Source organism: Paenibacillus andongensis (genome assembly GCF_025369935.1).
Lineage (GTDB): Bacteria > Bacillota > Bacilli > Paenibacillales > NBRC-103111 > Paenibacillus_E > Paenibacillus_E andongensis.
In genome coordinates this window covers 658,872-705,000 of record NZ_CP104467.1, presented here as the reverse complement: position 1 = coordinate 705,000, position 46,129 = coordinate 658,872, and the positions used below count along the sequence as shown (strand labels likewise).

The window sequence follows — 46,129 nt, the reverse complement described above, 5'->3', positions numbered from 1 at the left end:
CCGTTCACCCTCTCAGGTCGGCTACGCATCGTCGCCTTGGTGAGCCGTTACCTCACCAACTAGCTAATGCGCCGCAGGCCCATCTATAAGCCACAGATTGCTCCGTGTTTCATAATTCTCTCATGCGAGAAAACCAGTTATCCGGTCTTAGCTATCGTTTCCGATAGTTATCCCGATCTTATAGGCAGGTTACCTACGTGTTACTCACCCGTCCGCCGCTAACTTATCCCGAAGGATAAGTCCGCTCGACTTGCATGTATTAGGCACGCCGCCAGCGTTCGTCCTGAGCCAGGATCAAACTCTCCATAATAGAAAATCTATTTGAAAGCTTAATTGCTCATTTGCGTTGCTAGCGAGATTTTGCAATCTCTTTTTTGAACGATTTCTCGTTCGCGCTTACTCACTCGTTGTTCAGTTTTCAAAGATCAATTTCTTTCGCATTAATCCTTCGCCCCTCAAAGGCGACTTTATCAATATACCACATCGGCCTATTCGATTGCAAGAACTTTTTTATTTTCTTTCGTTCTTTTCGTTCGACCGCCGAAGCGACAAGGAGTAATATAACAAATCCACAAACCGATTGCAAGCTTTTTATGCATTGAAAAATATGGAAATTAAAAAAGCTCCAGTGCGTAATGCACCAGAGCTTGAGCTTTTTAACCTTGGCTTCCTATAAAGATGTAACGAGCTAGGATTAGAATCGCCAGTACCCACATTAACCAGTGAATCGGGTAACGCGTCGGACTTTTGCCGCCTAGATTAGATGCTGCTGCCAGGACTACATACGCAACGATACCGAAGGAGATACCATTCGCAATATTGTAAGTGAAAGGCATCAATACAATTGTAAGGAAAGCCGGGATTGCTAGAACGAAGTCTTGAAAGTCAATCTCACGAATGGATTGAACCATCAGAACACCAACCACGATCAACGCTGCCGCTGTAGCTGAACCAGGAACCAACATAGCAATCGGAGCCAAGAACAGAGCAAGCAAGAAACATACGCCTGTCGTTACCGCTGTTAAACCTGTACGTCCGCCTTCAGCTACACCCGCTGCGCTTTCTACAAAAGCAGTAACCGTACTTGTCCCAACTAACGCGCCGCCACTAACACCAATTGCATCTACGAACATGGCTTTACCTACACGCTTGTTGCCTTCTTCTTTGTTCTTCATAATACCGGCGCGATTCGCGGTTCCTACCATCGTACCAAATGTATCAAAAAGCTCTACAAACGTAAAAGTAGCAATTACGGAAACAATACCTGTTGTCATAATGCCTGCAAAATCAAAATCAGCGAAACGAAGCTTGGACAAATCAGGAATCCATGTTGTCTCTGCACTTGTCAGAGTACCGAGATTAACCATACCCATGAAATACCCAATGATGGTTGTAGCCAAGATACCTATCAAGATAGCGCCGCGAAGTCGAAGCACCATAAAAATAGAAATCAATAACACCCCAACGATTGTTAAAATAACACCTTTATCTTCTAACGAACCCATGTGGAACACAGTTTCAAATGAAAGTACATCTGTAAATTGATGCGCCTTAATATCTTTGCCGCTTTCAACCGCAACCGTTAAGATGCCGCTGTTCTTGAAACCAATCATGGCGATAAACAAACCAATACCCACGGTAATCGCATGCTTCAGGCTGTCTGGAATGGCCACAAGGAGCATTTGACGGACTCTGGTAATGGTAAGAATGATGAAAATAATCCCCGAAATGAAGACGGCTGCTAAAGCCATAGAAAACGTGAATTTACCTTGCGAAGTTAAAATGATGGTCGCGAAGTAAGCATTCAAGCCCATTCCCGGAGCTAGCGCAACTGGAAAGTTAACGAATAACCCCATTGCAATCGTCATGACACCCGCAGCAATCGCTGTAGCCAAGAAAATCGAAGTCCAGTCACCGCCGGTTGCACCCGATTTAAAAGCACTCAAAATGTCTGGATTTACCGCAAGGATGTAAGCCATCGTCATGAAGGTTGTTATCCCCGCCATGATTTCTGTTCTTACTGTTGTGCCGTTTTGTTTCAATTTAAAAAAGCGATCCATTTTCCTACTCCTCCTAAACCGAATGTGGGGAACAGCAAAAAACCCGGAATCAAAATGCCTGATTCCGGGTACGAAAAAGGAGCTATCCATATGAGAGCTGCCTTCGATGTGTAAAGGTGCACGTAGAAACTCATACGGATTCCGTTCCTTTTTTTCGTAGCCAGATCATTTGCGGTGATCTCGTAGAAACTCTCAGGCCAATTCCCGAGATTATACGAAAAACTGTTATCCATAACACATTTTAGTTGGGAAATAACCAGATGTCAATAAAAAAGACGAACGATAAAGGGGTATATTTTCCCATAACGTTCGCCTTTTGCTAGTGATTTATATTATTCCCACTCAATGGTAGCAGGCGGCTTAGACGTGATGTCATAAACGATCCGATTCACGTTCTCAACTTCGTTAACGATACGAACCGAAATCTTCTCAAGGACGTCCCAAGGAATACGCGCCCAGTCCGCTGTCATGCCATCGATGGAAGTAACAGCACGAATACCTACCGTATAGGAGTAGGTTCTTGCGTCACCCATAACCCCAACGCTTTTCATGCCCGGAAGTGCTGTGAAGTACTGCCAGATCTCACGATCTAAACCAGCTTTGGCGATTTCGTCGCGCAGAATGGCGTCGGATTCACGAACTATTTTCAGCTTGTCCTCCGTTACTTCACCTAGAACACGAATAGCTAGACCCGGACCTGGGAAAGGCTGTCTCCAAACGATTGCCGCTGGAAGGCCACACTCCTCGCCTACTTTACGCACTTCGTCTTTGAACAGTGTTTTGAGCGGCTCGATGAGCTTGAACTTCATATCTTTCGGCAGCCCGCCTACATTATGGTGCGATTTGATCGTTTGAGCAGTAGCCGTGCCGCTTTCCACAATATCTGTGTATAGAGTACCTTGGGCTAGGTAAGTAAAGTCGTCGAATCGACTGGATTCCTCTTCGAATACACGAATGAATTCGGTACCGATAATTTTACGTTTTTGCTCAGGATCGTCTACGCCGGCAAGCTTGCCGAGGAAACGTTCACGCGCATCGATTTTGACCACTTTCATATCGAATTTACCGACAAAAGTGTCCATAACACTCTCTGCTTCACCTTGACGCAGCAAACCATGATCAATAAACATACACGTCAGTTGAGCGCCGATCGCTTTATGCAGCAATATAGCAACCACGGATGAATCCACGCCGCCGCTAAGTGCGCAAAGAACTTTCTTGTCGCCAACTTCTTGGCGAAGCTCTTTGACCATGTCTTCCACGAAAGAGGACATCGTCCAGTCGCCGACGCAACCGCATACGCCATAGATAAAGTTATGGATCATTTCATTCCCTTGAAGGGAATGACGAACTTCTGGGTGGAACTGTACGGCATGAATGTTGCGCTCACGGTTACTCATTGCTGCAATTGGAAGAGAATCCGTGCTTGCTTCAATAACGAAGCCTTCAGGTAGAACGGAAACGTGATCGCCGTGACTCATCCACACGGTTTGTTTGGATTCTAACCCTTTCACTAGCGGGCTTTCATTCGTAAATGCAAGATCTGCCTTGCCATATTCACGCGTATGCGCACGTTCAACTTTACCGTTCAGTTGGTGAGCAATTAACTGCATGCCGTAGCAAATCCCCAAGATTGGAATGCCCAGATCAAAGACTCCTGCGTCAACCGCCGGAGCTCCTTCACCGTATACGCTCGACGGACCGCCCGAGAACACAATTCCTTTAGGGTTTAGTTCACGAATTTTATCGACACTCGTATTGAACGGCAGCAGCTCGCTGTAAACGCCCAAATCACGAATTCGTCTAGCAATCAGCTGATTATACTGGCCTCCAAAATCTAATACGACAATCATTTCACTCGGTTTACTCATTATCCGACCTCCTAGATTCATAGCGATTGAGGGTTAGGGGGTTCCCCTTGTCCACTTATCACTATTTATAGGTACTAATTTTAAACATTAGGTACCTAGGATGTAAAGGGGTTTAATGTGTCTTTTGAATGGCTTTCCAAATTGCAGTAATTTCCCGCTTTGTATAGGTCAGTGAATTGGCCGTATCATAACGGACACTTTCGTAAATCAAGGCAAATTCGAGCAGCGCTTGTTTCTGTCGTTGATCATTGAAATTTAGCGTTGTGACGTACTCTCGCACCGTCTGGCTAGCGGATTTTGCGCCGTATTTGCGAAAAAGCCGCATCCATAATCGATCCATATACGGTGTCATGGGGTGTGAATGCCCCGGCTTGCTTTGGTGAATGGGAAAATATAGCCGCGAATTGACTTGGAACCCTTTTCGCCTAAGCAAAACGAGAATACCCACAAGAAGGAGACAACATCCGACTAAAACAATGAATGCTTTCCTATAAGTCTTTGCAAAATTGACAATTCTATCCTTCGCTGCATGAAGCCACTCACTTGGATTGGCAGTAAACTTGGTAGGCGTAGGAATGTTCGTGAGTGAAGCTGTCATCGCCGCTTGCTCCATAGCAGCTGTCGTCAAGGTTTCTCTCGGATGGTCGGACGAAATACCAGAGAAACCTGGTGTAGGCTCAAACGGCACCCAGCCCATGGAAGGAAAATAAACCTCAACCCAAGAATGCGCATCTTGATTTCTAACTATAACTTCCTGGAGCCCATCGCCGTCACTAGTTGCTTGAAGTGCTCCTGGAGCGAAACCTTTAACCCAGCGGGCAGGCACACCGACTGAACGAAGCATGACGACCATTGAGGTTGAAAAATGATCACAGTACCCTGTTCGGTCTACGAACAGAAAATGACTGACAAAATCCTCATTGCGGCTTGGATGCGTTGATTTTTCAAGACTATAGGTATAGGTATTGCTTAAATACTGCTCAATCGCAACTGCTTTGGCATAAGGCGTCAAACGATTCGCTGTCACTTGCTCGGCAATGCTGCGAACAGACCGCGGCAAAGAAGCTGGAAGTTGAAGATATTCTTCTGCAATGTCTGAGGGATAGCTGCCCGTATCCATGTTAAGTATGGATGGATCCTCCTGCACGGGTTGAATCGTTATTTTGTAATAAGATAATGGATCCATAATCTCTGGTAGAGTCACTTTACCATTAGATTTAGATGTAAGGAGGCTGCTCGGTGTTAGCGGTTTCCCCTTCTCACTCAAAAGCATATCAACGCCCAGTAACTTCCCACCCACAAACAATTGGTAATTAGGCGATTTCGTGTTCCATAGAATTTCCTGATTCACTACCCGACCTGTGTATGGTTGATTAGAAGTAACGTAAGGCTCTAGCGTTTGATTGGGCTCAGTCCAGCCTTTGCCGTCGTAGAAGCTTTTGGATTCTCCGCGCCAGTAGGTTAGTTCGGAGGTTCTGGCTGTGAATACGGGGGTCGTGTCCACTTGGAGTGGCCCCCCTAAAGAGGAGTCGTCTTGACCGTATCCAGACCTAGCAAAAGCACCTTTCGCTCCGGTATCTTCGTTGTAAAGTTCAAATATGCGATCGTATAAATATGCCCAGCTCACTGGTTTCATGAGAGGAGTAGGCTCCGCCTGCCTTGCCGAGTACCATCCTACACCAGCTAACGCACTGACAACGACCAAGCTGACTACAATCCATTTAAAAAAGCCGCCTGAACGCACCGAAGTGATGCCATAAGTTTGTTCAATTCTAGAGAGATTGAGCAGCGATAACAGCAGTAGTCCATATCCTATTGTGCGCATAATCCCTTGAACCGTATCCGCGCCGAGCACCAACTGTAAGAAGACGAGATACATGAGCGTGGCTGCGACAAACCAAAGACTGTGCTGCCTCTGCAGCATGAGAGCCTGCACAACGGAGATAAGGAGCGACCAACCTAACAAAAAGAGTAGTGTTCGCATTTGACCACTGATCAGATCGAAATGAGCTTGAACGATATGAACCATATCCTGAGAAATGATCCTCACCAAATCGATGATCCAGGCTCCGCCTAAAAATCCTTCACGGTCAAACATAAAGCCGATGAAGAGCAGGATAATGACGCTTTTGGCTATCCATCCCCAAACATAAGGGACCTTGAAGCAGTCTATGGCGATACAGATCGCAAATACGACGAGAATGGGACCGATTTGAATGGAGGCATCGGCCATCCAGGCTAGAGGGCGGAGCCATTCTGAGAGCAGCAGGAAGAGCAGCAGTGAGATTAGACTGTCTCGGAAAAAGGTGTTTGTTATAGGCGATGATGACTGTGCATTAGTGATGGCGCTTGAGTGGAAGATTGGACTTGATGGGATAGCGGCATGAGCGCCCGTATGTGTTGACGAAGTGAAAGAACGCGCGCTCGGTGAATCTGCGCTCGTGCGTAAAGATCGAGAATTCAGGCGCGACGAGTCTGCGCTTGTACGCAAAGATCGTGAAAGTACGCGCGGCACGCGGTGGGGTTCAAGCGGTTGCATCCACGACACCCCCTTGCTTTGGCCACTGGCTCAGCGGGTGCGGCACTTCTGTGAAGCTGCAGCCTACGGCCTGCAGCTGAGAAGCCCCCTCTCGCTCTGCGACCGAGAGGGAGGGACGCGCGTGCACGTAGATCACGTGCACGGATCGGCGCTTGGTGCGCGCATCTGCGATCGCGCGCACCAGCGCCAGGTCCAGCGTCGATGTGATGCACAGCATCGACGCATCCAGCGGCAAGGCCGCCGCCTCTTTCCTGACAAGGTCAGGAAAGGAGAGGGCGGCCTTGCCGCCCACGCTCGCGAGTACTTCGTACGCGAGCGGTAGATCAGGGCGAATCGTCGGCGCGATTCGCCTTCCCATGGAGCTGCTGGCGAAGCCGCAGCTCTCGCGCCCGGCAGCGGCGGCTTCGAAGAAGCCCGCCGCGAGGGCGACGCCCTTCTCCAGCAGCGGCTGCGCCGCCTCAGCTGGACCCGCCGCGGGCGCCGCGTCGAGCAGCAGCATCCGCTTCGCGGAGGATGCTTGCTCGGGGTCTTTGGTCATCAGCCGGCTCAGCCTGGCTGTGGATTTCCAATGAATGCGGTGGTAGGGATCACCGCTGACATAATCACGAACGCCACTAATCAGCGGAGTATCGGTTTTAGGTCCACGGACGGTAGACATATCACCGTCCTCCGATTGAAACCTCATGCCAGATCCTGTCAAGGAATCTGGTCTCGGATAGACAACACATCGATGAAGATCATCGCGGTATGCTTTTCGAACAGCAAAGCCAAATAAATCACCGGTCACCACCTGGAAGCCTGCGAACCGATAAACACCTCGCATTAGACCCGTCATTTTATAATGGAGGATGAAGGCTGATCGAAACCACGGGAAAACCAGCTTGCTATAGCTGAGCTTCACTCCACTTCCTTCATGAACCCAATTATCCTTAATGATCATCCAAGGCAGCGGCAAAAACGTACGATACCCAACCTGCAAAGTGATATCAACGTCTTCACCAGATACGAAAACCTCGCCTGACAACTGCCGGCTAACGGTGAGTCCTTTTAATGCGAATACATAAAATAATCCAGCCTGAATCCATATGAATGTCAAACAAATCCCTAAATACCAAGCGGCAAATCCACCTTGCCAATACACCAAAACCATAGATAGCACGGATCCCACAACCAACAGCGACATCTTACCCCAGCTTCTCATCATAGGCCTACTTCCCTGAGACATAGCGAAGAACAGGAGTTTGTAAGGAGGCTAGTAAGCCTGTCAAAATCGTATCCGCAGACTTGCCCGTCATTCGTGCTTCGGAAGTCAGAATAAGCCGGTGTGTCCAGATCGGCAGCACCAAATCCTTGATGTCGTCCGGCACTACGAAACTTCTGCCCTTCATATAAGCGAATGTTTGCGCAGCGCGCATCAAGGCGTAGGACGCTCTTGGACTTGCACCCAAGTACAAATCAGCATGCTCCCTAGTTGCCAAGGCCAGACGAACAATGAAATCTTTTAATGTATTATCGACATGAATCATGGCTGCTTCTCGTTGCAATTGCACAAACTCATCCTGTACGATAACAGGCTTCAAGTGCTCCAGCGGCTGGCGATCCTGTAGGCGATCCAGCATCAGTATTTCTTGCTCAGGCGTCGGATAACCAAGTGACAACTTCATCATAAAACGATCCATCTGCGCCTCCGGGAGCGCATAGGTACCTTCATAATCCACAGGATTTTGCGTAGCTAATAAGACGAAGGGTTTAGGCAATTCATAACTCACCCCGTCAATCGTAACCCGCTTCTCTTCCATTGCTTCTAAGAAAGCAGATTGTGTCTTCGGTGAGGTACGGTTGACTTCGTCTGCCAACACGACGGGTGTCATTAATGGTCCAGGGCGAAACTCAAAATCATTTGTCTTCACGTTAAATACAGACACACCGGTTACATCAGACGGCAATAAATCAGGCGTGCACTGAATTCTCTTAAACTCACAACCAATCGTCCTAGCCAAGGCACGTACAAGCATCGTCTTTCCAACACCTGGTACGTCTTCTAGCAAAAGATGGCCGCCGCTCAGCATAGCAACGAACGCTTTCTCTATCGTCTCTCTCTTTCCAACAATTACTTTCTCTACGTTCATGATCATCCGTTCCACGAGAGGCTGCGGCTGATCGAATATTCGGGTTTTCGACTGCATAGACAAGAAGCCTCCTTTATTAGGGTATGCTTCTAGTTTTTCCAGCCCTCTACTATTTTAGACATTACCCTCCCATAGCAAATAGAGAGTTTTTCAAAAGACTATTATTCTCTTTACTTATATAAAAAGGCCTTAATGCCACAGACACCTCTCGCTTATTAGATTCTATGACAGTATCCGTAATTCGCCCGCCTAGTAAATCTATGGTTTTCCGTAAGGGAACGATAATCTTACCGTTTTGGAAATCCATATCCGCTAATGAGTAGGTAGCCACGCTATTACCCAGGGTATACAGCCTTATGCTTCTAGTGGATAGATCATATTCCAAATCATAAACACCGAAATGCGCATTTGCTGTCTTCGTTTCAGACTGCCATTCAACTTGTCCTCCCATTTTCTCTATGAGAAAGCGAAGCGGCAGTTCAATCCGATTTGTGCGCAACTGATACTCCGCAGGTTCAATTGTAAAACTGCTGCCTCCGACCACATGAACTTGCAGAGGCAACGCCGCTTGCGCGGACAGAATTTGTGCCGTTTCTTCTCTGGCTACTACCGTTTGCTGGGCAAAATGCTGTTCAGCATCCTTCTGATCTTGATCCGTCTGAATATGTGCTAAAGCATATTGCTGTGTTTCTTTCATTAGTTCTTGGAAATGGGCCAAACTCATGTTTCTCGACCACTTCGACTTACCCACTGGAAATTGTTTGGGCTTAACTTGAGTCGTAAGGGGAGCGAACGCGTAACCTAATTTTTTGTAATAACTGATGACTTGAGGCAATACCTCTACCGTTGACTCGTGCCCGCTGCCATCATGAAACAGGATGTTGATCTCATGCTCGAGCGGTGATTCCTTAATCGTTTGCCATATTTCATTCACAGGGACATGCGCTCTTTTGGAATCACCACTGTCTACATTCCAGTCCACAACCGTATAACCCGCCTGATCCATCAAATAGTAGTAGTACGCATCGAAATTCGTATATGTACCTCCCGGGGCGCGCACCAATTGCGGTCTGGTATCAGCCAAACTGGCAAATATGTCCTCACTTCGCTGGATTTGGTCCCAAAAGGTTTGGAAATCGCTATACAGCTCTTTATATACATGATTATAGGAATGATTGCCTAATGTATGTCCGTCTTGCACGATTCTTTTGACCAATGCAGGATGTGCCTGAGCTTGTTCGCCAAGTGCGAAAAACGTAGCTTTTACATTCTCTTTATCTAAAATATCCAGCACCTGACTCGTCAGCTTGCTAGGACCGTCATCAAAGGTCAAGTATACGGTAGGCTGCTCCGGTGTTTCATACGTCTTTTCGCTCTGCGGGCGCTTGCCTGTTTTGAGCTTTTGATAAAGATCTTGCCCTTCTTGTGCTTGTGCTTGTGCGGAGTTTCCATCGCTCTCCGTTGCCTTTGCCGGAACGCTCAAGAAAAATAGAGAAACTAGTAAAAGGAATACTAATGAAAGTTGAAATCTTTTCTGTCTGTTGGTCGTACGTTGTACACGAAAGCGCATCCGATGATCCCTCCGCTTGTTCTATCATTTTGCTAGCTGATAGATTATATGGGAGAACCTTCAAGAGTATGTCTCTATGACAAAAACTACCCCTCTCTGAGTGAGAAGGATAGTTTTGAGTGGAAGAGCCTAAGTTGATTTAGTTCAAATTAATGCTAAATTTCTTGCGGCACAGCTTCATTTTTCGCTTGTGTTGTCACGTTAAACAAGGGTCTGCTGCCAATAAGACCAATGAAACTAACGACTAATAAGACTCCGAGCAAAAGAATGGCCGTCCTAGCGCCTTGAAAAGAAACAATTTGCGTACAGACGCCAATGAGCAGAACTCGCATCCCCATCCCTACGGTGTTGAAAAAACTATTCACACGACCGATCAAATGATTTGGGACCATTTCCATCAAAATCGTATTACGTGCTACGCGACTCCCCGCATTCCCCCATCCGTTCAACGTTTTGAATAGGAGAAAAATAGAAACTAGCGGGAATACATAAAAGAAAACAATCGACAGACTAAAAATGACAAACGAAAGAATCGTCGTATAATAGGAGCCCAAACGCTGCATGAGCAGCGGGACCGTTAATCCGGCCACGACAGCTCCGATGGCGAAAATCATATCGGCCGCCCCAAGAACATTGGCCCCTCCATGGAGGACACTTGTGATATAGACGGGGTAAAGGTAATTACCGACCATAACACACAGAAACGGCATCAGTGCGCAAAGGAAAAACATGACCAATAGCGGTCTTGTTTTCAAATAAGCAAAGCCTTCTCTGATATTGGACCACATGGAAACGGCGCCGTTTGCCGTCACAGACCTATTCTTGATATAAGGAATAAGTAAAAATAGACCAAAGCCCAAAAAGTAAGTCATCGCGTCCGCTAATAGAATCCACGCAAAATCGATATGATCGATCAGTAGACTGGCCAAGCCTCCCGCGATCATCGATGTGGATTGATTTTGGACTTCGAGGATGGAATTTAACGTTTTGTACTGCTCCTTCGAGAAGATCTCTTGCGTAAATGCGAACTGGGTTGGAAAGTGAACGTTGTAGTACAGAGAACCGCTAAAATAAATAACAATCAACTGCCACGTTTCGAAGTGGCCTGCACTTAATCCCCAGAGCGCAAAAAGCAGCGTGACTGATCCGCCGACAACTTCACTTCCCAGCAGCATTTTCTTTCGGGAAATACGATCAATATACACGCCGATATGCGGCGATAGAAAGAAAAGTATAATGGTTGACGCTAGCGTTGCGTAACCAAATATCTCACTTCCCCCGGCTCGATTCACTAACAGCCACGGCACACCGATCATTGTTATTCCTGAGCCGATCGAGGATAAGATGTTGGCTATCATGAGAAACATCATTCTTCGGTCTTTGAGCATCATCCACATGTGAGAAATGTCCTTTCAAAGTAGGCTATTTGTTTCGGTGCAGCTAGTATAGAAAGCTTTGCCCTTATACGTATCCTCACTAATAAATCAATCGCTGTCAATCATAAAAAAGAAAACCACCCTACGATGTTCGTCGTAAGATGGCAGTTCGTCTGTCAGCTTGACTCCTCTGTTTCCCCTATAGGAGCTTCAATCTCCCCAAGGACCATGATTTTACCCGTTCTGGCATCAATATTTACAACCATTTTATTTCCTGCTGGATAGACCGCTTCTACGACCCATCCGTCATAAATTGACCTGTCCGTGTTGTAATGGAGCACCAGCCCCTTCTTGAAGGTCGCTTTCCATTCGGCTTCAGAATCGGGGTCCGTTTCTTTGGCTATTTGCAATGCGGTTTTCTCATCAATTAGCAAAGGGGTATCGTTCAATGTCTCCCTTAAGCTTGCACGGATAGCCAGAGCAGCCGCTTCCGCATAGGTTAGGTAACCGTGGACGCCGAAGCTTTGACCGTTCCGTCCCTCCAAAAGCCCATCTCCGTAGGCAACAGCGATCTTATCGGAATCAAAAGCATTGCGATAATCTGCAAACGCTGTTTCAGCTTTCATTTTTTCCTCCGCAGTTGCGCTTCTTGTATTTTTCCCCAGCTTAGTTATTCCGACTACCGCTCTGTCCCGAAGTATTCCTCCATCCTGATCATAGGCAAGCGTATACATAAACGCTTTCTCCTTCACATAGGCAGGTACTGGCAACCCTGAAATGAGCATTTCGTGCCACAGACCAACAGGAATATTGCGTTCGGCGTTCATCGGATCTTGAAAAGCACGACGCAGCACCTTAAGCATCGGCTTTGGAAGCTTATTGCTTTGGTAGGCAGACTCCAGCTCTTCGCTGAGCCAATGGTTTGCCGGCAGATCCGGCTTGGCATACGCCAATTCCCCCATGACCTTAAACATCATAGAAATGGCTTCGGCATTCGTCAGCATATCGTTCGGCCTAAACTTTTCTTTCACCGAATCATCCAAAATTCCATGGATATACGCAATCTCAACCAAACCTCGCTGCTTATCGTTGATATCCTGGAGATCCAGCAGCTCTTTTGCCGACTTTACTTCTTCACCAGACCAGCTCCCCGTGAAGTAAGAACCGATCAACAGCTTTACCATCCCTCCGACCGCATTTTCACGGGAAATCCCCGTACCTCGCCCTAGCTCGTTAACATACATGTTGATCCAGGCTTCACGGTTTTTTTCCGGCAAATCCACCGCCATTTTAAGAGCCGTCGCCCAATCATCGAGTAATATAGGTTTATCCAGCTTGCCAGAGTCCAGCACATTTAGCTGAAATGAATCCCACTCTTTCTGCGTGATCGTACCTTGTGTCGACGAATTAACCCAATAAGGCACGATGTACTGCTTGTAATCCTTAAGCTCCTTCATCACCCAATGGGTTTCCTCCACAGCCCCGTACGCTGTACTTCCATATGCCATGAAAATAGACAATATCGAAACCATCAGCTTCTTTTTCATCGCTTTCCCCTCTTCACAAATTTTCTCCCCTGCAATGAATTAGACGAATAATTTGTAAAAAAGTTCCAACGTTCTATACTGCGTTTTAGTGATTATGGGTTGATCTTTATGTATTAGTATTCAATGCCATTACAGCGTCCAAAACCGACTGAACGTGATTCTTCACCCTCACTTTACTCCATTCCTTGACGATATATCCCTTTTCATCAATTAGGAAAGTAGACCGAACAATCCCCATATACTCACGGCCATATAGTTTCTTTAGTGCCCAAACACCGAACTTCTCAGCTACCTGATGGTCAGGGTCAGAAAGCAGTAGGAACGGCAGCTCATACTTCGCAATGAACTTATCGTGGGCTTTCAACTCATCTGGGCTAATTCCGATCACTTCCACACCGAGCTGTGCAAACTTACCATTATAGTCACGAAAATCGCACGATTGCTGGGTACAGGTTGGCGTGTTGTCTTGAGGGTAAAAGTAAATGACCAGCTTCTTCCCTTTGAAATCCTTTAAGGATACTTTTTTCCCGTTGGATGCAGGTAGTGTAAATGAGGGAGCCATTCGCTTGGCTGACTCTGTCTCAATCTGTATCTTTTTGCTCATCTATGTTCTCTCCTCTAATTATCCAGCTCTTGTTTGTACCATTATGCGTCATTTAGTGGGAGAACATCAAACTGATCTTATCCAAACTAGCTTTTACAAAGAAAAATATGGTAGTTTAAAAAGGAGAGGAAGTGTTCTTATTGAAAGCAAACATAGCTGTAATTACTATTTTATCGAATGACGTGCCTCTTTTAGCTCGGTTTTATCGTGATGCACTAGGTTTTAAAATACTTGTTGATTCTGAGGAATATGTTGAATTCGAGAATATAGGAGTTCGTTTTTCTATTTGCTCAAAAAGACTAATGGCTGTTAACACCGATGGACATAGCTCCTTTTTAGAAGAACGTAAAGGTCAATCATTCGAGCTCTGTTTCCCCTGTGATTCCCCGGAATTAGTCCAAAAAACGTATAGAGACATCCTTACCAAAGGTGCTATTGCAATTAAAGAACCAACTATTATGCCATGGGGACAGACAACAGCTTTCTTCGCTGATCCTGAAGGAAACATTCATTCCATTTATGCAGACGACGAAACTTCTGATTCGTAACAATAGCAAAAAAGCTGCCACGAGTCGTCAATGACTTCGTGAGCAGCTTTTTTTATCTACGTAGCACAAGGCGCTATTTTCCATTACAATGGGGTTTAGAAATTCGACGCAAGTGGAGTGATTCTTATTGTTTAAAATCTTGCTCATTGAAGATGACGTAACCCTGTTCACGGAGATCAAAGACAGGTTGGCCAAATGGTCGTACGATGTACACGGCATAACGGATTTTAGCAGAGTGGTTGAAGAGTTCATTGCCCTAAAACCTGATTTAGTTATCATTGATATTCAACTGCCCAAATTTGACGGGTTTCATTGGTGCCGAATGATTCGGACCCATTCCAACATTCCGATTGTATTTCTATCTTCACGTGATCACCCCACTGACATGGTCATGTCTATGCAGCTGGGAGCGGATGATTTTATTCAGAAACCCTTTCATTTTGATGTACTCGTCGCGAAGATCCAAGCCATTCTCAGACGCGTCTATAACTACAACACGGAACCCATCAAGCTCAAAACCTGGTGCGGCGCAACGATTGATTACGAGAAAAATGCGGTTACGAATCAAGCAGGCTCGATTGAGTTGACGAAGAATGAAATCTATATTCTCAAGCTGTTGATTGAACATAAGAACACGATTGTGAGTCGGGAAGAAATCATTAACAGCTTATGGGATGATCAGCGTTTTGTGAGTGACAATACCTTGACCGTGAATGTCAATCGGCTGCGGAAACGCTTGGACGAAATTGGCTTAGGACGCTTTATCGAAACGAAGGTCGGTCAGGGTTACATCGCAGCAGAGGAGTCCTCTTTCCATGATTAAAAAGTATGTTATGGAAAGGAAAAGCTGGATCCTGCTGTTTCTGCTTGGGCAAGGAATGCTCCTTTTTATCGCTTATCTCGATTACGAGATTCCCTTCCCCCCTATTCTCTATATTGTTTTTTTATGGATGACTTTGTTTGCTATCTTTCTGATTATCCGTTACAACAAAGAAACGAAGTTCTATAAACGCTTGGAAGAACGAGAAAACAATCTCGACCTTGCAAGTATCGCCGATGCTGAGAGCCCGTTTGAACATATTGTAGAGACCAGTATGACGAGCCTGACCGAGCGGCTGAGTCAAATCGCCTCACGGCACCAGGTAGCGTTAGAACAAGAGAAGGACGAGCTGCTGTCGTGGATTCATGAAGTGAAGACACCGCTCACGGCCATGCGTTTAATGATTGATCGCTTGGATAATGAAGCCATGAAAGCTGCTTTGACCTATGAATGGCTGCGGATCCATCTGCTGCTTGACCAGCAGCTCCACCAAAAACGTTTGCCGTCTATGGAGAACGACTTGTATATCGAGCACGTAGATCTTGAAGCTCTTATTTATATGGAGATCAAGACGTTGAAGTCCTGGTGCATACAAAAAGGAATTGGCTTTGACGTACATTTCGAAGTCACGAAAGTGCTTAGCGATGCGAAATGGTTAGCCTTTATCCTACGGCAGCTCTTAACGAACGCAGTGAAATACAGCGACATCGACGCTTCGGATATCATCGTAAAGAGCTTCCAGCAGCATGAGCGAACGGTGCTCGAGGTAAAAGACCATGGTCGCGGAATCGATCCAAAGGATTTGCCGCGCATCTTTGATAAAGGCTTTACTTCTACGACATGGCATCAGGACAGCGCCGCAACAGGAATGGGCTTATATTTAGCCAAAAAAGCGGCGCAGGCTTTGCTCCTTCATGTTGCTGTCCATTCAGAAGCAGGTGCGGGAACAACCTTTACTCTCACTTTTCCACAACCAAATGAAACTGTCCGGATTACAGGCATGTGACAACATTGTCACATGCCTTTCTTCTTTGTTCGTTCAATCGCAGGAAAAAGGATGCGCAGCTTTTTATAATAAAGCTATCGTAGAAGAGGAGTGAATGATATGAACATTTTGGAAGCAGCTAAAATCCATAAAAGCTATGGCAATAAGCTAAATAAGCAAGAGGTGCTCAAGGGCGTGGATATCAGCATTGAAAAAGGGGAATTCGTCAGCATCATGGGTGCTTCCGGCTCAGGTAAAACAACGCTGCTCAATGTCCTTTCTTCGATTGACAGGCTAAGTCAAGGCTCCATTAAAATCGAAGGCCAAGAAATTACGGCCATGAAAGAGAAGCAGTTGGCTGAATTCCGCAAGCATCATCTGGGGTTTATCTTTCAAGACTATAACCTGCTGGATACATTGACCGTAAAGGAGAATATCCTCCTGCCGCTGTCCATTACCAAAGCTTCGAAACAAGAAGCCGATCACAAATTTCAAGCGGTAGCAACTGAGCTCGGCATTTTTGAAATTAAAGATAAGTATCCGAGCGAAATCTCCGGCGGACAGAAGCAGCGGACTTCTGCTGCCAGAGCATTTGTTCATGAACCAAGTATTATTTTCGCAGACGAGCCCACCGGTGCACTCGATTCCAAATCCGCCTCAGATTTACTTAACAAGCTTAATGAATTGAATCAACGACGGAAAGCGACCATCGTTATGGTTACTCATGATTCAGTTGCTGCCAGCTACAGCAGCAGAGTCATTTTTATTAAGGACGGACAAATTTATACCCAATTATATAAAGGCCAAGCATCCAGGCAGGCCTTCTTTCAAGACATCATGAAGACACAGGGCGTGCTGGGCGGGGTGCACAATGAGCATTAACCAGTTGATTGTTCAAAACCTGAAGTCCAACATCAAGCATTACTACCTGTATATGTTTGCCTTAATGTTCAGCGTCGCGCTTTATTTCGCATTCGTTACCCTGCAGTATGACCCTGCCTTGGACCAAACCAAAGGCTCCATTAAAGGCGCGGCATCCATTCGTGCAGCTTCCATTTTACTTGTTGCGATTGTCGCTATCTTTAATCTGTATGCTAACAACATTTTTGTGAAAAGGCGCAGTAAAGAAATCGGTTTATTGCAGTTAATCGGTATGACGAAAACCGCAATTTTCCGCATCCTAAGCGTCGAGAACTTTATTCTATATTTCGGTTCATTAATCGCCGGGACGTTTATCGGATTTTCCGTGTCTAAGCTCATCCTAATGATTTTATTCCAAATTACAGGCATTAAAGCTGCCGCATCGCTTCACTTTTCAATGCAAGCCCTACTCCAGACCCTTGTTGTATTTAGCGCCGTCTACTTGATGATCATGCTGGTCAACTATATTTTTATTAAAAGACAGAGCATTTTATCGTTGTTTCGCGTCTCTACCTCGACGGAAGTGAAGGTGAAAAGATTGTCTACTTCGGAAGCCGTCATGGGGATAGTGGGAATGCTCCTTATTATGTTAGGCTACTACGTTTCCTCGAAGCTGTTTAGCGGAGATTTCATGACGATGGTTGAAATTTTTTCGGCCATGATCTTTATTTTGGCCTCCGTCATCATCGGAACCTATCTGTTCTATAAAGGGTCTGTCCGGTTAATCTTTAACGTCATCCGAAGCAGGAAAAATGGCTATTTACATGTTCGCGAGGTCTTATCGCTTTCATCCATCATGTTTCGCATGAAATCGAATGCCTTGTTATTGACTGTCATTACAACCATATCTGCGCTTTCCATCGCCTTATTATCTTTAAGCTACATTTCCTACTACTCTGCGGAAAAAACGGCCCTAGATAGCGTACCTGCACACTTTGCCATTACGAATATAGTTGATGCCAACAAATTTAAAGCAGCGTTAGATGATAGTCAAATCAAGCACAGGGATACAGCGATTGAGGTCGTTCAGGTCAAAGCCAATCTAAAGGAAATTTTGACTTCCAATATGGAAGGCCTTAGCCTTGATCCGAGTAACATGACGATTCCTGTTATCAGTGACAAGGATGCGCCATTCGTCGATCTGACTGCCGAACAAACGCTATTTACGGGTACCAATGACATGCTGCAAAAATTTATGAGCCTCAAAAATTCGGGCCATATCCAACTTAGCGGGCAGCAGGTCGTTATTCCGCAAACTTATGTAGGCTCTAGAAAGCAATACATCGTTTCTTGGTACTTTTCGAATGGCGGACTGCCTGCTGCTATCGTTGACGATTCGGTTTTCAAACGACTAAAGCAAGATATCAACCCCGCAATTCAAAAAGAGTCATCGCTCTATCTGGGCATTGATATCGAAAATGAGGCCAAACTTCTCGAAGCAAATCAGATTTTTCATGAGCTGGGCTTTGATCAAAATCGTTCTTATGATTCCCGACAAAATATGGCCAATGACCAGAAAAACAGGATGGGACTCATCATGTTCATCGTTGGCTTCTTAGGACTAACCTTCCTGATTACATCAGGCTGCATTCTTTATTTCAAGCAAATGGATGAAAGCGAAGATGAAAAGCCGACGTATACGATTCTACGGAAACTTGGTTTTACGCAGGACGATTTGTTAAAGGGCATTCAGTTGAAACAAATTTTTAATTTCGGTATTCCCTTGGTCGTCGGGCTGATCCACAGCTATTTTGCAGTTCAGTCGGGATGGTTTCTTTTCGGCGCAGAGCTATGGACGCCAATGATCATTGTGATGGTGCTGTATACCATTTTATACTCGATATTCGGCATCCTCTCCGTTCTGCATTATAAAAAGGTGATCCGAAAAGCGCTTTGATTAGAAAGAAAAAGCTGCTACGAGTCGCGAAGACTTCGTGAGCAGCTCTTTTTATCTTTGTATGCCAGGTAATAAATTCGGAATGCTGGCTCTTCCAAGCGCGACGATATAGTCGTTTAGTTCGGTTGTGACTGAATTTTGTTTATATTTAATGTTATCAAAACTTAGACTGGTACCATAATGAAACTTGTTATCCCCAATGGTTAATTCCATCCCGAACAGAGACCCGTAAAATGTTCGTTTATCATTGGCTCGGACAAGCTCAATTCTTTTCAATTTGAATGATATCTCCTCAAGAGATTTTGTATCTGTAATTGCGAGCTTATTACCGTCACCGAATCTGACATCGATTTGTTTAATGCCATTAAAATCAGTCTTCATTAATGTTGAAAGAGCAACTGGCGACTCATCTTCAGGCTCTATCACCTCAATATCAAGTGCTGTATATTGCGGAGGAGAGCTTAGCAATACGGCTTGTGTAGTCCACACATGGAGCAAATCTCCTTGTTTTAGATCCTCAAACTTATTTGAAGCGATGTTGTTATTCGTTACGATAACGGTATATTCTTCGAGACTCACCCAAAACTTCTCTGGTTCCTTGCATTCCTTATCTAAGCAGGCCTCAGAATTGACAAGGAGAATTTTTCGATCCTTCTTATCCAGTTCGGATATATATCCAACCAACTCCTCCTCTTTCGGTATCACCAAAGTTGTAATATCCAGGGAGAAACGTGACCCTACGGCCTTATAGATGGCTTCTTTAATCTGACCTTTCTCTTGTAAGCTCAATTCCTCACGATGATTACCCAGCTTAATAAGCTGAAGATGAAAGGCACCATTAGGGTATTCACCCTCAGACTTATAAATACTCATTGGCTTAACAGAAAATTGTTTATACACATTTTCCAAAAGATACATTCGTTCCTGCAAGTTTTCAGGTAGCGGAGTTGCAAGATTCGAGGACGGTAGCTCATAAACCCTTTCCGCCTCAGCTGGGGGAACGGCGACGTCACCTTGATTCCCGATATTTGATAAACCAAATGCAAATACAAGCAATAAGAGTATGGACTTCATTGGTCTACTGCACCTCAAATCTTAAGATTCTTTACTTGTTAGACGCAGTAAATTTCCAAATGTTGCATAATAATCCTTTTTACTCAAGATTCCTGAGGTATTCTCCAAGAGAGGCTTGGCGTTTGGCTTGGCCTGAACTGAATGTCTAGGAACATAAAGCCGCTTGGGGAGTGCACAAAAAACCTTCCTCCGCATAATCCCGAAGAGAGATCATGCAAAAGAAGGTTAAGCAGGAGCTATTTATAAATGCCTCAATTTGTCAGGATTAACTACGAGATAGACAGCAGCAATCTGACCATCAACAATATGGAAGGAAGTCACATTATACGGTTGGCCATCATCGTAAGCCACAATGCCCAATTCTCCATTCACAGTTGTTAATGAATAACTGAAGCCAGGCGGAACCTTGGAGAGAATCCCCGCAAAGAACATGGCGATACGTTCCGCCCCCATAATAGGCAGAACAGCGGCCTTCACTTTACCCCCACCGTCAGAATAAAGGACAGCGTCCGCTTTGACGATGTTCAATAACTGACCGATATTGCCAGTTACTAAAGCCTGCACGAATTGTTCCACGACAGCTGAAGTTTGTTCCAAAACAGGCTGCTTGAGCTGAGCTTTAGGATCATCTTCACGATCTGGAAAGCTGCTGATGGCGCTTTTGGCCCTGCGAAAAATTTGCCGGCAGTTCGTGCTGCTTTTCCCAACAATCTCAGCAATTTCATCGTACTCATATTGAAGTACCTCTCTCAATAAGAATACCGCTCTCTCTACCCAAGACAACTGCTGCAGCAGCAACAGGTATGCGGTTGAAAGGGACTCTTTTTGGGAGTAATAGTGATCAGGTTCAACCTGATTGTCACCACTCGTTATTAGTGGCTCCGGCAGCCACGGACCTACGTAGACCTCACGCTTTTTGCTGGCGGAACGCAGCTTATCGATACACCGATTGGTCACGATTTTGCATAAATACGCTTTAGGATTGTGGACATGCACCGGATTCGTCTCATTCACATATAGAAATGCCTCCTGCACGACATCCTCAGCATCCATGACACTCCCAAGCATCCGATAGGCTAGTGAGAACAAAAGCGGCTTATTCGATGTATACACCTGCTCGGAAGATCCGGCTAATTCCATATCACGCAACTCCTCTCTATATTTAGATGATATGGCAATTTTACGCTAGCTGGCTTTATTTTAAAATAGCCTCTGCCGCTCGTTTCGCGCTTGCCGCTGATGCATCTGCGAGCATTTCACCATGACTGACCCAGTCCCCAGCCACATAGAGGCCACGAATTCCCTGAACAGTCGGACCTGTAAACCTATCTGATTTACCTATGTGCATATAGTCGTGGACAACCGTAATATTAGGCAGAAATTGTCTGGCGACAACCTCTTGTTCCCAGCCTGGATGAAGTGAACTCATGGTAGCGGCGAGCATTTGTTCGTCCGCTTTAGGATCGTTTTCCCCAGATCCGTTATACTTCACCATATGCACAACCAAGGTACCATTATCGCTTAATTTGGCATGAACGGTATGATGGGAGAAAAAAAGGGGTTGATCCAACGCGATGGCAACATCCCTCCCGCGGACGGGCAGCTTCTTCAACCCTAAATCGAGGCATGCCGCTTTCGACGGACGGGCTTCATCCTTCCACCGTTTCAGCACGGTGTGATCGGCATCACGAACGAGCTTGTAGGTCTCTGAAGGGGAAGCCGTGCTGATCACATTTGAGATTTCTAAATATTCTTCATCGGCAAGTTTAAGCTTTTGAACTTTGCCATCCTCATGCATGATCTCCTTCACGTCTTTGCCGCTAATGATATGAACCCCCGCTTGAACCGCTTTGTCGTGTAGTTGATCCACGATCATTTGCCAGCCGCCATGGAGGTATAAGACTCCTTTAAGTGAACGTTGTACTTGTGCGAGTACGGGACCTGCCAGCTGATAATCGGGATCGTACGTATATGTGGCGGTTCTGCATAGCGCGTAGAAAATATGACGAACCATCGGATCAGGAATTTCACCTTCAGCCCAATCCCTTAAGGTTGCATTTCTTATTGTGGTTGTGTCGATTTTGTTTAACTTCATCACCAGTCGCAGGAGGGTCATTTTGCCAGACCATGATAAAAGCTTAGAGGATAACATACTGATCGGACTCGCTGGCATCGGAAGAATTTGATTGTTCCAGATAGCGTTCACTTTAGATGCAGGCGCTCCTCCCTCTATACGAACTCCAAGCTCTTGTAAAATCGAATATGCCTTCCCAGCGCGGTATAACGCATGCCCACCTAAGTTAAGGAAAGCATCGTTTTTCTTATTCGTTATGGCCCTGCCGCCCAAGCGTCCCGATTTCTCCAAAATCACCACTTTATTTCCACCCTTAGCTAAATCGATGGCCGCAATTAAACCAGCTAAGCCTCCACCAATAATCGCTGTGTCATATGTTCTCATGTTCATCACCCTCCGTTTTCGCTTTTCATGTATAAGGCGAAATAGGGCGGTGTTTTGTGACAAATAAGGTTTCAAAATTAAAATTTACTTGTGGATATCTCGATCTGTGGATATGTTGACACTTTGTATAAAAGTTATACACAACGGGACTTTTTACCCTGTGGAATTGTGGACAATTATGTGGATAGAAACCTAGACCGCCATCCCATCCCCCCTAATAAAATATCAAAAAAAAGCACTGCCCCACCAAGGCCAGTGCTGCTTCTTTTCACATCGTACAGATCGACTACTCTATAACCTTACGCCTTTGTCCAACTGCAGCGCTTCCTTCCACTAGTACATGGCCAAAGCAATATCGAAGACTCCTAAACCCGTCGTCCGATCGATATCGATATCTCGGATATGATCATCGAGTAAATAAATCATACTCCTGTCTCCCCTGCCAGGTACTTGGATTAGAACCTATCTCTTTCAGCACCCATTCGTCGTTGTACACGGTGTTCAAATAACGCTCGCCTCGATCTGGCAAAATGGCTGCACACACTGCTCCCTCAGGGATGATCCCGCTCATTTTGCGTATCGCAGAAATAACGCCTCCAGACGATGCCCCCGCCAAAATCGCTTCACTCCGCACCAAAGCACGGCAACCTTCTACGCAGTCCAAGTCTGAAACGTACATAACAAGGTCCGCTACATCATGCCTGTACAGACCTGGTGTTATTCCGGCGCCGAGCCCTGGGAACCTCCTCGAACCTTTTTCCCCGCCGAAAATGACGCTGCCTTCCGCATCCACGGCAACAATTTGTGTGGACCATCCACAACTTCGAATATATTCCATACACCCACGTATCGTTCCGCACGAGCTTACACCGCAAAATAAATAGTCGATCGGTCCCAATTGCTCCCCGATTTCTGACATGGTCGTCTCCATATGTGCCTTGGCATTGTCTGGACTCCCATACTGATTGGTCCAATACGCATTCGGTATTTGTTCAACCAGCTCACCTACTCTCCGAATCCGTGCCGGCAAAAATTCACCAGTCTCTGGATCAGGTTCCGTGACAAGATCGATTTCTCCATGGAAGCTGCGGATAATCTGCTTATGCTGCTCGGTTGTGCGTGGGTCCACCACACAGATGAATCGGAGTCCCAGATAACAGCATAGCTGTGCAAGACTTATAGCCAAATTACCTGAACTCGATTCGATAATGACGCTATCGCGGGTAACTTCACCACGCCGTATCGCTTCTCGCAGCATAAAGAGTGCTGGCCTATCCTTCGCGCTGCCGCCTGGATTCATCCACTCCATCTTCCCGTAAACCTCGAATGGCTGATTTTTGAACAAACGCCCAAGTCGAATGAGCGGCGTGCCACCGATCGCTTCAACAATACCCCCTTCAAGCTGCATAGGCATTCCTCCTTTCCTCCTCTCCGTTTAACCATGATAAACAACCGATAATCCAGACACTTCCAACTACTTATCCTATGCGTTTTGTCCAGCCTTTTATCACAAAACTTGGTCTGCTATTTACACCTTAAGCGAACCAAATAGTCATAATAAAAAAAGCCCAGTTCCTGCTTTTTAGCAAGAACTAGGCTTTTCAGTTTACTATTAAGATCCCGCGCCGCGGTATCGTTTCACACCAATATTCCAAACCGTAATACCCAAGATGCTGAATGCAATACCAACAACCGGTGTCAGCAAGGCGAACCATTTCCAGTTCACTGGATCAATGAAATAAGCGGCCGGATAGAAGCCGACGAATGCAAAAGGCAAAATCCATGTCAAGATTGTCCGGAGCAGTTTATTGTAGATCGTAGCCGGATATCGCCCGTAGTTCTGGATGTTCCAAATCAACGGCAGAATACCTGTCGGCGCATCAGAGAAAAAGGCGAGCGACGTCAGCGAGATGTATACTCCTGCATAAATTAGAATAGACCCAATCACTAGTACAATAAAGACCAACGGATCATGCCAATGAAACGGGATTTCGAGCTTAACCCATGAGTAAATCATAACAATTAAGCCTGCTAATGCGCTAAATAATGAAGATGGACTCAGGTTCTCGAGCATCAATTGCCATAGATTGTAGGCGGGACGCGTCAGGATGCGGTCCATCTCCCCTTTGACAATATAACGTTCACTAAAGCCCCATAAGTTAAAAAAAGTGATGAATATGCCGTATGGAATCATAAAATAACCGTAAATGAACAAAATTTGTTCTTGATTCCAGCCGCCAAGCGATTGTGTTTGCAAAAATACGACGAGAATGAAGAATAAATTCAAACCATTGAACATCAAGTCGGAAAGAACCTCAATCCAGAAATCGGATCGGTAGGTGAGACGTGTTTTCATGTAATTTTTCAAATATTCCACAACTAGGGAGACATAGAAACTCATGTATTAACCCCCCTGTACGAATAAACGCGTTTTGGATTTAACCCACAGTGCATAGATCGGAATAATTAAGACCAGGAACCAAAGTACTTGAACACCAAGATTTTGGAATATCGCATAGCCTGTAATTTTCCCTGTGAAAACAGCGCTCGGCAAGTAAGTAATCGCTTGAAATGGCAGCCACTCCAAGACCGATTTGGACCATCCTGGGAAAAAGGAGATCGGAATAATTAAACCGGAGAACAGGTCGACGGCAACGCGCTTCATGCGCATAAGACCTTCGTTGTTTTCCAAGAAAAAAGCGAATAATCCCGTAATGATATTAAGCTGCGTGTTAATCAGAAAACTGAAAAACAACATCACGAAGTAGATAACCCACAGGTTTGGATCAGTTGGGAACTGAATGGGCAAGAGCAGCCATATGAAGATCATGCCCGGTGTTGTGAAGAGAAGCAGACGGAATACGCCTTCTCCCAGTCCTTGCATCATTTTAACAAAAACGTAGTTATAAGGACGAATGAATTGGATCGCTACACTTCCGTCACGAATTTCGTTGGCAATTTCACGATCTAAGTTATTGAAGTAAAAAGCGCGCCCCATCCAGGAAATGGCCACATAAGTCGTCATCTGACCTAGGGTCAGGCCGCCTATTATAGCTTGCTCACCATAAATTGCTTTATATACAAAATAATAAGAACCAATATTGAGTGCATAGATCAAAATGCCGCTATAGTAATTAACACGGTAAGCGAGCATCATGAGAAATCGCATGCGGATAACTTCTAAATAAGCACTAAACATGGGACGCGACTCCCTCTGGCTGCGGCACTTCATCTTGACGTTTCACATCGGCTGAGCCGGCTTTATAAATTTCACGGACGATATCATCCGTATTCGTTTCATTGATTTTGATATCTTGAATTTGCAAAACGCCGACTACGCGGCTAAGCACCTCAGAAACATTGGCGCGTTCGTGCGGAATGAACACTTTGGCGGACAGCTCATTTTCAAGCTGCCAAGCAACATCTAGGCCTCGCGTAAGCTCTTGAAGACGAGCTAATGTGGCCCCCTGCTCAAATTGCAGCACGACTTCTTTGCCTTTGCCCCATTTCATCTTCAGCTCTTCGAGTCCGCCATCATAAATAATACGGCCATCATCGAGCATGATAACACGGGAACACAATGCTTCTATATCTTGCAGGTCATGCGTTGTAAGCAAGATCGTCGTTTCGTACCGCTGATTAAGCGATTTGAGAAATTCGCGAATTTCTGTTTTCACCACGATATCTAGACCAATGGTCGGTTCATCGAGGAACAGAATCGCTGGATTATGAATAAGGGAAGCAGCTAATTCACAGCGCATCCGCTGACCTAGACTTAGCTTACGAACGGGACGTGATAATAAATCGGATAATTGGAGACGATCGACGAGTTCGTCGAGACGCTTTTTGTAATCGGCTTCTGACACCCGGTACACCTTTTTTAATAGTTGAAACGATTCGACGACACCGATATCCCACCAGAGCTGACTGCGTTGACCGAAAACAACACCTATTCCGGCTACGAATTTCTCACGCTCTTTAAACGGGACGAAACCATTGACCTTGATATGTCCTGATGTAGGTACTAGAATACCTGTCAGCATTTTAATGGTAGTCGACTTGCCGGCACCATTTTCACCTATATATCCACAAATTTCGCCTTTAGGAATTTGAAAGCTGATGTCTTTCACAGCTGTAATTTGCTTATATTCTCTTTGAAATAAATCTTGAAATGCGCCCTTTAAACCCCCGCGGCTCTGCTGAACCTGAAATTCCTTGCGCAGATCTTGAACATCAATCGCTAACATGGACTTACCCCCTGTCTGTGTAGACTCGGCTACATATAATGGCAAAAATCGCCGTAACTTGCTATCGAAGTTTCAGAACATCTATAATATGGATCATAAAGATGAATTGTACAACACACTCATGATACATGAATTCTGTAAGAAAAAAAAGTACAGATTACCTCTATTTATGAAAGGAGCGCTGAACCTTTGAGAATCATAAAACGAACCTTGCTCCTGATCGGCTTGCTGCTTATGGTGGTAGCTGGTTATTATTCATATTCATTCTATAATTTCGCGAACAATATCTCCCATAAATCGGACAAACCACAAGGCAGCGGTACCCTGATTGCCCAGAATATTAAAGATAAAGGGGAAAAATTCACCCCACCTAAATGGGAAGGAAAACAACGCGTCAACATCTTACTTCTAGGCGGAGATTCGCGTGGGATGACGAAGAATGAGCTGCCCCGCTCAGACAGTATCATGCTCGCTTCGATTGATCCCGTGACCAAGAAGGCTCACCTTTTCTCTATTCTTCGAGATACCTATGTGAAGATCCCTGGCGAAGGCGAAGATCGCATCAACACAGCCATTACATCAGGCGGTCCGAATCTAGCGATGAAAACGGTCAGCGATTTGCTCGGCATCCCTATTCAGTACTATGTTTATACCGACTTTAAAGGATTCATTGCACTTATTGATGCCGTTGGCGGGATTGATATTGACGTCGAGAAAGATATGAAATATTCGGACTCGGAAGATGATCATGTGTATGATATTAATTTGAAAAAAGGGCTTCAGCATCTTGATGGCAAAACCGCTTTGCAGTATGTACGCTTTCGACATGATGCTTTGTCCGACTTTTCGCGGACGGAACGTCAGCGGAAGTTCCTGACAGCGGTCGCACAAAAAATGCAAGCAACCTCTTCCCTCATTAAGCTGCCAAGAATTCTAAATGCCATCGATCCTTATATCGATACGAACCTCAGTGTGTCGGATATGCTCAAACTCGGTACGCTTGGTTATGAGGCGAAAGCTGACGGAATCGTAAGCTCCCAATTACCGCCAACCGATCTGCTGATCGAGAAAAACGTCCGCGGCGCAGCCGTCATTACGGCGAATAAAGAGAAGCTGCAGCTTTATGTGAAAGACCTTTTTGCAGGGAAAGCTGAAGCTGACTCTGGTCCTACGAAGCCATCGCCTTCGCCTACCTCGAAGTCTTCGGTGAAGACGACGACTAAGTGAATTAAACAAAAATGAAATCCTACTTGCCTCTACTTGGCTAGAGGGCTTAGCGCCCTTCAAGTAGGGGCTTTTTCTAAGAGGTTAAACGAGTACATAGGCTATACGACTACATGAATACCTAAACGACTACATTACGCAAAGGGATGATTTTCTAATGGAACGCAAACAATCCGAGCAGTTATATCAAGAAGCACTGAAACATATTGTCGGCGGGGTCAACAGCCCTTCCCGCTCATTCAAAGCCGTCGGCGGCGGCGCGCCCGTCTTCATGAAGCGTGCGCAAGGCGCACACTTCTGGGATGTAGACGGGAATCGCTTCATTGACTACCTCGCCGCCTATGGCCCTATCATTACCGGTCACGCGCATTCGCACGTGACCGAGGCGATTTGCCGCGCCGCGCAGAACGGCACGCTGTACGGCACTCCGACCGAACTCGAGATCGAGTTCGCCAAGATGCTGAAGTCGGCGATACCTTCGCTCGACAAAGTGCGCTTCGTCAACTCCGGCACAGAGGCCGTGATGACGACAATTCGCGTGGCGCGTGCCTTCACGAAGCGCACCAAGATCATTAAGTTCGCCGGGTGCTACCACGGCCACTCGGATCTTGTGCTTGTGGCGGCCGGCTCCGGGCCGTCCACGCTTGGCACGCCGGACAGCGCGGGCGTGCCTGCGAGCATCGCGCAAGAGGTCATTACGGTGCCGTTCAACGACATTCCGGCACTCGAAGCCGCGCTTGCGCGTTGGGGTGAAGAGATCGCCGCGGTGATGGTGGAGCCTATCGTCGGCAACTTCGGCATGGTCATGCCTCATGCCGGCTACCTCGAGCAGCTCTGCGCAGCTGCTCGCAAACACGGCGCCCTCGTCATCTACGACGAGGTCATCACGGCGTTCCGCTTCCATTACGGAGCGGCACAGACCTACCCCGGCCTCCCGCTCGCGGAGGGCGGCACTTCCGAGGCGGCGGCGCGCTTCGCCGCTGTGGAGCCGGACCTTACGGCCCTCGGCAAAGTGATCGGCGGCGGGCTGCCGATAGGTGCCTACGGGGGCCGCAAGGCCGTGATGGAGCAGGTCGCTCCGCTCGGACCTGCTTATCAAGCCGGCACGATGGCGGGGAACCCCGCCTCCATCTCGGCCGGCATCGCCTGCTTGGAGATCCTCCAGCAGGCTGATGTCTACGCCAAGCTCGAGCAGCTTGGCGCAACACTTGCCGGCGGCATCGCAGAATCCGCCGCAAGGCACGGCATCGCCTTGACGCTAAATCGCATCGGCGGCGCCTTCTCCACCCACTTCTGTGACCATCCCGTCACGAACTATGACGAAGCACAGGATACCGATGGCGAACGCTTCGCTGATTTCTTCCGACTAATGCTGGAGCAAGGTATTAACCTCGCTCCGTCCAAATACGAGGCATGGTTCATGACCATCGCCCATACGGAAGACGACATCGCACAAACGCTAGATGCCGTTGACCAAGCTTTCAAAACGATGAAAAATCGCTAAAATGACTTCCCATGGGGGTCGCGGGGTGTCGTTTCTGGTTATGGGTTTAGATTGGGTTTGGTGTATTGGTTTGGTGTTATGGGTAGGTATGCAAACCTACCCCTATTTCCATTGGATAAAATACAATGAAATCGATTTATACACCCTAAAATTCACACTTTCATTGGAAAATATCCAATGAAATCTAATTTCTCCCACTTTTTAGGGCACTTCCATTGGATCTTTCCAATGGAACCATATTATCCTCATTACTAATAGATGCTCTAGCTCTGGGGTTGGGGTTGGGGGTTAGGTCTGGGGCTGGGGGCTGGGGGCTGGGGGCTGGGGCTGGGGCTGGGGTTGGGGTTGGGGTTGGGGTTGGGGTTGGGGTTGGGGTTGGGGTTGGGGTTGGGGTTGGGGTTGGGGTTGGGGTTGGGGTTGGGGTTGGGGTTGGGGTTGGGGTTGGGGTTGGGGTTGGGTCTAGCTCTTGCCCTTGCCCTTGCCCTTGCTCTCACTCTTGCACTCGCACTCGCAATTGGCTCTCGCCTTTGCTCTTACCCCTGCTCTTGCCCTTGCCATTGCCCTTGCTCTTGTTCTCACCCCTTCCCTTACTCTCGCCCTTGCCCTATCTCTCGCTCTTGCCCTTACCCTTACCCCTGCCCTTAGGTCATCATCCCCACAATCTCAACAACCTCCTAACCTCCAAACAACACCAAATTCTCCCCCAACATGTCCCAAAAACGAACTATGATCCTATATGGATTGTAGTTCGTTCGTATTTTAAGAGTGCCCCAAGCCATGAGAAATATGGTTTTATTCACCAGTATGCAGAAAAGGTAACGCTTACATTTGTGATTTCGATCTGCAACTATTGTCGGATGAAGTTTTTCATGCTATTCTAAGATTACTTTTACCCTTTTCGCGAAATGTCTTGTTTTCATAGTATTTTCCTAGAAAGTTAGGGCATGATTTACAAATTCTTTGCTGGTTTTTGTGTGTAATGCCTTACTTTAATATAGGTCGATTAGAGCCTCATTTCGAGGGGAATATTTCCTTGAAATTGGTATGCTATTCAATAATATTGCATTTTTATTCACATTCTTGCATATTTCGGTTTTGACCCCTTTGTGGGTAATTCCTTGAAAATGCTAGGGTTGCGGGCTCATTAATGCCAGAATGCAAGAAGCGTAGTGCAAGAGGAGTTTAAATATGTATGGGAGGTGACGGTCAGGCGACTGACCAGAGCAATGAATGAATTGATGCGTAATGAAGGCCGTTTTCAAGATCTCCTAGGAACAGAACACGACAGCTGCGGTATTATTTGTATTATTGAAAAGAATGGTCACCCTTCCCCTGATAACATCCAAAAAACGATTGAAGCCCTCGTAAAGATGGAGCATCGTTCGGGTTTTATCAACGGTGAAGGTGATGGTTGCGGAATTTTAACGGATATTCCACGTGCCCTTTGGGAAAAGAAATTAACAGATGCGGGTCTTGACGGCAAACTTGCTTACGACAACCGTTTTTCTGTTGGACATATCTTTGTTCCGCGCAAGTTTGAGCTGACCGTTACCGAGATTCAGAATGGCATTCGCGAGCTCTTTGCTGCCCATGATGTTTCCATCATTCTTGAGCAAGAGAATCAAGTCGATAGCAGCGTTTTAGGCCCTAACGGCTTGAACGATGAGCCTACTTTCTGGCAAATTGCAGCGATTAGCAATAAAACAGAAGGCCAAGTGGCCGATCACCTTTTTGAACTGCATATTGCAATTGAAGACAAATATAACGTTCACGTCGCTACACTTAGCAATGTTACATCTGCTTACAAAGTTTTAGGCGCTGCAAGCATCCTTCCTAAATACTTTAACGACACACGTGATTCGTTGTTTGCTTCCCAAGTTACAATTGGTCACAACCGTTATTCAACGAACACATTGTCCAGCTTCTTCCGCGTTCAACCGTTCTCCCTACTCGGGCACAATGGTGAAATTAACACGGTTAAGAAACTTCGTATTGAAGCAGACATGGTTGGTGTACCGCTCGTTAGCGGCGGTTCTGACTCCCAAGACATGAACAGAACGATTGAAACGTTCATTCACCGTTTTGGATTGTCCCTTTTCGAAGCTATGGAAATGGTATTCCCTCCTATTATTAATGAAATGAAACAGTTCCGTCCGGAACTTCAAGATTTATATGTTTACTACCGTCAAGTATGGGGCCATTTTGCACAAGGTCCTGCTGGTATCGTTTCTCGTTATGGCAACGAATGTATTTTCAGCGTGGATGCGCTTGGTCTTCGTCCGGTATGGATGGTCGAGAGCGATACTTCCTTATACTTCTCCTCGGAGCAGGGTGTTATTACGGTTGGCGAAATGGTTGCTGATCCGAAACCAATTGCACCAGGCGAAAAAGTGGGCGTTGTCCTTACACCAGGTGAACACGTTCAAGTGATTCCTTACCACGAAGTGCAAACTTTAGTGTACGAGCGCGCTAGCAAACGTCTGAATATTGGCGGACTTCGCAAATTTCTGAATCCTGTCAAAACAGATACTCAAGCTGAGCTTAATGAGAACATTGTAGCGACAGACCAATTGTATAGTGCATTTGGTTGGGATCGTGACGGTATTCAACATATCGAAACGATGTCTGAAACAGGTGCAGAACCTATCCGCTCCCTGGGTCACGATTCACCTCACGCTGCTCTTGCTTGGGAACGCCAGAACGTGCCTGACTTTATTAAAGAAAGCGTAGCGGTTGTTACGAACCCAGCGATTGACCGTGACCGTGAGATGGAGCATTTCTCCACACGTATCATTGCCGGTACTCGCACTCCTGTCTATGCGCAAGTAGATAACAACCTACGTCTTGAGCTCCTAGCTCCACTTGTACTTGAAGGTACGAATGGCGTAGATAGCGAAGAGCACTTGTCACAACCTTCTTATGAGCAATTGTTGGCCCTGTTCCGCGCACAAGGAGATAACGCTGTAGCCGTACTTTCTAGTACATTCGCTCGTGGAACTTCCTTGAGTGATGGCTTGGACGCTCTAGCTGCTGCTGCTATCTCTGCAGCCCACAATGGTGCTGCACTTATCGTTCTTGACGATGCAGAAGCTCATCAAAATGACCGTTTATGGCTTGAGCCGCATCTTGCCGTGTCCAAAATCGATATCGCACTTCGTGCGGAGAAGCTCGGTTTCGGCGACAACCTGCGCCGCCATGTTACTTTGATCCTGCGTTCCGCTGCAATTCGCAGCTTGCATGATATCGCTGTAGCTTGCGGTCTTGGCGCAGACGTCATCTCACCTTACCTGTTGTTCTCAACGGCTTCTGATAAAGAAGGCAATGCTGCAGCAGCACGCAAAGTGTATGCAGCGCTGACGAAAGGTCTGGAGAAAGTTATTTCCACGATCGGTACCCATGAGCTTCGCGGTTATACACGTTTCTTCTCCTCCATCGGCTTCCATCCGGAAGTTGCTGAAGTATTAGATATCGTGAACTACCTCGGCAGCGAAAAAGCGGGAACTGGCTTTGCCCAGCTCGAAGCGGATGCTGAAGCACGTTACAATGATTTCAGCAACCCGAAAGCAAAAGCAGCGAAAAACTTCCGTTTCTTCCAACGTATGTGGAAAGCATTAGGCGACGCCGCTTCAGGCGCTGCTCCTTATAGCGACTACCGCGACAAACTGCGTGAAGAAGAGAAGAAGAACCCGATTTCCATTCGTCACATTGCTGGATTCAACATTGACAAAGCACTGAGCGAAGGCCGTAAGGCACTCGATCCGTCGCAAGTTGATATCTCCATTGGCGGTCACTCCTTGCCGATGCTGATTTCTTCGATGTCATTCGGTTCACAAAATGAAACAGCTTTCCGAGCCTACGCTGAAGCCGGCGAACGCCTGAACATGGTTACCATGAACGGCGAGGGCGGAGAGATTAAAGATATGCTCGGCCGTTACAAAAAAACGCGCGGTGCGCAAGTCGCATCCGGACGTTTCGGTGTTAACGTAGAACTCGCTAACGCGGTTGCTTTCCTTGAGATCAAGATCGGTCAAGGGGCTAAACCGGGCGAAGGCGGTCACTTGCCAGGTTCCAAAGTAACAGCGAAAATCGCTGCTGCTCGTAACGCAACCATTGGTTCTGACCTGATCTCTCCTTCAAACAATCATGATATCTACTCGATCGAGGATTTGGCGCAAATCATTTCCGAGCTCAAAGAAGCTAGCGGTCGTAAAGCGAAAATTATCGTTAAAATCCCAGTTGTACCAGGTATCGGTACGATTGCGGTTGGCGTAGCGAAAGCAGGCGCTGACGTTATCACACTTTCCGGTTTTGACGGCGGTACAGGTGCGGCTCGTATCCATTCCTTGACGCACGTAGGTCTTCCTACGGAAATCGGCACAAAACTTGCTCACGTTGCTTTGCTTGAGGCTGGTCTTCGTCACCGCGTTGAGCTGTGGTCCGATGGCGGTCTGAAATCAGGCAGTGATGTCGTTAAAATGGTTATGCTCGGTGCAAACCGTGCAGGATTCGGCAGTATCGCTATGCAATCGATCGGTTGTACCACTTGCCGCGGCTGTCACTTAGACACTTGCCACGTAGGTATCGCAACACAAATCGATTCCATGGAAGAAGCCGAAGAAAAAGGCCTTCGCCGTTTCGTGCCACGTCAATTCGATGTAGCTGTAGACAGCTTGGTTCGTTTGTTTGGTGGTATTGGTGAAGAAGTACGCGAAGTTGTCGCTTCCCTTGGTTTCAAAAGCTTACAAGAGCTCGTTGGCCGTTCCGATCTATTGGAACAAATCAGCCACCTAGATCGTATTGATCTGTCTGACATCCTCTGTCCGGCTCCACTTCAGTTCATCTCTGATGCTGAGCGAGCAATGGAAGAAGCGGCAGTATCATCCGATATCCGTATCGCCGCAGGTGCAGAAGGTCTGGAATTCTTCCCAGAATCCTTGGCTCTTGATGCTCCAATCGTTCGCAACTGGTCCAAAGTGGATGCTGAATCCCGTATTCTCGGAGCTCGTTACTCCAGCCATCGCGTAAGAGATCGTTTCGACGGCAGCTACGATGAATTACCGACTGTTGCGTTGAACTTGATCGACGGTTCCGTACCAGGAAACGGTTTGGCTGCATTCAATGCTCGCGGCGTAGACATTACTGTTCACGGCGGCGCTGAGGACGGTCTTGGTAAAATGGCCTTCGGCGGTAAAGTTGCGATTGTTAAATCACTTGGCAAAAACAACACCTTCATCAACGGAAGCGTTGGTAAATCGTTCGGTTACGGTGCACAAAAAGGCTTGTTCTTGATCCAAGGCAGCGCAGATACTCGCGCATGTATCCGTTTCTCCGGTGCTGACGTCGTATTCGGCGGCGAGATCACTACGCCATTACGTGATGAGCTTGGCGGACTTGCTGCTCGTGCGAACCTCAAAGGCTTTGCGTTCGAGTACATGACAAACGGCCGTGCCGTGGTTATGGGCGATCCAGGCCCATGGATTTGCGCAGGTATGACTGGGGGCGTGATCTACCAGCGTCTTGTTCCAGAAATGGGTCTAGATCAAGCAGCCATCGAACGTCGTATTGCCAAAGGCGCGAAAGTTAAAATCGAGACTATTGGCGTACAAAGCAAAAAAGATCTTACTGAATTGCTCACAGCTTACCACGCTGAGCTTGCTAAATCCGGTCAATCCGATGCAGCAGCAAAAGTCGAAGGTTTGCTAAGCAATCTTGAAGCTAACTTCATCCGTATCTCCCCGGTCAACATGCAAGCTGACCAATCCGTTGCTACGGAATAGTTCAATTACAAAGCTCCACAGGACCTTAACTGGTCTTGTGGAGCTTTTTTTCATGGGGAGAATTTGCACCCCGTGCATAAAATATGCTCAACCATCGCATTTTATTAAGTAGCATCACCCATCCGCATACCATAGGAGGTTTTTAGCTATGAGCCACTCGAAACGCCGCGATGAAGCAGCATGGAAAAGCCGCAAACAAGCTCAGCATCCACATGGTAAGGTGAAGTCTCTGGAGGAATTCGCCAGTGAATATGAAGCGGAACATAAGAAGTAAGTAACCCCCTCCCCCGTCGAATGAGGGACCAACACAAAGAACCCGGTAATCTCGTTTCTAATGAAACGCGGTTATCGGGCTCTTTGGTATCCATGCACTAGGAAGTCCTAAGTTGGCATTTAATGTGATAAGCGAATGAGTACGGTTTTAATCTCGAACGGCGTAAAGGAAAGCTGGTAGTGTCCCTCCTCGCCTTTCAGCGTCTCTAAGGGGGTTTCCATCAAATCGGTTAGCACAGCCTCCCGGTGAGGAAGATGAACCGAAAGCTTGATATCGCCATTCGCTCCCGAAGTTTCGTAAAGTCGAACCACGAGAGCCTCTTCGTCCTCCGCTTTTTTCACCGCTTCAATCATGACCTTTGCGCCTTCAATCTCAAAGCCGGAGTACTTCTTCGGCAGTCCGCCTTGTTCCGTACTCGCCAAGACCGCGGATATCGGAGCATTTAATTCATAGCCTTGCTTGTAAACTTCTGCTTGGATGAAATCTCCTTCATGCGGCAATATGGCGTATACGAATTGATGTTGCGCCCTGTCGCAAGTCGGATCCGGATGCGATGGACTGCGAAGTAAGTTAATATCCATAACGTTGCCTTTAACACTATACCCATACTTGCAATCGTTCAAGAGAGCGACACCGAAGTCTGGTTGGGAAAGATCAATCCATTGATGAGCGCATATTTCGTCCTTAGCGTAATCCCACAACGTATTTCGGTGAGTCAGTCTTTTGAGATGACCGAATTGAATTTCGCAATTCACTTGATCGGCATACACATTGACTGGGAAAGCAGCACGCAGCATTTTACTGTCTTCCTGCCAGTCGACATCCGTTTCAAAATCGATTCGTTTGCTGCCCGACGTTAGAATAACTTTTTGTGTGAGTACGGATTTGCCATACTGATACTCTTGCTCAACTACTGCTTTTGGTCCACTGACGTAAGCCTTCGATTGCATGAGCTTCATCTGCGCAGGCTTCGTTCCTGCATAATCCTCAGGGAAGTCCCATGCATCGCCGTCATCATGATATATGGATAACACGTTCCCGGCTTCGCCGGCAGCGATTATTTCTCTACCCAACTCTTTATCGAAAATTGATAAAATGCTTCCGTCCGACCTAAACGCTATCTTGATCAACTCGTTCTCGAGTATTTCGCTCACAGCCGTTACTTCGAATGAAGAGCCTTGTTGTAAGACTGCCGTATCTATCACCTGATAGCCCATAGCAGGAGTCGTGACCTGTATCCATTGATGATTTAGCTGCATCCATTCGCTGCGTTCCCATGGAAGGGAGTTAAAGACGACCATCGGACGTTCTGCTCCCTGCGTCCCTATGGAGGATGCAAAGCCGCGGTACATTTGATCGGTTAGCTCCGTTACTTTAGCTAGTAATATTTCGTATCGCTCCAGGGATTCGTCGAATACACGCTTAATAGATGAACCGGGCAAAATATCGTGGAATTGGTACAACAGCACTTCCTTCCAGATCGTTTCAAGCTCCTCGGACGGATATTCCTTACCGTATGCGAAATGGAGAGAAGCAGCGAATTCCAGCTCCCTGAGCGCCTTTTCAATTTTCCGGTTATATCGTTTATTGCGAGCTTGGCTGGTAAGCGTCCCTTGGTGCTTCTCTAGGTAGAGTTCACCTTTCCATGTCTTATATTTCTCTTTATTCGCAGCCAGCTTCTCGAAAAAGTTCAGAGCAGGCTCCTGTTTCACCGGGATAAGCCCTTGGAGATTTCGCTCACGCTGAAGGCGCTCCAGGTGCTCTTCCCCCGGTCCGCCGCCGCCGTCTCCGATTCCGAACACGACAAGGCAATGGTCGGATACATTTTTGTCCAAATAATCTCTTTCAGCCTTTAGAATCGACCTTGGCAGCGCAGGACCATTGTAAGTATCTTCTGGCGGCAAATGCGTCAACACGCGGCTTCCGTCCAGCCCTTCCCAGAAAAACGTATGATGCGGATGATCATTATGGACGTTCCACGACAGCTTCTGCGTCATCACATACTCAACCCCGGACTTCTGCAGAAGCTGCGGCAAACTGGCCGAATATCCAAAAATGTCCGGAACCCAAAGCATCTTCATATCTTGACCGAATTCCTGCTGGAAAAAACGTTTCCCTAAGAGGATTTGCCTTACAAGCGCTTCTCCTCCCGCAATATTGGAGTCCGGCTCCACCCACATGGCGCCTTGTACTTCCCATCGCCCTTCAGCAATGCGCTGCTTGACCTGAGCATATAATTTGGGATGCTGCTGCTTAATCCACTCGTACAATTGAGGCTGACTGGCTCCAAATACATAATCGGGGTACTGCTCCATCATCCGCAGCGCCGTTGCAAAAGTCCGAGCCCCTTTGCGGTATGTCTCACGAATAGGCCACAGCCACGCCAGATCGATATGCGCGTGTCCAATCGCCGTAGCCGTCAGTGTTGGATCCCCACCCTGCTTGCTTAATGCCGGAGCCAGAATTCGTCTAGCCTGCGCCACGTTCTCATCCGTTATATCCCTGAGCAATAGATGAACGTCATAAAGGGCCTGAAGAATACGCGCTCTTCTTGCAGATTGATCCTCTAGATGCTTGGCCAGATCGAGCAGCACCTCATAATCGTAAAACAGCTGTCTCGTTTCCTCCCTGCAGATGGCAATTTGAGCCTCTTTCAGCGTTCCGCTCCGGTAGCGCCCAAACAAATCGTTATTGCCAGCGTCAGCCCAGAGGTCGATAACTTCTTCCCCCGATGCGCTAGAAACGATATGTACGACGCGTTTGCCAGGCAGGCCTAGCGTTAAGTCAAACTCCGAGTTCACGTTTGTGAGCCCTTGTGTCGGTGTTCCTTCCCCATCAACAAGACATAGTTCTCCGTTTACATCAATCAGCAGCACGATCTTGCTTCCAGCAGCCGACCGCGGCACTTCACCCTGGAAATGAAACCAGGCACAGTCCCACAGCTCCCCCCACTTTTCGCCTGGGCGAACTTCGAGACGTTGTCCCGACATTCTTTGTTCGAATGATACGGGCTCCTTCGTTACGTAAGCGATGGCTGACAGGGAAGCTGCTGGCTTGTAGATATGATTTTCGATTCGATTAAGCGACTCCTTAAGGGTTTCCACCTTGATTGGCGTGTATGGCATTTAGAGCTGCACCGTCCTTTGATCATTTGTTATGAGAAAAATGTTTAATGTTATACGTCTTTTATTGCCTATAAACATATAACAAATAATAAATATGTCATATATATCATATATTTTAATGTTTTGAGCTGATAAATACAAGCAAAAAAACTGACCACGGCTGCAAAGCCATAGATCAGTCTCTTACGTTTTCTTATTCTTGCTGAGGTATTGGCCCCGACGTCTGTTTGACAACCAATCTCGGTCCCAAAATTACTCTGCTATTTTAAAGTTGGGTTCGATTCCCTTTGATAGGAAAGGATTACTTACTGTTCGTTCTAGGAGTACTATTTTTCAACGGCTTAAAATAACTGCGAAAGTGCAGGTATTTTGCTAAAATTGTTTCAGAAGTGGAAAATCCTGCTAATATGCAGGAATTTTTAGTTTTTCCATCCTGAAATTAAAAAAAGATCGAAAAGCCTGCACAATCGCAGGAATTTACCAATATGGGCTATTTAAAGAAAAAAAGCATGCACAATTGCAGGATTACCAAACCCACAGTCACGCTTCTCGTTAAAGTTCGCTCCCCATCCCAAAACACTTATTCTTTTTTATATGATAAATAAGGGTTAATCTCCGTTTAACCCCAAGCCCAAAATATATAAATTCTTATATGTGGACAAATCTTCCGGTACGCGGAGCCCTTCAAGCTTAGCGATAGACAAAATGTGTACACCGATGGATGCTGATCCAGCAGTATTGATAATCAAAGAACCCCCTTCTGCAAAATAGGACCAAATTGTTGTACATTATACAACAACAAAGGGATATAAGAGGGATTTAGGCTGCAATTGTTGCACTTTTTACAACATCATTCACCTAGCGAGAATATACATAACTCATGCAAGCCGTAACCGAAATTAATAGCCATGAAGTTCACGAATTCGTTCCACAGCTCGTACATGATGCCTAGCATGCCCTGCCATCATTTTGAGCAATCTAGCAACTGACTCTTCGCGGTTATTTGCAGTTATAACTGTCCGCTCAAGCGCACCAGGGAGATGTTCACATAGTCCAAGGATATGCTGTCTCAAACTGCGAAAAAGCTGCACTTCGTATGTTATTGGCCTCGACGCATAATGAAGACTGACACTCCAATCGTCCTGCGAAAAAGGATTTCCATGGTAGGTACGCCCCGACTCTGCTAGGGCAAATTTCACTTTGTGAATCGTGACTAATTCCAAATCAATTAGGTGCAAAACTTGTTCACGAATCGACCATTTGCCCGGAGCTTCCGTTACATTGAGCTGCTCGTCAGAAAGGCCATCTACGGCACATTCCAACTCATCTATACCATCAGCGTACATCTTCCTAATTTCATCATCCGAAGCAAAAAGTTCCTCCCAGAAAACGAAGGTATACCCATCAATGGCAGGAACAATAACCTTACGAATATGCCCCGGCTCTTCCTCTTTTCTCAGCTCATTCCATCCGTTTTCTTGCAAGCTTTTTTCCACTTCTTTAACAGAGCTAACCCCTATATAAACGAGATCCCCCGCTTTAGGGCTATAGGACTTAGGCTGCAACCACCGAGTTAGGTAAGCCTCTTGTAATTCATGCTCCTGCTTGGTTAGCTGACCTCTCTGTTTCAATACAACTTCATCATTCAACCCAATGCGAAGCAATGCTGCATGGCCCTCAGACGCCGCCTCCACCAATTCCCAACCAAGCTGTTCTATATAAAAAGACACGGACTCTTGAAAATTATCGACCTGCAGCACCAGCTTCGCTTTGCCATGATTCATCGTCTCTTTCCTTTCATGATCAGACTACTATTCACCTTCAAAAAAATACGCTCCGTCATCATTTCGACGGAGCGTACGCATTTCCTACTTCTTGGCCGCTTGGTAGGCCTCGATATATTGAACCGCCTTCTTGGCGACAAGGCTGTAGTTACCGGTTTTGACGGCTTCGCTAGTCAAATCGGAACCGATGCCGACGGCAACCGCGCCGGCCTGGATCCACTCGCCGAGGTTGCTCAGCGAGACGCCGCCGGTCGGCATGATGTTCGCCTGCGGCAACGGACCTTTAATGGCCTTAATCATCGCGGGCGAGTAAAGATTGCCCGGGAAGAGCTTGACGATATCGACGCCGAGCTCAAGCGCCGTCTGAATCTCCGCAATCGTCATGCACCCTGGCATGACGGGAACTCTGTAACGGTTGCAGAGCTCAACCGTTTTCGGGTTAAGCGATGGGCCGACAACGAACTCGGCCCCGCTGAGGATCGCGGCACGCGCCGTCTCGGGGTCAAGGGCTGTGCCCACCCCGATGATCGCGTACTTGGCCGCGTCCTGCGCTGTGCTCGAGTAGCGCTTCGCGAGCTCCTCGATCGCGCGCAGCGCGTAAGGCACGGTCATTGTGACCTCGATGACCTTAATACCGCCGGCAATGGCTTGATCGGCCATTTCCACGACTTCTTCTGGCGTATCGCCACGTAGAACAGCAACGACACCTTCACTGGATATTTGTTGGATAAGTTTAATTTTTTTCATTAGAATCTACACCCTTCTATTTCAAGCATTTAGCGTTCAATATGTTTAACATCATTAAGTACAGCCTCTACTTGTTCCCAAGTCGGAGCGCCTTCCCAGTCACCTTCAGTCTGAACGATCAAGGAGCCCACGAGGTTACCGATGCGCACGGCATCCACATATGCGTACTCTTTTAGCAAGCCAATCAAAAAGCCCGCACAAAAACCATCACCCGCCCCAACCGTATCAACCACATGCTCCGCTTTGAAATAAGGAATTGCTGTAACGCTATCTGCGGTTACGACGTACGTCTCATTTTCTCCACCTTTGACGATGGATATCGCGGATAATTCACGCAGCTTACTAACGATAACATCCCAGTCTTCCGTCTGGTAGAGCAGCTTCAGTTCATCTAAACCAGGTAAGAAAATATCAGACAGCTTAGCCAGTTCTAACAGCACGGGACGCGCCTCTTCGATACGCCAAAGCTTCAAACGCAGATTAGGATCAAAGCTGACCTTGACGCCATGCTTACGAGCCATGCGAACAGCTTCGAAAGCCGCCTCTTTACAAGACTCGCTTAAGGCAGGAGTGATGCCTGTGATATGCAGGATTTTGGCCCCAGCGATATAAGCCTCATCCAAATGCTTTGCGCTCATGTGACTAGCAGCTGAATTTTTGCGATAGTAGTAGACTGACGTTTTGCCCATAAGAACTTCACGCATCATTAGCCCCGTAGGAGCTTCAGCAGTCAACTCAGCACGTGAAACATCGACGCCTTCACCACGGATTTTTTTGAAAATCATGCGGCCTAATGGATCTTTGCCTAATCGTCCGAACCAGCCGACCTTGCCGCCAAGCCGCGATATACCAATAGCTACATTACTTTCAGCACCGCCAAACAAGCTGTGAAGCTCAGAAGAATATTCCAATCCCTTGCCACCGGAGGGCATGAGCAATGCCATCGTTTCCCCAAATGTGATGATCTCCGGGCCAGATCCTGAATGCGATTGTGTATTTGCCGTCATAGAAGCTCTCCATCCATTTCCCGATCACGCCTGTGCGTGTCCAGTTAATTGAAACGTTTAAATAAACGATATAACTCATATTATAGAGCATATTGAGCGTTTAGACCAGACTTGACTTACCGCCGTGCACAGCGTCCAGGATCTTCGGTCATGCGACGGTTGGCAATCTCAATAATCTCTCTCTAGGCCAATTGCTCTTTCTTCTGTTTATAGCCCATAGTTGCTTGAACCGCTGCTTTCCAGCCTTCATATAACCCATCGCGCTCAGCAGGTTCCATGGATGATTCGAACGTACGCTCGATCACTTTGTTCTGGATAATATCTTGCTTGCCTGCCCAGTAGCCAACAGCTAGACCAGCCAGATAAGCTGCGCCAAGCGCTGTCGTTTCCAGTACGCGTGGGCGATCTACGGCGGCGCCTAAAAGATTGGCCTGGAACTGCATCAGGAAGTTGTTCGCCACAGCGCCTCCATCAACCGCCAACTTTTGTAATTGGATGCCCGAATCTGCTTCCATAGCTTCCAGCACATCTTTCGTTTGGTAGGCCAAGGATTCTACTGCTGCACGTATAAAGTGGTCCTGCGTCGTGCCACGCGTCAACCCAAAGATCGCGCCCCGAGCTTCCATATCCCAGTAAGGTGCGCCTAATCCTACAAAAGCAGGCACGAGATACACGCCTTCCGTGCTAGCTACAGCAGCTGCGTGCTTCTCAGAATCAGATGCCTTCTCAATAAGTTTAAGACCGTCTCGCAACCACTGAATCGTAGCGCCCGCAACGAAAATGCTGCCTTCCAGCGCATACTCCACTTTACCATCCAAGCCCCATGCAATCGTAGTCAGCAGTCCGTTCTGGGAAGCAACCGCTTTGGAGCCCGTGTTCATAAGCATAAAACAACCTGTACCGTAAGTATTTTTGGCCATGCCTTCTTCGAAGCAAGCCTGTCCGAACAATGCCGCTTGCTGGTCACCAGCGATTCCGGCGATAGGAATTTGAACTTCAAACAAACTTTTGGACGTTTCACCGTACACTTCACTGGAAGGACGAACGTCTGGCAGCATGGATGCAGGGACATTCAGCATGTTTAGCAGCTCTTGATCCCATTGCAATTCGTGGATGTTGTACATCATCGTTCTCGATGCGTTGGAATAATCCGTCACATGGACCTTACCATCAGTCAATTTCCAAATCAGCCAAGTATCGATGGTGCCGAACAACAATTGGCCGTTGTCGGCTTTTTCTCTAGCGCCTTGCACGTTGTCCAGTATCCATTTCACTTTCGTACCGGAGAAATACGCATCGATCAGCAGTCCTGTTTTCTGGCGCACTTTCGGATCAAAACCCTTCTCCTTCAATTCATTACAAATGTCCATGGTTTGTCGGCTTTGCCAAACGATGGCGTTGTACACAAGTTTGCCCGTAAGTTTATCCCAAACAACCGCTGTTTCACGTTGGTTCGTGATCCCGATAGCTGCGATCTGGTGCGGGTGCACATGATTTTGGATCAAAACTTCTTTAAGTACCTCAAGCTGCGTCTCCCAAATCTCCTCGGCATTATGCTCAATCCAACCTGGTTTCAGGTAAATTTGCGTAAACTCTTTTTGAGTAACCCCCATAATGGCACCGGATTTATCAAATAAAATAGCACGAGAGCTCGTCGTTCCTTGATCTAATGAAAGCACGTATTTCTTTTCCATGGTCATCAACCTCCAAATGTATAAAAAAGAAAACAGCAAGCTATCCCAAATGCACGCATGGTTACGTACAATTTGAAATAAACTTGCTGTTCTCCTAGGCTCCGCAGCTAAATTAAATTATAGGTTTATCATACTTTAAGCAGCTGGATTGTCAACACCAGATAATCTTCTCAAGCTTACAAACCTGTCGCTCCCGCTCCAGCCAACTCTTGCTGAAGTTCGTCATGAATTTGACCATTGGTAGCAAGCACGTTTCGCACGGTAAGCTTGTATGGGTTACCAGCTGTATCGCTCACTTTACCGCCGGATTCTTGAATCAACAACGAGCCTGCCGCAACATCCCATGCGCTGAGACCAATCTCCCAGAACCCGCTTAATCGTCCTGCTGCGACGTAAGCCATGTGCAGCGCTGCTGACCCACCTGAGCGAAGATTCCTTACCTTCGACGCCAAAGCCAGCGTCCCTTTAAGATTGATCGGGAGCGCCCCGTCACGGTCTGCAGGAAAGCCGGTTGCAACCAAGCTCTCGGATAGCTTGCTATCAAGCGAAACCGTCGTCTTATTGCCGTGCATGTAGGCGCCTTTCCCTTTTTCAGCAACGAACAACTCGTCACGCGAAGGGTCATAGACGACACCTACAATAATTTCACCTTTATGTGCCAGCGCAATCGAAACAGAGAAGAATGGAAAGCCATGAACAAAGTTCGTCGTCCCATCAATCGGATCCACGATCCAGAGATACTCCTCATCGCTCATCGCTTGAAGCGCTTTGGCTGATGCCTCTGGTCCAGGCTCTACGCCTTCCTCGCCAAGAATGGAGTGATCTGGAAAATGAGTCATAATCAAATTACGAATTAGCTTCTCTGAACCTTTGTCCACCTCAGTAACCAAATCTTGCGAGGAGTACTTCGTATCCACGCTATTAATGTCCCCCAGCTTGCTCTTAATCCACTGCCCAGCCTTGGCTGCCGTATTAATAGCCACCGCTGTAAAGCTCTTACTGCCCACCACGAAAGGCTCCACCTTACTATCTACCATTTATATCAACTCTTTCTTTTCATTAATTTAATCGGTAACTCCAGTATAGTAAATTATACGGTTTTAATACTAGTGCGTTTCATCCCAAAATATTCGTATAATTTTACACTTTATCTAGAATCAGCCTGTTTTTTCCGTAAAAAAAACCGTATCACCCATAAGGCAATACGGAATTTCTAAGTATGCAGGATTAAATGCCAACGATATGATATCCGCCATCTACATAGATAACTTCACCCGTGATGCCGCGGGACAGATTGCTCATGAGGAACATCGCTGTGTCGCCTACTTCGGCTGTATCCGTTGTTTTGCGCAGCGGCGCTTTCTCTTCCACTTGGCGCAGGATGGAGTTGAAATCTTTGATGCCCTTGGCAGCCAAGGTACGAATCGGGCCAGCGGAGATACCGTTCACGCGAATGCCGAATTGGCCGAGGTCATTCGCCAGGTAGCGCACGCTAGCTTCCAGCGCTGCTTTGGCAACGCCCATGACGTTGTAGTTCTTCATCGCACGCTCAGCGCCGAGGTAGGTCATCGTCATGATGCTGCCGCCCTCTGTCATCAGCGGGTAAATCCGTTTGGATACCGCTACAAGGGAGTACGCGCTGATATCATGCGCTAATGCGAAACCATCACGCGATGTGTCAACGAATAGCCCGTCCAGCTCTTCGGTTTTAGCAAAAGCAATACTATGTACGAGACCGTGAAGCACACCGAACTTCTCTTTGAGTGTAGATGCAAGTGTTTCGATCTCAGCATCTACCGTTACGTTGCAAGGCATCAAGGTTGAGCCTGGAATCGTGTCCGCGAGCTTACGAACGCGTTCCTCAACACGCTCATTTTCAAACGTAAACACAAGATTAGCTCCTTGTGCCGCTAAGGATTGAGCAATAGCCCAAGCGATGCTGCGGTCGTTGGCAACACCCATTACAAGTATATTTTTTCCAGTTAACAATTGACTCATGGTATTAAGAAGCCCCTCTCACAATGGATTGTGCGTCGTTCATTCCCACTCTCCAAAGTACCCCATTTTGTCCAACAATTCAAGATTTAAATCTGAATAGTTATAGCTGGATTGAGGCTTGATCAAGAACCGAAACTCCCTCTTGCATTTTGAGGTCTTCCATGAGGCGAAATAATGCTCCATCTTTCATCTTCGCTTCAATCATAATATCGAGCTTTGGCGTGGTTGACGCAATCGCACGTAGGAATGCGAAAAGAGGTCCTACCTCCACGTAATCAGCATGACTTCTTGGTTCACTTTCACTTTTTGGACTTGAAACATGGATCTTCGGCGGGAGTACGATTGCAGC

At 46.8% G+C, this 46,129-nt stretch carries 34 protein-coding genes, 1 rRNA gene and 1 riboswitch (2 of these 36 only partly in view); of the genes, 9 read left to right on the top strand and 26 right to left on the bottom strand.

Going from position 1 to position 46,129, the window contains the following annotated elements:
* From NYR53_RS03255 to bcp, 10 genes are all read right to left on the bottom strand, one after another.
* A 16S ribosomal RNA gene (locus NYR53_RS03255) occupies window positions 1-310 on the bottom strand; it reaches 1,232 nt to the left of the window's first position.
* 346 nt (window positions 311-656) lie between these two features.
* A complete protein-coding gene (locus NYR53_RS03250; RefSeq protein ID WP_261303906.1) occupies window positions 657-2,060 on the bottom strand; it encodes an NCS2 family permease in 1,404 nt (467 codons plus the stop codon).
* 137 nt (window positions 2,061-2,197) lie between these two features.
* Window positions 2,198-2,298: riboswitch (purine riboswitch) on the bottom strand.
* Between the two features lie 94 nt (window positions 2,299-2,392).
* On the bottom strand, window positions 2,393-3,931 hold the full coding sequence (gene guaA / locus NYR53_RS03245; protein ID WP_261303905.1) for a glutamine-hydrolyzing GMP synthase: 1,539 nt from the start codon (window positions 3,929-3,931) through the stop codon (window positions 2,393-2,395).
* Window positions 3,932-4,043: 112 nt separating this feature from the next.
* The gene (locus NYR53_RS03240; RefSeq protein ID WP_261303904.1) at window positions 4,044-6,470 is read right to left on the bottom strand and encodes a transglutaminase-like domain-containing protein; all 2,427 of its coding nucleotides are present in this window, start codon (window positions 6,468-6,470) and stop codon (window positions 4,044-4,046) included.
* Window positions 6,457-7,674 (bottom strand): DUF58 domain-containing protein, encoded by a 1,218-nt coding sequence (locus NYR53_RS03235; protein WP_261303903.1) that lies wholly within the window; start codon window positions 7,672-7,674, stop codon window positions 6,457-6,459. The genes NYR53_RS03240 and NYR53_RS03235 overlap by 14 nt, the downstream gene beginning before the upstream one ends.
* A 4-nt stretch (window positions 7,675-7,678) precedes the next feature.
* A complete protein-coding gene (locus tag NYR53_RS03230; protein ID WP_261303902.1) occupies window positions 7,679-8,656 on the bottom strand; it encodes an AAA family ATPase in 978 nt (325 codons plus the stop codon).
* 64 nt (window positions 8,657-8,720) lie between these two features.
* The gene (locus NYR53_RS03225; RefSeq protein WP_261303901.1) at window positions 8,721-10,169 is read right to left on the bottom strand and encodes a polysaccharide deacetylase family protein; all 1,449 of its coding nucleotides are present in this window, start codon (window positions 10,167-10,169) and stop codon (window positions 8,721-8,723) included.
* 155 nt (window positions 10,170-10,324) lie between these two features.
* Complete coding sequence (locus NYR53_RS03220) at window positions 10,325-11,557, bottom strand: MFS transporter (RefSeq protein ID WP_261306264.1); 1,233 nt, start codon at window positions 11,555-11,557, stop codon at window positions 10,325-10,327.
* A 164-nt stretch (window positions 11,558-11,721) separates the two neighbouring features.
* The gene (locus NYR53_RS03215) at window positions 11,722-13,092 is read right to left on the bottom strand and encodes a hypothetical protein (RefSeq protein ID WP_261303900.1); all 1,371 of its coding nucleotides are present in this window, start codon (window positions 13,090-13,092) and stop codon (window positions 11,722-11,724) included.
* A gap of 106 nt (window positions 13,093-13,198) precedes the next feature.
* Window positions 13,199-13,696, bottom strand: a complete 498-nt coding sequence (gene bcp / locus NYR53_RS03210) for a thioredoxin-dependent thiol peroxidase (protein ID WP_261303899.1) — start codon at window positions 13,694-13,696, stop codon at window positions 13,199-13,201.
* A 140-nt stretch (window positions 13,697-13,836) separates the two neighbouring features.
* Between bcp and NYR53_RS03205 the strand changes: the two genes are divergently transcribed.
* From NYR53_RS03205 to NYR53_RS03185, 5 genes are all read left to right on the top strand, one after another.
* The gene (locus NYR53_RS03205; RefSeq protein ID WP_261303898.1) at window positions 13,837-14,244 is read left to right on the top strand and encodes a VOC family protein; all 408 of its coding nucleotides are present in this window, start codon (window positions 13,837-13,839) and stop codon (window positions 14,242-14,244) included.
* 127 nt (window positions 14,245-14,371) lie between these two features.
* Window positions 14,372-15,067: a response regulator transcription factor gene (locus NYR53_RS03200; protein WP_261303897.1), complete on the top strand. Its 696-nt coding sequence runs from the start codon at window positions 14,372-14,374 to the stop codon at window positions 15,065-15,067.
* Window positions 15,060-16,070 (top strand): sensor histidine kinase, encoded by a 1,011-nt coding sequence (locus NYR53_RS03195; protein WP_261303896.1) that lies wholly within the window; start codon window positions 15,060-15,062, stop codon window positions 16,068-16,070. Before NYR53_RS03200 ends, NYR53_RS03195 begins: the two co-directional genes overlap by 8 nt.
* A 99-nt stretch (window positions 16,071-16,169) precedes the next feature.
* On the top strand, window positions 16,170-16,931 hold the full coding sequence (locus NYR53_RS03190) for an ABC transporter ATP-binding protein (RefSeq protein ID WP_261303895.1): 762 nt from the start codon (window positions 16,170-16,172) through the stop codon (window positions 16,929-16,931).
* Complete coding sequence (locus tag NYR53_RS03185; RefSeq protein ID WP_261303894.1) at window positions 16,921-18,867, top strand: FtsX-like permease family protein; 1,947 nt, start codon at window positions 16,921-16,923, stop codon at window positions 18,865-18,867. Before NYR53_RS03190 ends, NYR53_RS03185 begins: the two co-directional genes overlap by 11 nt.
* 51 nt (window positions 18,868-18,918) lie before the next feature.
* Here the strand turns inward: NYR53_RS03185 and NYR53_RS03180 are convergent, their stop codons facing one another.
* From NYR53_RS03180 to NYR53_RS03150, 7 genes are all read right to left on the bottom strand, one after another.
* The gene (locus tag NYR53_RS03180; protein WP_261303893.1) at window positions 18,919-19,923 is read right to left on the bottom strand and encodes a DUF3221 domain-containing protein; all 1,005 of its coding nucleotides are present in this window, start codon (window positions 19,921-19,923) and stop codon (window positions 18,919-18,921) included.
* Between the two features lie 258 nt (window positions 19,924-20,181).
* Window positions 20,182-21,081: an RNA polymerase sigma-70 factor gene (locus NYR53_RS03175; RefSeq protein ID WP_261303892.1), complete on the bottom strand. Its 900-nt coding sequence runs from the start codon at window positions 21,079-21,081 to the stop codon at window positions 20,182-20,184.
* Window positions 21,082-21,136: 55 nt separating this feature from the next.
* Entirely contained in the window at window positions 21,137-22,399 is a 1,263-nt protein-coding gene (locus tag NYR53_RS03170; RefSeq protein WP_367618613.1) for a phytoene desaturase family protein, read from the bottom strand.
* 406 nt (window positions 22,400-22,805) lie between these two features.
* On the bottom strand, window positions 22,806-23,807 hold the full coding sequence (gene sbnA, locus NYR53_RS03165) for a 2,3-diaminopropionate biosynthesis protein SbnA (RefSeq protein WP_261303890.1): 1,002 nt from the start codon (window positions 23,805-23,807) through the stop codon (window positions 22,806-22,808).
* 204 nt (window positions 23,808-24,011) lie between these two features.
* Window positions 24,012-24,800 (bottom strand): ABC transporter permease, encoded by a 789-nt coding sequence (locus NYR53_RS03160; RefSeq protein WP_261303889.1) that lies wholly within the window; start codon window positions 24,798-24,800, stop codon window positions 24,012-24,014.
* A 3-nt stretch (window positions 24,801-24,803) separates the two neighbouring features.
* On the bottom strand, window positions 24,804-25,598 hold the full coding sequence (locus NYR53_RS03155; RefSeq protein ID WP_261303888.1) for an ABC transporter permease: 795 nt from the start codon (window positions 25,596-25,598) through the stop codon (window positions 24,804-24,806).
* A complete protein-coding gene (locus tag NYR53_RS03150; RefSeq protein WP_261303887.1) occupies window positions 25,591-26,646 on the bottom strand; it encodes an ABC transporter ATP-binding protein in 1,056 nt (351 codons plus the stop codon). Before NYR53_RS03150 ends, NYR53_RS03155 begins: the two co-directional genes overlap by 8 nt.
* 234 nt (window positions 26,647-26,880) lie before the next feature.
* Between NYR53_RS03150 and NYR53_RS03145 the strand changes: the two genes are divergently transcribed.
* From NYR53_RS03145 to NYR53_RS03130, 4 genes are all read left to right on the top strand, one after another.
* Complete coding sequence (locus tag NYR53_RS03145) at window positions 26,881-27,873, top strand: LCP family protein (RefSeq protein ID WP_261306263.1); 993 nt, start codon at window positions 26,881-26,883, stop codon at window positions 27,871-27,873.
* A 154-nt stretch (window positions 27,874-28,027) separates the two neighbouring features.
* The gene (locus tag NYR53_RS03140; protein ID WP_261303886.1) at window positions 28,028-29,374 is read left to right on the top strand and encodes a glutamate-1-semialdehyde 2,1-aminomutase; all 1,347 of its coding nucleotides are present in this window, start codon (window positions 28,028-28,030) and stop codon (window positions 29,372-29,374) included.
* A 1,226-nt stretch (window positions 29,375-30,600) separates the two neighbouring features.
* On the top strand, window positions 30,601-35,151 hold the full coding sequence (locus NYR53_RS03135) for a glutamate synthase-related protein (RefSeq protein ID WP_261303885.1): 4,551 nt from the start codon (window positions 30,601-30,603) through the stop codon (window positions 35,149-35,151).
* 148 nt (window positions 35,152-35,299) lie between these two features.
* A complete protein-coding gene (locus tag NYR53_RS03130) occupies window positions 35,300-35,425 on the top strand; it encodes a DUF6254 family protein (RefSeq protein ID WP_235549231.1) in 126 nt (41 codons plus the stop codon).
* Between the two features lie 119 nt (window positions 35,426-35,544).
* Here the strand turns inward: NYR53_RS03130 and NYR53_RS03125 are convergent, their stop codons facing one another.
* The 9 genes from NYR53_RS03125 to uvsE all read right to left on the bottom strand — a co-directional run.
* Complete coding sequence (locus tag NYR53_RS03125; protein ID WP_261303884.1) at window positions 35,545-38,550, bottom strand: alpha-mannosidase; 3,006 nt, start codon at window positions 38,548-38,550, stop codon at window positions 35,545-35,547.
* A gap of 608 nt (window positions 38,551-39,158) precedes the next feature.
* A complete protein-coding gene (locus NYR53_RS03120; protein WP_261303883.1) occupies window positions 39,159-39,299 on the bottom strand; it encodes a substrate-binding domain-containing protein in 141 nt (46 codons plus the stop codon).
* 150 nt (window positions 39,300-39,449) lie between these two features.
* On the bottom strand, window positions 39,450-40,334 hold the full coding sequence (locus tag NYR53_RS03115; RefSeq protein ID WP_261303882.1) for a VOC family protein: 885 nt from the start codon (window positions 40,332-40,334) through the stop codon (window positions 39,450-39,452).
* A gap of 84 nt (window positions 40,335-40,418) precedes the next feature.
* Window positions 40,419-41,081, bottom strand: coding sequence for a bifunctional 2-keto-4-hydroxyglutarate aldolase/2-keto-3-deoxy-6-phosphogluconate aldolase (locus NYR53_RS03110; protein ID WP_261303881.1), 663 nt, complete (start codon window positions 41,079-41,081; stop codon window positions 40,419-40,421).
* A 29-nt stretch (window positions 41,082-41,110) separates the two neighbouring features.
* The gene (locus NYR53_RS03105) at window positions 41,111-42,088 is read right to left on the bottom strand and encodes a sugar kinase (protein ID WP_261303880.1); all 978 of its coding nucleotides are present in this window, start codon (window positions 42,086-42,088) and stop codon (window positions 41,111-41,113) included.
* Window positions 42,089-42,270: 182 nt separating this feature from the next.
* On the bottom strand, window positions 42,271-43,782 hold the full coding sequence (gene glpK, locus NYR53_RS03100; RefSeq protein ID WP_261303879.1) for a glycerol kinase GlpK: 1,512 nt from the start codon (window positions 43,780-43,782) through the stop codon (window positions 42,271-42,273).
* Window positions 43,783-43,958: 176 nt separating this feature from the next.
* Window positions 43,959-44,819 carry an inositol monophosphatase family protein gene (locus NYR53_RS03095; protein ID WP_261303878.1) on the bottom strand — a complete coding sequence of 287 codons (861 nt, stop codon included), beginning with the start codon at window positions 44,817-44,819 and terminating at the stop codon, window positions 43,959-43,961.
* A gap of 190 nt (window positions 44,820-45,009) precedes the next feature.
* Window positions 45,010-45,780: an enoyl-ACP reductase FabI gene (fabI, locus tag NYR53_RS03090; RefSeq protein WP_029194483.1), complete on the bottom strand. Its 771-nt coding sequence runs from the start codon at window positions 45,778-45,780 to the stop codon at window positions 45,010-45,012.
* A 100-nt stretch (window positions 45,781-45,880) separates the two neighbouring features.
* A protein-coding gene (uvsE, locus tag NYR53_RS03085) for a UV DNA damage repair endonuclease UvsE (protein ID WP_261303877.1) crosses the window boundary here: on the bottom strand, window positions 45,881-46,129 show its end. 741 nt of this gene lie beyond the right edge of the window; only the last 249 of its 990 coding nucleotides appear in the window; the start codon falls outside the window, past its right edge; the stop codon is at window positions 45,881-45,883.

Coding starts and splice junctions, on each gene's coding strand:
- glpK (WP_261303879.1), bottom strand. CDS start 43,782: ATGGAAAAGAAATACGTGCTTTCATTAGATCAAGGAACGACGAGCTCT.
- NYR53_RS03170 (WP_367618613.1), bottom strand. CDS start 22,399: ATGAGAACATATGACACAGCGATTATTGGTGGAGGCTTAGCTGGTTTA.
- NYR53_RS03160 (WP_261303889.1), bottom strand. CDS start 24,800: ATGAGTTTCTATGTCTCCCTAGTTGTGGAATATTTGAAAAATTACATG.
- NYR53_RS03150 (WP_261303887.1), bottom strand. CDS start 26,646: ATGTTAGCGATTGATGTTCAAGATCTGCGCAAGGAATTTCAGGTTCAG.
- NYR53_RS03175 (WP_261303892.1), bottom strand. CDS start 21,081: ATGGAATTAGCCGGATCTTCCGAGCAGGTGTATACATCGAATAAGCCG.
- guaA (WP_261303905.1), bottom strand. CDS start 3,931: ATGAGTAAACCGAGTGAAATGATTGTCGTATTAGATTTTGGAGGCCAG.
- NYR53_RS03135 (WP_261303885.1), top strand. CDS start 30,601: ATGAATGAATTGATGCGTAATGAAGGCCGTTTTCAAGATCTCCTAGGA.
- NYR53_RS03145 (WP_261306263.1), top strand. CDS start 26,881: ATGGTGGTAGCTGGTTATTATTCATATTCATTCTATAATTTCGCGAAC.
- NYR53_RS03240 (WP_261303904.1), bottom strand. CDS start 6,470: ATGCAACCGCTTGAACCCCACCGCGTGCCGCGCGTACTTTCACGATCT.
- NYR53_RS03115 (WP_261303882.1), bottom strand. CDS start 40,334: ATGAATCATGGCAAAGCGAAGCTGGTGCTGCAGGTCGATAATTTTCAA.
- NYR53_RS03235 (WP_261303903.1), bottom strand. CDS start 7,674: ATGATGAGAAGCTGGGGTAAGATGTCGCTGTTGGTTGTGGGATCCGTG.
- NYR53_RS03155 (WP_261303888.1), bottom strand. CDS start 25,598: ATGTTTAGTGCTTATTTAGAAGTTATCCGCATGCGATTTCTCATGATG.
- NYR53_RS03095 (WP_261303878.1), bottom strand. CDS start 44,819: ATGGTAGATAGTAAGGTGGAGCCTTTCGTGGTGGGCAGTAAGAGCTTT.
- NYR53_RS03125 (WP_261303884.1), bottom strand. CDS start 38,550: ATGCCATACACGCCAATCAAGGTGGAAACCCTTAAGGAGTCGCTTAAT.
- NYR53_RS03195 (WP_261303896.1), top strand. CDS start 15,060: ATGATTAAAAAGTATGTTATGGAAAGGAAAAGCTGGATCCTGCTGTTT.
- NYR53_RS03105 (WP_261303880.1), bottom strand. CDS start 42,088: ATGACGGCAAATACACAATCGCATTCAGGATCTGGCCCGGAGATCATC.
- NYR53_RS03220 (WP_261306264.1), bottom strand. CDS start 11,557: ATGCTCAAAGACCGAAGAATGATGTTTCTCATGATAGCCAACATCTTA.
- NYR53_RS03215 (WP_261303900.1), bottom strand. CDS start 13,092: ATGAAAAAGAAGCTGATGGTTTCGATATTGTCTATTTTCATGGCATAT.
- sbnA (WP_261303890.1), bottom strand. CDS start 23,807: ATGCAGCTTGAAGGGGGTATTGTTGAAGCGATCGGTGGCACGCCGCTC.
- NYR53_RS03230 (WP_261303902.1), bottom strand. CDS start 8,656: ATGCAGTCGAAAACCCGAATATTCGATCAGCCGCAGCCTCTCGTGGAA.
- NYR53_RS03250 (WP_261303906.1), bottom strand. CDS start 2,060: ATGGATCGCTTTTTTAAATTGAAACAAAACGGCACAACAGTAAGAACA.
- NYR53_RS03225 (WP_261303901.1), bottom strand. CDS start 10,169: ATGCGCTTTCGTGTACAACGTACGACCAACAGACAGAAAAGATTTCAA.
- NYR53_RS03185 (WP_261303894.1), top strand. CDS start 16,921: ATGAGCATTAACCAGTTGATTGTTCAAAACCTGAAGTCCAACATCAAG.
- NYR53_RS03190 (WP_261303895.1), top strand. CDS start 16,170: ATGAACATTTTGGAAGCAGCTAAAATCCATAAAAGCTATGGCAATAAG.
- NYR53_RS03130 (WP_235549231.1), top strand. CDS start 35,300: ATGAGCCACTCGAAACGCCGCGATGAAGCAGCATGGAAAAGCCGCAAA.
- NYR53_RS03140 (WP_261303886.1), top strand. CDS start 28,028: ATGGAACGCAAACAATCCGAGCAGTTATATCAAGAAGCACTGAAACAT.
- NYR53_RS03110 (WP_261303881.1), bottom strand. CDS start 41,081: ATGAAAAAAATTAAACTTATCCAACAAATATCCAGTGAAGGTGTCGTT.
- fabI (WP_029194483.1), bottom strand. CDS start 45,780: ATGAGTCAATTGTTAACTGGAAAAAATATACTTGTAATGGGTGTTGCC.
- bcp (WP_261303899.1), bottom strand. CDS start 13,696: ATGAGCAAAAAGATACAGATTGAGACAGAGTCAGCCAAGCGAATGGCT.